General features: G+C 61.3%; 44 protein-coding genes and 1 tRNA gene (1 of these 45 running past the window's edge). 31 read left to right on the top strand and 14 right to left on the bottom strand.

Going from position 1 to position 57,671, the window contains the following annotated elements; genetic code table 11:
- The 4 genes from fabD to fabF all read left to right on the top strand — a co-directional run.
- Positions 1-902 carry the 3' portion of an ACP S-malonyltransferase gene (gene fabD, locus C8D82_RS14060; protein ID WP_116884922.1) on the top strand. Its footprint begins 13 nt before the window's first position, so only the last 902 of its 915 coding nucleotides appear in the window; the start codon falls outside the window, past its left edge; its stop codon occupies positions 900-902.
- 40 nt (positions 903-942) lie between these two features.
- Positions 943-1,695: a 3-oxoacyl-[acyl-carrier-protein] reductase gene (gene fabG, locus C8D82_RS14055; protein ID WP_116884921.1), complete on the top strand. Its 753-nt coding sequence runs from the start codon at positions 943-945 to the stop codon at positions 1,693-1,695.
- Between the two features lie 198 nt (positions 1,696-1,893).
- The gene (locus tag C8D82_RS14050) at positions 1,894-2,133 is read left to right on the top strand and encodes an acyl carrier protein (RefSeq protein WP_116884920.1); all 240 of its coding nucleotides are present in this window, start codon (positions 1,894-1,896) and stop codon (positions 2,131-2,133) included.
- 248 nt (positions 2,134-2,381) lie between these two features.
- Positions 2,382-3,635, top strand: a complete 1,254-nt coding sequence (gene fabF, locus C8D82_RS14040) for a beta-ketoacyl-ACP synthase II (RefSeq protein ID WP_116884918.1) — start codon at positions 2,382-2,384, stop codon at positions 3,633-3,635.
- Between the two features lie 540 nt (positions 3,636-4,175).
- Here the strand turns inward: fabF and C8D82_RS14035 are convergent.
- The 8 genes from C8D82_RS14035 to C8D82_RS14000 all read right to left on the bottom strand — a co-directional run bounded on the left by C8D82_RS14035 (position 4,176) and on the right by C8D82_RS14000 (position 14,036).
- Complete coding sequence (locus tag C8D82_RS14035) at positions 4,176-5,048, bottom strand: hypothetical protein (RefSeq protein ID WP_133245210.1); 873 nt, start codon at positions 5,046-5,048, stop codon at positions 4,176-4,178.
- Complete coding sequence (locus tag C8D82_RS14030) at positions 5,045-6,532, bottom strand: alpha-amylase family protein (RefSeq protein WP_116884916.1); 1,488 nt, start codon at positions 6,530-6,532, stop codon at positions 5,045-5,047. Before C8D82_RS14030 ends, C8D82_RS14035 begins: the two co-directional genes overlap by 4 nt.
- A 21-nt stretch (positions 6,533-6,553) precedes the next feature.
- Complete coding sequence (locus C8D82_RS14025; protein WP_116884950.1) at positions 6,554-7,297, bottom strand: prepilin-type N-terminal cleavage/methylation domain-containing protein; 744 nt, start codon at positions 7,295-7,297, stop codon at positions 6,554-6,556.
- Between the two features lie 99 nt (positions 7,298-7,396).
- The gene (locus C8D82_RS14020) at positions 7,397-8,482 is read right to left on the bottom strand and encodes a substrate-binding domain-containing protein (protein ID WP_116884915.1); all 1,086 of its coding nucleotides are present in this window, start codon (positions 8,480-8,482) and stop codon (positions 7,397-7,399) included.
- Between the two features lie 65 nt (positions 8,483-8,547).
- Entirely contained in the window at positions 8,548-9,621 is a 1,074-nt protein-coding gene (locus C8D82_RS14015) for a glycoside hydrolase family 130 protein (RefSeq protein WP_206212636.1), read from the bottom strand.
- Positions 9,622-9,646: 25 nt separating this feature from the next.
- Positions 9,647-11,572, bottom strand: coding sequence for a glycosyl hydrolase 53 family protein (locus tag C8D82_RS14010; RefSeq protein ID WP_116884914.1), 1,926 nt, complete (start codon positions 11,570-11,572; stop codon positions 9,647-9,649).
- Positions 11,573-11,600: 28 nt separating this feature from the next.
- Positions 11,601-12,311: a DUF1559 family PulG-like putative transporter gene (locus C8D82_RS14005; RefSeq protein WP_165833089.1), complete on the bottom strand. Its 711-nt coding sequence runs from the start codon at positions 12,309-12,311 to the stop codon at positions 11,601-11,603.
- 672 nt (positions 12,312-12,983) lie between these two features.
- The gene (locus tag C8D82_RS14000) at positions 12,984-14,036 is read right to left on the bottom strand and encodes a substrate-binding domain-containing protein (protein WP_165833088.1); all 1,053 of its coding nucleotides are present in this window, start codon (positions 14,034-14,036) and stop codon (positions 12,984-12,986) included.
- Between the two features lie 238 nt (positions 14,037-14,274).
- Here C8D82_RS14000 and C8D82_RS13995 point away from each other — a divergent pair, with 238 nt between their 5' ends.
- Entirely contained in the window at positions 14,275-14,805 is a 531-nt protein-coding gene (locus C8D82_RS13995) for a hypothetical protein (RefSeq protein ID WP_116884911.1), read from the top strand.
- Here the strand turns inward: C8D82_RS13995 and C8D82_RS13990 are convergent.
- The 4 genes from C8D82_RS13990 to C8D82_RS13975 form a co-directional block, all read right to left on the bottom strand.
- Entirely contained in the window at positions 14,799-16,622 is a 1,824-nt protein-coding gene (locus C8D82_RS13990; RefSeq protein ID WP_116884910.1) for an ABC transporter substrate-binding protein, read from the bottom strand. The two genes, C8D82_RS13995 and C8D82_RS13990, sit on opposite strands and share 7 nt — an antisense overlap.
- Positions 16,623-18,101 carry a rhamnulokinase gene (locus C8D82_RS13985; RefSeq protein ID WP_165833087.1) on the bottom strand — a complete coding sequence of 493 codons (1,479 nt, stop codon included), beginning with the start codon at positions 18,099-18,101 and terminating at the stop codon, positions 16,623-16,625.
- A gap of 82 nt (positions 18,102-18,183) precedes the next feature.
- Complete coding sequence (locus C8D82_RS13980) at positions 18,184-19,251, bottom strand: 3-deoxy-7-phosphoheptulonate synthase (protein WP_116884908.1); 1,068 nt, start codon at positions 19,249-19,251, stop codon at positions 18,184-18,186.
- Positions 19,252-19,382: 131 nt separating this feature from the next.
- The gene (locus tag C8D82_RS13975; RefSeq protein WP_116884907.1) at positions 19,383-19,769 is read right to left on the bottom strand and encodes a hypothetical protein; all 387 of its coding nucleotides are present in this window, start codon (positions 19,767-19,769) and stop codon (positions 19,383-19,385) included.
- Positions 19,770-20,015: 246 nt separating this feature from the next.
- Between C8D82_RS13975 and adhE the strand changes: the two genes are divergently transcribed.
- The gene (gene adhE / locus C8D82_RS13970) at positions 20,016-22,652 is read left to right on the top strand and encodes a bifunctional acetaldehyde-CoA/alcohol dehydrogenase (protein ID WP_240959580.1); all 2,637 of its coding nucleotides are present in this window, start codon (positions 20,016-20,018) and stop codon (positions 22,650-22,652) included.
- A 112-nt stretch (positions 22,653-22,764) separates the two neighbouring features.
- On the opposite strand, the gene C8D82_RS13965 is transcribed toward adhE, so the two are convergent.
- Complete coding sequence (locus tag C8D82_RS13965; protein WP_116884906.1) at positions 22,765-23,520, bottom strand: helix-turn-helix domain-containing protein; 756 nt, start codon at positions 23,518-23,520, stop codon at positions 22,765-22,767.
- A 321-nt stretch (positions 23,521-23,841) separates the two neighbouring features.
- Between C8D82_RS13965 and C8D82_RS13960 the strand changes: the two genes are divergently transcribed.
- From C8D82_RS13960 to C8D82_RS13930, 7 genes are all read left to right on the top strand, one after another.
- Positions 23,842-24,327 carry a hypothetical protein gene (locus C8D82_RS13960; protein ID WP_116884905.1) on the top strand — a complete coding sequence of 162 codons (486 nt, stop codon included), beginning with the start codon at positions 23,842-23,844 and terminating at the stop codon, positions 24,325-24,327.
- A gap of 156 nt (positions 24,328-24,483) precedes the next feature.
- Positions 24,484-25,152 carry a FadR/GntR family transcriptional regulator gene (locus C8D82_RS13955; protein ID WP_116884904.1) on the top strand — a complete coding sequence of 223 codons (669 nt, stop codon included), beginning with the start codon at positions 24,484-24,486 and terminating at the stop codon, positions 25,150-25,152.
- 3 nt (positions 25,153-25,155) lie between these two features.
- Positions 25,156-25,950, top strand: coding sequence for an HpcH/HpaI aldolase family protein (locus C8D82_RS13950; RefSeq protein WP_116884903.1), 795 nt, complete (start codon positions 25,156-25,158; stop codon positions 25,948-25,950).
- Positions 25,947-27,254, top strand: coding sequence for a type II secretion system protein (locus C8D82_RS22340; protein ID WP_116884902.1), 1,308 nt, complete (start codon positions 25,947-25,949; stop codon positions 27,252-27,254). Before C8D82_RS13950 ends, C8D82_RS22340 begins: the two co-directional genes overlap by 4 nt.
- Positions 27,255-27,280: 26 nt before the next feature.
- Positions 27,281-28,978: a sialidase family protein gene (locus C8D82_RS13940; protein ID WP_116884901.1), complete on the top strand. Its 1,698-nt coding sequence runs from the start codon at positions 27,281-27,283 to the stop codon at positions 28,976-28,978.
- 26 nt (positions 28,979-29,004) lie between these two features.
- A complete protein-coding gene (locus tag C8D82_RS13935; protein ID WP_116884900.1) occupies positions 29,005-30,825 on the top strand; it encodes a sodium:solute symporter family protein in 1,821 nt (606 codons plus the stop codon).
- Positions 30,826-30,885: 60 nt separating this feature from the next.
- The gene (locus C8D82_RS13930; protein WP_116884899.1) at positions 30,886-31,557 is read left to right on the top strand and encodes an MgtC/SapB family protein; all 672 of its coding nucleotides are present in this window, start codon (positions 30,886-30,888) and stop codon (positions 31,555-31,557) included.
- Positions 31,558-31,685: 128 nt separating this feature from the next.
- On the opposite strand, the gene C8D82_RS13925 is transcribed toward C8D82_RS13930, so the two are convergent.
- Positions 31,686-33,779 (bottom strand): carboxy terminal-processing peptidase, encoded by a 2,094-nt coding sequence (locus C8D82_RS13925; protein WP_116884898.1) that lies wholly within the window; start codon positions 33,777-33,779, stop codon positions 31,686-31,688.
- A gap of 158 nt (positions 33,780-33,937) precedes the next feature.
- On the opposite strand from C8D82_RS13925, the gene C8D82_RS13920 reads away from it, so the two are divergent.
- The 18 genes from C8D82_RS13920 (at position 33,938) to C8D82_RS13835 (ending at position 57,458) form a co-directional block, all read left to right on the top strand.
- Positions 33,938-38,188: an amylo-alpha-1,6-glucosidase gene (locus C8D82_RS13920; protein ID WP_116884897.1), complete on the top strand. Its 4,251-nt coding sequence runs from the start codon at positions 33,938-33,940 to the stop codon at positions 38,186-38,188.
- On the top strand, positions 38,163-39,695 hold the full coding sequence (locus C8D82_RS13915; protein WP_116884896.1) for an N-acyl-D-amino-acid deacylase family protein: 1,533 nt from the start codon (positions 38,163-38,165) through the stop codon (positions 39,693-39,695). The genes C8D82_RS13920 and C8D82_RS13915 overlap by 26 nt, the downstream gene beginning before the upstream one ends.
- A 170-nt stretch (positions 39,696-39,865) precedes the next feature.
- Positions 39,866-40,483, top strand: coding sequence for an imidazole glycerol phosphate synthase subunit HisH (hisH, locus tag C8D82_RS13910; protein ID WP_116884895.1), 618 nt, complete (start codon positions 39,866-39,868; stop codon positions 40,481-40,483).
- Positions 40,483-41,121 carry an endonuclease III gene (gene nth / locus C8D82_RS13905; protein WP_116884894.1) on the top strand — a complete coding sequence of 213 codons (639 nt, stop codon included), beginning with the start codon at positions 40,483-40,485 and terminating at the stop codon, positions 41,119-41,121. Before hisH ends, nth begins: the two co-directional genes overlap by 1 nt.
- Positions 41,122-41,802 carry a lysophospholipid acyltransferase family protein gene (locus tag C8D82_RS13900; RefSeq protein ID WP_116884893.1) on the top strand — a complete coding sequence of 227 codons (681 nt, stop codon included), beginning with the start codon at positions 41,122-41,124 and terminating at the stop codon, positions 41,800-41,802.
- Between the two features lie 34 nt (positions 41,803-41,836).
- On the top strand, positions 41,837-44,692 hold the full coding sequence (locus C8D82_RS13895) for a calcium-translocating P-type ATPase, PMCA-type (RefSeq protein ID WP_116884892.1): 2,856 nt from the start codon (positions 41,837-41,839) through the stop codon (positions 44,690-44,692).
- A gap of 144 nt (positions 44,693-44,836) precedes the next feature.
- On the top strand, positions 44,837-45,631 hold the full coding sequence (cpaB, locus tag C8D82_RS13890) for a Flp pilus assembly protein CpaB (RefSeq protein WP_116884891.1): 795 nt from the start codon (positions 44,837-44,839) through the stop codon (positions 45,629-45,631).
- Positions 45,632-45,652: 21 nt separating this feature from the next.
- A complete protein-coding gene (locus C8D82_RS22175; RefSeq protein WP_116884890.1) occupies positions 45,653-47,359 on the top strand; it encodes a TadA family conjugal transfer-associated ATPase in 1,707 nt (568 codons plus the stop codon).
- Positions 47,360-47,370: 11 nt separating this feature from the next.
- Positions 47,371-48,270 carry a type II secretion system F family protein gene (locus C8D82_RS13880; protein WP_116884889.1) on the top strand — a complete coding sequence of 300 codons (900 nt, stop codon included), beginning with the start codon at positions 47,371-47,373 and terminating at the stop codon, positions 48,268-48,270.
- Between the two features lie 19 nt (positions 48,271-48,289).
- Complete coding sequence (locus tag C8D82_RS13875) at positions 48,290-49,168, top strand: type II secretion system F family protein (RefSeq protein WP_116884888.1); 879 nt, start codon at positions 48,290-48,292, stop codon at positions 49,166-49,168.
- On the top strand, positions 49,165-49,629 hold the full coding sequence (locus C8D82_RS13870; protein ID WP_116884887.1) for a DUF192 domain-containing protein: 465 nt from the start codon (positions 49,165-49,167) through the stop codon (positions 49,627-49,629). The genes C8D82_RS13875 and C8D82_RS13870 overlap by 4 nt, the downstream gene beginning before the upstream one ends.
- The gene (locus tag C8D82_RS13865; protein ID WP_116884886.1) at positions 49,626-51,182 is read left to right on the top strand and encodes an FHA domain-containing protein; all 1,557 of its coding nucleotides are present in this window, start codon (positions 49,626-49,628) and stop codon (positions 51,180-51,182) included. The genes C8D82_RS13870 and C8D82_RS13865 overlap by 4 nt, the downstream gene beginning before the upstream one ends.
- Positions 51,179-52,531 carry a PEGA domain-containing protein gene (locus tag C8D82_RS13860; RefSeq protein WP_116884885.1) on the top strand — a complete coding sequence of 451 codons (1,353 nt, stop codon included), beginning with the start codon at positions 51,179-51,181 and terminating at the stop codon, positions 52,529-52,531. The genes C8D82_RS13865 and C8D82_RS13860 overlap by 4 nt, the downstream gene beginning before the upstream one ends.
- Positions 52,532-52,593: 62 nt before the next feature.
- A tRNA-Pro gene (locus C8D82_RS13855) sits at positions 52,594-52,670 on the top strand.
- Between the two features lie 30 nt (positions 52,671-52,700).
- On the top strand, positions 52,701-53,084 hold the full coding sequence (locus C8D82_RS13850) for a hypothetical protein (protein ID WP_116884884.1): 384 nt from the start codon (positions 52,701-52,703) through the stop codon (positions 53,082-53,084).
- 182 nt (positions 53,085-53,266) lie between these two features.
- Complete coding sequence (locus C8D82_RS13845) at positions 53,267-54,298, top strand: GntR family transcriptional regulator (RefSeq protein ID WP_116884883.1); 1,032 nt, start codon at positions 53,267-53,269, stop codon at positions 54,296-54,298.
- Between the two features lie 43 nt (positions 54,299-54,341).
- On the top strand, positions 54,342-55,040 hold the full coding sequence (locus C8D82_RS13840) for a DUF1559 family PulG-like putative transporter (protein WP_207776138.1): 699 nt from the start codon (positions 54,342-54,344) through the stop codon (positions 55,038-55,040).
- Positions 55,041-55,052: 12 nt separating this feature from the next.
- Complete coding sequence (locus C8D82_RS13835; protein WP_116884881.1) at positions 55,053-57,458, top strand: heparinase II/III domain-containing protein; 2,406 nt, start codon at positions 55,053-55,055, stop codon at positions 57,456-57,458.
- The last annotated feature ends 213 nt before the right edge of the window (positions 57,459-57,671 follow it).

The following is a 57,671-nucleotide window of genomic DNA, read 5'->3' as shown; positions in this document are numbered from 1 at the left end:
TTGTGTTTTCCGGACAGGGCGCGCAGACGGTCGGAATGGGAAAAGATCTGGCGGAAGCCTTCCCCGAAGCCAAGGCGCTGTTTGACGAGGCGGACGCGGTGCTCGGCTATGAGCAAAGTTCGATCATCTTCAACGGCCCCGCCGAAAAACTGACCGAAAGCCGTTACTGCCAGCCCGCCATCTACACCATGAGCTGCGCGGCGCTCGCCGCATTCAAAACCAGATATCCGGATGTGACTCCGGTCGGCTGCGCCGGCCTCAGCCTCGGCGAATACGGCGCGCTGTACGCCGGCGGCGCCTTCACTTTCGCCGAAGGGCTCAGACTGCTCGCCCAGCGCGCGGAGCTGATGGACAAAGCCTGCCGCGCCACTTCCGGCGGCATGGCCTCCGTGCTCGGCGGCGACGCCGAAATCATCAAGGAAGTCTGCGCCGCGTGCGAAATCGACGTCGCGAACTTCAACAGCCCCGGCCAGATCGTGATCTCCGGCGAGAAGGTGAAGCTCGCGAAAGCGGTCGAGGAGCTCAAGGCGCGCGGCATGCGCAAGATCATCGTGCTGAACGTCGCGGGCGCGTTCCATTCGCGGCTGATGAAGCCGGCGGGCGAGGCGCTTGAAAAGGTGCTCGAAGAATCTCCGGTCGCGATGCCGCGGATTCCCGTCTACCACAACTTCACCGCGGCTCCGGCCGCCGATGTCGCGCAGCTCCGCGCGAACCTCGCGGCTCAGGTCGCCGGTTCGGTGCGCTGGGAAGAGTGCGTGCGCAACATGGTCGCCGCCGGCGGCGACACCATGATCGAATTCGGCCCCGGCAACGTGCTGACCGGCCTGCTGCGCCGCACGCTGCCCGAAGTCCGGGGCCTCAACGTGAACAGCGCCGAAACGCTGCGGAATATCGAATTGTAAATCGGAATCAATCTCTACATTCAAGGAAAAGGGAACACAAATGAGTACTGAAAAACGTCTGGAAGGCAAAGTCGCGATCGTCACCGGCGGAGCGCGCGGCATCGGCAAGGCGATCTGCTCGCGGCTGGCGGCCGAGGGAGCCTCCCTCGCGATCGTCGACATCATGCTCGACGTGGCGCAGGCCACCGCCGACGAATTCAAGGCGGCGGGAGTTAATGCCCGCGCCTACGCGGCCAACGTGGCCAAGCCGGAAGACGCCGACAAGACCGTCGCCGACGTGATCGCCGACTTCGGCAAAGTCGACATCCTTGTGAACAACGCGGGCATCACCAAGGATACGCTGATGTTGAAGATGACCGAGGATATGTGGGACGCGGTGATCGCGGTGAACCTCAAGGGAACCTTCAACTTCACCAAGGCGGTGGTCCGCCCGATGATGAAGCAGCGCGCCGGCAAGATCGTGAACATCGCGTCGGTGGTCGGCCGCATGGGCAACGTCGGGCAGGCGAACTATTCCGCCTCCAAGGCGGGCGTGATCGCGCTGGCCAAGACGACCGCGAAGGAGTTCGCGACCCGCAACATCCAGGTGAACGCGGTCGCTCCGGGTTTCATCGAGACCGACATGACCGCCAAACTGCCGCAGGAGGCGCGCGACGCATTCCTGACCGTGATCCCGGCCAAACGCGGCGGCAAGCCGGAGGACGTGGCCAGCGTGGTCTACTTCCTCTGCTCGCCGGATTCGGACTATGTGACCGGGCAGGTCATCAACGTCGACGGCGGCATGCTGATGTAATTCAGCCGGAATGCGGCTGCTGGAAACGGGCGGTTTCCGCCCTGTTTTTCCAAAAAAAATGGATTATTTCAACAAAAAAATTTGACTTTTGGCCGTTGGCGAGGCATAGTATAGGCGCTATGCTGAAAGTATGTTAAAAGAATAAAAACGGCATTAAGAGAACTAAAGATAAACCAAGTAGAAAAGGGGATGCCAAAAATGTCTTCCGTTGCTGACAAAGTGAAAAAGATCGTCGTCGAACAGCTCGGGGTTTCTGAAGATCAGGTTACTCCGGAAGCGAAATTCATCGAAGACCTGGGCGCGGATTCGCTCGATCAGGTTGAGCTGGTGATGGCGCTGGAAGAAGAATTCGGCTCGGATATTCCGGACGAAGACGCGGAAAAGCTGACCACCGTCGGCGACGCGATCAAATACGTCGAAAGCAAGAGCCAGGAGTAAGCTCTCGTTCTTGTCTGAACTTCGCCCGATGACCACCGGTCCGGCAGCGGAGGACAAAGCGGGAAAACGCTTTGGAAACGGGCCACTCATCGTCGTTAACGCGTTGGTGTGGCCCTTTTTCATGACAAATAATTTTTCCGGGGGCGAAACGGCGACTGCCGGACCAGACCGTTTCCGGGAACGGCGGGCGGAACCGGGGCCGCAAGGGCAGTGCGGGGAACCGCCGTGACAAGGAGATAAAATAAGTTATGAACAATCGTCGGGTAGTAGTTACCGGTTGCGGCGTGATTTCGTGCGTCGGCAATAATTTGGCGGACTTCTGGGATTCTCTGGTAAACGGCCGTTGCGGTTTGGGCAAAGTCACCCGCTTCGACACTTCGGAATACCGCACCCGGATCGCCGGTGAAGTCAAGGATTTCGACGTCACCAAATACATGACCGCCAAAGAGGCGAAGCGGTTGGACCTTTTCTGCCAGTACGCGATCGCCGCCAGTGACGAAGCAATGGAAATGGCCGGTCTCCCCAAGGAGCTGCGCGGCAGCGGCATCGATGCGAACCGCGTCGGCGTGATCGTTTCCAGCGGCATCGGCGGACTGCAGACGATGAGCGATCAGGACCGCATCCTGCAGGAACGCGGCCCGGGCAAGGTTTCTCCGTTGCTGATCCCGATGATGATCGGCGACCTGGCCTCCGGTAATATTTCGATCCGCTACGGCGCCGGCGGCCCCAACCTCGGACTGGTCACCGCCTGTTCCACCGGATGCCACTCCATCGGTGAAGCGTTCTGGGACATCAAGCGCGACGACGCGGACATCATGATCTGCGGCGGCGCGGAAGCCTCGGTGGTTCCGCTCGGCATGGCGGGTTTCTGCTCGATGAAGGCGATGAGCCAGCGCAACGACGATCCGCTGCATGCGAGCCGTCCGTTCGACCTGAACCGCGACGGTTTCGTGATGAGCGAAGGCGCAGGCGTGCTGATCCTCGAAGAACTGGAACATGCGCAGAAGCGCGGCGCGACCATCCTCGCCGAAGTCGTCGGCTACGGCGCCACCGGTGACGGCTATCACATCACCAGCCCCGCCCCCGACGGCGACGGCGGCGCGCGGGCCATCCAGATGGCGCTGCGTCACGCCGGCCTGAAGCCGGAGGATATCGACTATATCAACGCCCACGGCACCAGCACCGAGCTGAACGACAAGTTTGAAACCATGGCGATCAAGAGGGCTCTCGGCGACGCGGCCTACAAAGTCGCGGTCAGCAGTACCAAGGGCACGACCGGCCATTCTCTCGGCGCGGCCGGCGGCATCGAATCCATCGCCTGCATTCAGGCGATCCGCACCGGAATCATTCCGCCGACGATCAATTACGAAACCCCCGACCCGAACTGCGACCTCGACATCGTCCCGAACACCGCACGCAAGTGCGAAGTCAAGGTGGCGCTGAACAGCAATCTCGGTTTCGGCGGTCACAACGGCGTCGTGATCTACCGCAAGTTCGAGTAGTTTCCGCCTCCGGCGGCCCGGGGCTTTGCCCCGGAACCCCAGCGGGGGTGCTTCGCCCCCCCCCCGGACCGGCAACGTGCCGGCGCGAGCGCAGACTGTTTTTCGGTAATGCCGAAAAACAGTCTGCTTGACTTTGAGGAAGAGAGCTAATAAGGAGGCGGGAGACCCGCCGGACAGCGTACGCTTTACGCATCTTCCCGCTTTTTTGCGGAAAGATGCCCGCTCCCTCGCCGTTGCAAGGCCGGAGGTTCGGTGCTCACTACCCTCCGGGCACTATGCCTGTTATTGTTGTCATACAGCCTGTAAGATCACGTGCGATTGGAAAGCGGAGCTGAAGGCGGCTTCGCCGCCCCAAGGGGCTCCGTACTCCAAGGTTGCCCGTGCGCCATTCGGTTGAAGCTTCCCGGATGCAAAGCATCTTTGGCGTGCGTCGCCTTTGGGCTTGCTCCTGTGACGCAAAGCGTCTTTGGAGTGCGGAGATTCATCTCCGCTTTCAAGTCGCACACTATACTTATATGGCAAGGTGCGTAAACGAGGATGTTACCGGCGGATCTCAAGCCGCCAACTCCATTCGCGGCATTCTCCGGGAGCAAGGTTCAACGGCAGGTACGGCTCCACTGCGAAACAGTCGGTTTCACTGCGCCAGAGGTCAATCCGGTTGAACGGCCGGTCGGCGGAAATCACGGCGACATATCCGCCGGAAGCCAGCCCCCCGGCGGCGATTGCCCGGCAATCCTGCGGAATCTCCGTGGCTTCAAGCGTCTTTTCGGGAAGGAGCGCGGCAACCGGCTGACGTTTTCCGCCCGGCAACGCATACCAGCCGCCGGGAAAGCCGGGACAGGCCTTGAAAAACGGATGCGCGTAGGTACTCCCCGCAAACGGACGTGAACCGGTATTGGCGAGGGAATACTTCCAGAGGATCACCGGCGAATTTGCCGGAATCACGATTTCCACCGTCAGTTCATAGGCGTAGCCGGAATGATCGCCGGAGTGCTGCCGCGCCGTCATAACCGTTTCTCTTTCCCGCATTTCCCGGCTGATTTGCCACGGGAACAACTCAACCGGGCGGGAATGGTAGCGGGACTGCGGATGCCGTTCGATGACACCGACGCCGATCTGCAACGCCTGCAAACCCTTCAGGTCCAGCGCCGGATAGATTTCACAGGCATAGCCGAAAGCAGGATGAAAACCGAACAGGCTCTCCATCACGAAGATACTTTCGCGGCTTCCGGCCGGATGCAGACTCCTGATCCAGCCCGCCCGCAGAAAGCGGCAGCCGAGTTGCGGATCATTCGGATCGACGAATTCAACCCGGAAACTGCCGTTGTCGACCACAAACTCACCGGCAGCGGCACAGCCAGCTAAAAGTACAGCAGCCAACACCGCCCCGGCACCGAACCGCTTCCTGCTCATTTCTTCTGCATGGTGACCAGATAGACTCCGAGCATTCCGGCCGGAATCTCCGCCTCGATCGCTTCGGGACGGCCGGAATCGAGCTGTTTTTCGTTGAGCAGATCGGTCACGGTAACATCGGTGTCGCCGATTCCGGTCTCCCTGTACGGAATCGTGATCCGGAACTTTGCGGTTTCGGTTCCATTGTTCGGCACGACGAAGATCGCCGACCGGTTCCGATAGCGGGCGTAGGCCTGCAGCAGTTCGGGATGATTGGTCTGCACCTTTAAGATATTGGCATTGCGGTGCGAAGCGGGAAACTCCTCGAAGATTTCCGGATACTGGCGGCGGATGCGGATCATCCGCTTGACCAGCTCATAAAAATCGCGGTTTTCCTCCCGCTTCCTCCAGTCGATCCGGTTCGCCCAGAGCCAGTAGGAGGGGATTTGGCGCGAATACGGGTTGTTCCACTCCTCGCCGATGTACCAGATCGGAATGAACGGCGCGAAAATCATCCCGTAACCGAACGTGATCGGATTTCCCGCGGCGGTGTAACCGCGCTTGTCGCTGTGTGCGCTGTCATGGCTGGAAAGCGTCAGCGCGTAGAACCGCTCGTTTCCGCCGTTCTCGCTGAACGCCCCCCGGCCGTCAAACCAGCCGAGTTCCTCGCCGTTTTTGATCATGTCGACGATGTTTTTCTCCATGAATACGTCGCCGCGCATCCTGGGCTTCTTGTGCGGCAGCATGAAAGCGTTCTGGTCGAAATCGAAGGTCTTTTCACGGGTGCTGCCGTTTTCGCCGAACAGGATGATCTTGCGGCCGAAGCTCAACAGCCGTTCCCGGGCAGTGCGGTATGGGCCGTACCCGGCGCTGAACGGCGCGCAGTCGGCCCGGAATCCGTCCGCGCCGGTCAGCAGGATGAAGTCGACCAGCCGCGAGGCGAACCACTCGTTCAATTCCGGGTTCTTCCAGTTCCAGTCCCACCCCTGCCATGCCGGGTGCGCCGGACCGGAAAACCACTCCGGCTTCTCCTTGTAAAGCGGAGCCGTTTTGGTCACTCCCCAGCTGACCACATCGACGAACACCCGGATATTCCGCCGGTGCGCCACATCCACGAACTGTTTCACGACCGCCCAGCGTTCCTCGGCTTTGTCGCGGTTGGTCAAGGCGCGGTTCAGGGTGTGGACGCCGTTGTTGCCGTATTGCACGCCCTCGTTGATCGGCGTCAGCCAGATGCCGTTCACGCCGGTTTCCGCGAGATGGTCGAGCACCTTTTCCATCCCGCTGAAGTTTCCGGTGGGGGAAGCGGTTTCCACGTTGACTTCCACGATGATCAGGCTCTTGACCCAGTCCGGGCTGGCGGGCGATCTGCCGGGCACGGCTTCAAGCCTGACTTCGGAATCGGGCAGGATCGCCGGAATCAGGTCTGAATTATCGATCCCCGCTCCGGGGACGGCAGTTCCCGCCAGCAGCAGGGCCAGCGGCAGAAGCATTTTGTGCAGCATGTTGTTTCCTTTCTTCGTTTCTCATTCGATGATGGCGACGCCGTTCCGGTCAAGCGTTCTCCAATGGTAATAGTTCTGCTGGGAAATATAGCGCGCCTGCACCTCGTTCATCGGCGCGACATGTCCGTCGAGGAACGCGGCGTTGAACCTGTTGCCGTGCCGGTACGCCACGGAATCCGCCTGGTACACCTCCCCGTGCAAACGGTAGTTCGCGGGATCTCCGGGGCTGTAGACCAGATAGTCGAGGCTGTCGGTCCACTGAATCAGGATGCTCGGCTTCCGGATGCTTGAGAGCTTGTAGGCATTGAACGCATTTCTTTTGAAGCTGGCCGCCCCGAAATCGCTGTGGTTCATTCCATAACTGACGCTCATCGCAAATCCATCCGCCGACCCGTTGATCCGGGAAGCCCTCGGACACAGAAACTTCGCAGGCCAGTTGGAGGTCAGTGTACCGCCCGTCCCGGACGCATAAGCAGGAACTCCCAGCAGCGACCGGAATTCCGGATTGACTGTCCACTCACTGTTATGCGAGACAACGGGAACCGTGTAGCCGCCGTTGTCGGCATACATCTGATTCGCGGTGCCGAACTGTTTCAGCACGTTCACGCACTGGGCGTTCTTCGCCATCTCCCGCGCCTTGTTCAGTGCGGGCAGAAGCATCGAAGCGAGAATCGCGATGATTGCTATTACTACCAGCAATTCAATCAGAGTAAAACAGGATGCAGAACGCCGCCGTAGAGTTACCGATGCATTGATTTGGTTCATATTCCCTCCTTTGTTATGGTATTTAAATTATACCATAAAAGTCATACAATGTCAAGACCCGACCGAAAAAAAATGGAAAAATAGTTGAAAAAGGAATGTTTATTCTACAATAGGAAGAATCCGGACGCTTTTGCGCTCAACCAGAAACGGCGTGAGAGCCTCGCGCAGCACGATCCGGCTGCCGGAGCCGCCGTCCAGGATCATCTGGGCGAATGCCGCCAGACGCTCGCCGATCTCCTCCGCTGAACAACGGATCGTGGTCAGGGGAGGACGGATCGACTCCACGAAGCACTGGTCGTCACAGCCGATCACGCTGATGTCACCCGGCACTGCCAGATGGCGGCGGCGGCAGCAGTCCATCACGGAAATCGCATGCCGGTCGCTCAGCGCCAGAATCATGCTCAACTCCGGATCGCCGCGCAGGAAATTATCCAGCGCCAGAAAGGTGCTGGCGGTCAGGTTCAAAGATTCCTCCAGCGACATGCGGTGGCTTTGAAGCCGAACGCCGTTCTCTTTGCAGACATCGGCAACCCCGGCCGCCCGCAGCGCGAATTCACAGTCGGGGCCGGTGCCGCGCGGCCCGAGCAGCGCCAAGTGGCGATGCCCCGCCCGCAGCGCCGCTTCGGCCATCAGCCGCCCGCCGACATAGTCGTCACAGGTCACGAAATTCAAATTCCGATGCCGTCGTCCCAACAGCATCAGGTGAGGCACTTCCCGTGCCGCTTCCTCCAGCTCCTCATCAGGGTAATTGCCGAACAGATAGACCAATTCCGGCTTTTCCTCCTCAAAGATGCCGCAACAGCTGTCGCTCAGCCGGACCGTCAGCTCCACGCCCTCCGGCATGCGGTTCTTCAGCGCCAGAAACAGCCGCTGCAGAAAAGGATTGTCGATCTGGCCGGTCGTCATCACAAAGAGGGCGCGCAGCCGCGGGGGCTGCGCAGTGAGTTGTTCGATGCGCTTCAGGGCTTCGCCGGTCACGAAAGTGCCCACCGGCGGGCGGCGCTCGACGATCCCCAGCTCTTCCAGCTCGTTCAGCGCGTTCCGCACGGTGCTGCGGCTCACCTGATAGGCTTCGCCCAGCTCGCGTTCGGCGGGCAGCCGCTCGCCCGGACGGTAGATGCCGACCGCGATCTCCGACAGGAGATGTTCCCGGCATACGTCGTTTTTTCCGGCAATCCTTTTCATTCCAAACCCTGTTGATTTATTTTGGTATTGATATCATACCATAAAAATCCGGTTTGTCAAGAACGTCAGGCGGTTTTCCGTCCGAAATCTCCGATTTTCAGGGAGGCGAGCAGCTCGGATATCCGCAACTCCGCGCCGCAGACCACCGAATCGGACGCGCCATAGTAAAGCAGGACCCGGTCACCGTCGACGATCTGGCCGTTGGTGAAAATGCAGTTGCCGTAGAAGCCGTTCAGTTCGTAATCCGCCTCCGGCTCCATGAACGGCGCTTCGGAACGGGCGAGCACTCTGGCGGGATCGTCGCGGTCGAGCAGCAGACAGCCGAGTGCGTAGCGTCCGGTCCGGTCGGCGCCGTGGTAGAGTTCCAGCCAGCCGGCGGCGGTTTCGACCGGGGCGGCTCCGGCGCCGATCCGCTCCTCATCCCAGCAGCCGGGGCGGGTCATCGCGATGCAGCGGTGGTTCCCCCAGCAGCGCAAATCGGGCGATTCGGCCAGATAGATGTGGTTGCCGCAAGCGGGATCGCTCGGCCGGTGCAGCAGGCGGTACCGGCCGCCGATCCGGCGCGGAAACAGTGCCGCGTCCTTATTGCTCGGCGGCAGGATCAGTTCGGTGGAACTGAAACTGCGCCAGTCGCGGGTGCGGCGGCAGCCGACCGCGATTCCGGCCGGTCCGACCGCGGTGAAGGTGATCAGGTATTCGCCGTCAACCTGCTCGACGCGGGCGTCCTCGATGCCATAGGCTTCGCAGGACTGTTCCGGCATCAGGCGGCGGCTGTAGTCCGGAGTGAAGGTGCGGCCGCCGTCGTCGCTCCACGCGATCAGGAAGTGGGACATCGTGGTCAGCAGGAAACGGCCGTTCCACGCAAAACTGCGCGAGCTGGCACTGCTGATGCCGGGATCGTCCTCGCGCACCCGGATCACGGAGACCGCCCCGTCTTCCGCCAGGATCGGCGTGGCCAGAAAGCCCGGTTCCGGGACGGGACGCTCGGCGACGCGCAGCAGCAGCCCGATTCTCCCTCCGAACCGGAACGCGCCGGGATTGAGAACGCAGGTGACTTCAAAATCCGGCCGCGACGGCGCAAGATCGCCGGGCGTCAGCAACGGATTATTCGCAAAACGGGAAACGGAAACTTTCATCATTCAACACTCTTTCCAAATACTTTCATCAGTTGTTTTTCGTTGTATCCAGCACCGATACCGAAGCGGGGCCGTCAAGATAGAGCACGCCGGAGGAGACCGCCAGCTCCGCCGTGCCGTCCTCCGCGACGGCCACCGGCACGGCCTGCCCGAGATAGTCGCAGGCGGACTTCACCGCGCCCTGCAGTTTCACTTTCGCTTTGAGAGCGGCTCCGGTCACCCACAGCGCACAGCCGGTCCCGCCGTCCGGTTTGACCCACTCCGCAATGCGGACTCCTCCCTTTTCCGTGCGGAAAATCGGCACGGTCGAACCGGCGGGGCGCATCCGTACCAGCGTCTTATATGCCTCCCACGCCGGTTTCGGCGCAAGATCGGCATGAAGGATGCCGAAGAAGTGTTCCGGGTCGGAGTTGTTGTTCTCCATCGCCTGCAGCTCATACCAGAACACTTTCTTCACGCCGTGCTTGAAAGCGGCAAGGATGGTGCGCGGCAGCAGCCGGGCCTGCAGGTCCTCGCTGCTCGGCCCCATGCCCACATAGTTGAAAGTATTCGCGATCACCCCGCCTTTCAGGTCGCTGTCAAAACGGTAATACGCGGCCAGCGGGAGGCGGTACTCCCTGCCGTCGGCATCCTTGCCGATCCCTTCGATCAGCGGAATCATTTTATCGTTGCCCTTGAGGTTCCGGCCGCTGAGCACGCAGTTGGAACCGGCTTTCCCGCGATAGCGCGGGAAAGCCTGCTCCTGCCCCGCCGCGACCACGCCCGAAAAGCCGCGCGGAAACGGACGGCTGCGATCCAGCCACCAGCCGTCGAAGTCGAGGTGAAGCCGTTCCCGCCACGACTTGTCAGCCCAGCTGCGCTTCCAGGTGCCGTCCGGCTCCTGCCGCCATGCGGTGTAGAACGGAATGCCGCGCGGAAAGACCGCGATGCCGCCGTTTTTCACATAGTTCCGCAGCGCCTCGAAGTCGGCCGGCCTGGCGGAAAAGGTGTTGTCCGGCCCGGCGATCAGCACCGGATACTCGGCGGGGTCCAGCGAAGCGAGTTCCGCGCAGGTCACGGATCGGATTCCCTTGAGGTTCGGGAAGAACGCCCGGAAGTCAAGGCCGGGAGAGGAGGAAACCAGCGGCATTTCGTTGTCGTCCAGCACCGCCAACGTCAGCCCCGCCGTCCGGATGCCCGCCGCCTTGAACGCGCCGGTCAGGAAGGTCTTCATAAAGCCGCGGCCGATGGTAGGCCAGCCGATTTCGGTGATCCAGACCTCCTTGTCCACGTTGTATTTCTTCATCAGCGCGTTCAGCTCCGCGAGCTGGCGCTCCAGCGCCGCTTCCGGGATGTCGTACCAGTTGTACGGGTGGACATTCATCACGTCGAAGTATGCCGCGCCACCTGCCTTGAAGAAAGTTTCGAGGTACGGAATCGGAATCTCCGAGGTGCCGCCAAGCACCACCTTCGCATCCGGGGCTTTCCGCCGGATCAGGTCGAAAGTCGGCTTCAGCAGTTTCAGGTAGTGGTCGGGATTCGGATTCTTCCAGAACATCGCCAGATTGTGTTCGTTCCACACCTCCCAGAATTTCATCTCCTTGCCGTAACGGTCGAGATTCTTTTCACAGAAGGCCAGCCATGCGTCGAGCTTTTCGTGCGCCGGTTCCTGCCACTTCGGAGCGTAGCCGAGGATCGGCAGCAGCGTCAGGCCGTTCTTTTTCGCCTGCTCCAGCCCGGCGTCGTGCCGTCCCCAGTTCCACTGCCCCGGCTGCCGTTCCTGATGGGACCAGCTGTAATCGGCCCGCACCATCGGAATACCGGCCTCCTTCAGCATCCTGAACTCGTCGGGAACCTCCTGATATTCCCACATCACATGCACATTGACGCCGTATTCTTTGTCGAGCTTTTCCGCTCCGGCCGCAGCGACGGCGGCCAGCATGGCGGTCCCCAGCACCCAATGATCGATTCTCATGATATTCCATATTCCTTTCCGTTGAAAATCAGTCTTTCCAGAGCGGGCGGTACTCGCTGCTTCCGCCCCACGGCATGTCGGCCAGCCGCCGCGTGGCGCTATGTCCGTCGAGAAACGCGATATTCGCCCGTCCCTGATGGCGGTCCGGATCGAACTTGTTCAGGATCGCCGCGTAATCCACCGCCGCATCCCACGGGTTGCCGCTGTCGGCCGCCAGCAGCCGCTGCGAAAAATTTCCCGGCTTGATCCGGGTCACCTTGAGCGGTTTGGTCGTCGCCCCGGATGTGTCGCGCAGGTTGTTGTTCATCCCGTAGTGCTTGAACCGGTCGTCCACGCTGGCTGACGCCTGCGCCGGGCACCGGAAAGAGCCGACCGGCACCCCGTTGTCGATATACAGATCGGATTTCGTCGGATAAAATCCGAGATAATCGCCGCTGCGTTTCCCGCCGTTCCCGGTCAGATACGGCAGAATGAAATCCTGCCACTTCTGGTAAGCCTTTTCCGGGTTCTGCGGCTGCGGTATATAATCGTTGTTCCCGTCATAATAAGCGACGAACCCCATGCCGATCTGTTTGAGGTTGTTCAGGCAAGTCACATCGCGCGCCTTGGCGCGGGCCATGTTCAGCGCCGGAAGCAGCAGCGCCGCCAGTATCGCGATGATCGCTATCACCACGAGCAGCTCGATCAGCGTGAAATTCCGGTGAAGTTCTCCATACCATACGTCCTTTCCGCACTGCATTTGCCCATCCTTTCCTGAATTGTACATATTCCCTCCGTCGTAAATCGGTTGTGTTTTGTTATCCGATCCGATGTCAACTTCGCACTTCAAAGAAACCGCCCCTGATCATCGCAGGACGACCTTGGCGTGCGGAGATTTATCTCCGCTTTCAAGTCGCATGTGATCATGTAATCATACTCAAGTTTAGTTACCTTTCCATGCTATTACAGGCAACAAACTGGTTGCGCTTTGAACTGCGGATGGCTCCGGAGGGCCAATCGCCCTCCGGACCTCCCCGCTCGCCTCGGGACTCCCGTTGACTTGCCAAGCACTTCCATTCGCGGGCGGCCCTAGCGGGCCTTACTTGTCCGCCTGTGGCGGCCAACTCCTCACCGTTCGCTGCGCTCACTACGCCGGAGGGGCTTCGCTCACTACGTTCGGCTTCGTCACTATCGTTCCTCGTTACTTGCTGCCGCAAGTAATGCCCTCACATTCGTTCGCGGCGCTGACCGCGCTTGTTGTGCGCCGCATAAGTGGTTATGCAGACAGACCAATGCCTTGCCTGTGCTTGGTCGCACGCCCCCCGAGGGGCATTGGCGTGCGCACCCGGCAGCGGCACCTTGCCGCCAGACGCCGCGCGACCCCGAAGGACGTAGAGCGCGCACCCGGCGGCGGCGCCTTGCCGCCCGGCGGTCACGTCAAAGCAAACACGGACTCCCTTTCAATCAGCTTCAGCGGCAGCACAATAGACTCCACCTTCTCCCCGGCGATCTGCCGGAGCAGCGCCGAAGCGGCGGCGCGGCCCATTTCACGGCGGGGAACCTCCACCGTGGTCAGCCGCGGCACGCATTGAGTACCCACATAATCCCCGTCGAATCCCGCCACGCTGATATCGCCCGGAATATGCAGCCCCCGTTTCCTCAGCACCCGATAGACTGCGGCGCCCATCGTATCGTTGGCGGCGAAGATCGCGGTGGGCGGTTCGGCGCAATCCAGCAGTTTCGCCAGATCCCGTTCCGCCTCCTCGTACCGGAAAAAACGCTGCACGATCGCATTGTCCACCGCGATTCCGTGGGCGAGCAGCGTGTTGCAGTAGCCGATGTAGCGTTCCAGAAAAGTAGTCTGCAGCGGCGTACTCACAAAACCGATCCGGCGGTGGCCGCGCACGATCAAATATTCAACCATCGCGGCGGCTCCGGCCTCGTTTTCGCCGGTCACGCAGCAGACGCCGGGCGATTCGATCCGGTTGTCGACCACCACGAACGGCAGCCCGACCCGCTTGAGTTCGACCGCCAGCTCCTCCGGAATCCGGTTGATCAGGATCGCCCCCCGGAAACGGCCGCCGTCGGTCAGGTGGCGCACCAGTTCGCGCGGCGTGCCGCTTTCATCGGTATAGAAATAGGCGAAACTGCATCCGGCGGCGGAGAGCCGGTCGTTGATTTCAAACAGGATTTCCGCATAAAAAGCGTGGGCGTTGCAGGTCACGTTCCGGGCCAGCAACAGCGCGATCTGGTTGCCCGCCGGCTTGCGCAGTTCGGTTTCCTCGCGCACGAAGGTGCCGCGCCCCTGGCTGCGCATCAGGATTCCCTCCGCGACCAGCTCGCGCAGCGCCCGGTCAACGGTGGCGAGCGACACACCGTACTCCGCCATCAGCGCCCGCTGGGTCGGAAACTTCGCGCCGGGGGCGAATTCCCGTTTCGCGCGCTGCCGGAGGGTTTCGCGCAGCGATTCGTATTTGTTTTCCATAAGCCCCACGCCTTCGGTGAATAGATTCATTTGCTGTGAATTATACCGGAACATGCCCCGAAAAACAAATTTTTTGCCGAAAAAACCGCAAAAATCATCTAAAATCCCCCAAAAAAGCCACAAAGACGGCTTTTGCCGCGCAAATTGAATCGAATCATTTTGCAATGATAAATATTTGTAAAACACGGATTCCATGATACCTTACTCCACCGCAATTCGTGATTGAAAAGGCAAAGAAATGAAAAAAATACTTCCATGGCTGACCGCTTTTCTCCTGCTCCCCGGCAATGTGATCCTGCTCTGCTATATCACTGAAGTTTCGTTTCTGACCGGACGGCGCTTTTCACACCCCGGCAATGACGGTTATTCTCTCCAACTGATGAACCCGGCTTTTGCCGTATTGGGCAACAACCGGACTCCTCAGACGGATTATCTGGTTCTCACCGGAGAAAACAGCGTCACTCTCCGAACCGACGACGGCAACATAAGTTTCATCGGAGCGACTTCGACCGGCAACCGGTATTTCTCATGGCATCATGCCGACCGGCGGGGACAGACTATTCTGGAATGGAACGGGAATATGGCGGCAGACTGGAATCAGGACCTGATTTTTGACTTTCTGTCAAAGCCGGACGGGTCACGTCATCTCCAACTGAACGGCAACTGGCTGCCGTGCAAAACTTTCGATGCGGAAAACAGGCGGGCGGAACTTGCCGACGGACGGATTTTCCAGTGGCGGCAGGCGGGCTGGCAACCCGCGGTTCACTGATTGAGTTCGCGCATGCTGAGCGGCGTGAAGGTGGCCTTGAGCTGCCGGCGGCGCTCCGGGTCCACCGTCAGGTATTTCCAGCGGGCGAACGCGAAGTCGTGCGGGTGATAGTTCTCCAGCCACGCGTGGTTGAGCTGGTACGCGATCGGGAAACCCTCGAAAATCCACGGACACTTCGTGCCGAGGTAGCGCACCATCTCCCGGTAGCGTTCGGTCCGCTCCGGCGAATCCGGCATCGGCAGGATCGCCTCGAACATGCGGTCGTATTCCGGGTCGCTGAAGCCGACCCGGTTGCAGCCGCCGATGTTTTTGCTGTAAAAGAGCTGCAGGAAGTTCTCCGCATCCGGGTAATCCCCCACCCACGACAGCCGGAAAAGCTGCAACCTGCCCTGCCGCAGTTTCTCGTAGAAGCGCGGGTTGTTGTTCAGCACCGGTTCGGTTTCGACGCCGAGCCGGGCGAAGTCGGCGGCGGTCAGCTCGCCGAGCTGGCGGTAGGCGGAGCTGTTGCCGGTCTGGTCGAAACTGAACCGCAGCGGTTCGCCGGTCGCGGGGTCGCGCCCTCCCGGAAATCCCGCTTCGGCGATCAGCCGGCGGGCGGCTTCGACGTCGTCCGCCGCATTCGGATTCCGATAGCCGGGGTCGTAGCCGGCCACGCCCGGCGGAATCGGCCCCTGCGCCGGAATCAACTGGAAATTGGTGTGTTCCACCCGGCGCCGCACGTCGTAGGCGAGGCTCAGCGCCTGCCGCAGTTTCAGGTTCTTCCCAAGCAGGGGATCGCTGAAGTTGAAGCCGACGTAGCGCACCTCGAATTCAGGAGTGCGCAGCAGCCGGATGCCCCGCGCTTTCAAGGCCGGAGCCAGCTCCGCCCCTCCCCCGGCGACCAGGTCGAGGTTGTCCTTGTCCAACGCATTCAGGTCGAGGTTTCCCTGCAGAAAGAGCAGCCACGACGACATCGGCTGCTTGACCAGATAGAGCACCACCCGGTCGGCCAGCGGCAGCGGCCGATTCCGGTCGGCGGGAGTTTCCGCCCCCTTGAAATATTCAATGCGGTAGTCGGGATTGCGGTCGAGCTGGAGCTTGTAATCGTTGATCCATTCGGTCAGCCGGAACGGCCCGGACCCGACCGGATGGCGCGCCAGCTCCTCGCCGTACCGCTCCGCCGCGCGACGCGACACCACCGCCGCATTCGGCATCGCCAGCATATACAAAAAACGCGGGTCCGGCCCGGTCAGGTGCAGTTTGAAATTCAGGTCGTCCACAACCTCGAAACCGGGCAGCCCCCTGTCGTACGGAGTAAAATCCCCCTTCGGCGCGGCGGCGGTCGCCCGGTTGAACTCGTCCAGCCCCCGGATCTTGCCGCGGAAAAGCCAGTAGACCGGGCTGTGGTTGCGCACATCCGCAAGCCGCAGGATCGAATAGAGCACATCTTTTGAAGTGATCCGGCGCGCCTCCTTCGGCAGCCCGGCGAACACCGGATCGTCCGCGAAGTAGAGGTCATCCCGCAGCCGGAAGCTGTACACGTCGAGCGCGTCGTTCGCCTTCGGCATCTCCGCCAGCATCGACGGGATCAGGGTGTAAGGGCGCTTCAGGTAGTCGTACTGCAGCAGCGTATCGTAGACCGCCCCGACCAGATTGCGGCTGGAGAGGTCGTCCGCCTGCGCCGGGTCGAGCGTCTTGACCCGGCTGCCGCCCGCCGTGTACAGCGTGCGCGGTTCACCGCCCGCCAGCGACAGTCCGCACAGCAGCAGCAAAAGCAGAAAACGGCCCCGGAATCCGCCGATCCCGGAACCGCGTTTCCTGTCAGTACGATACCCCACTTACTTTGCAAGCGATTTGAAGCGTTCGATTTCGCCGTTGTAGAGCGCGTGCATCGCCTCATTCGGCCGGTAGGTCCTGACTTCAAACGAATCCTTGACCACCTGGCGCGCGGCGGCAAGGTCTTTGACCGCACCGGTCGCCATCGCCTGCGCCAGAAGGTTTCCGATCGCGGTCGCCTCGACCGGGCCGGCCACCACCGGGATATTCAGCGCGTCGGCGGTCAGCTGCATCAGCAGCCCGTCCTTGGTGCCGCCGCCGACCACGTTCAGACACTGGTATTTCACGCCGAGCAGCGAAGCGAGCGTTTCGAGCTTGCAGCGGAAGTAGAGCGCCAGCGAATCGTAGATCGCGCGCACCACCGCGCCGTCGTCGACGATCGCTCCTTCGCCGTGATCCGCGCAGAAGTCGGAGATGCGCTGCGGCATGTCACCGGGCGTCACGAAACTCGCGTCGTTCGGGTTGATCAAATAGCGGCACGGTTCGGAGGCGAGCGCCATGCGCTCCATCTCGGCGAACGACAGCTCCGGGTCCTTCTGTTCGCGCCAGTTGCGCCGGGTCTCCTGAAAGAGCCAGCTGCCCATGATGTTGGTCAGGAAGCGGATCTTGCCGTCGAGGCCGCCCTCGTTGGTGAAGCTCTCCTTTTCCGACGCGGCGGTGCGCAGCGGTTCGTCGATCTCGGCGCCGAGCAACGCCCAGGTTCCGGCGCTGATGTACGCCCAGTTGCCCGAAGTCGGAGCCGGAACCGCGCCCACCGCGCTGGCGGTGTCATGGCTGCCGACCTTGATGATCGGAATCGGGCCGCAGCCCAGTTCCCGCTGAAGTTCTTCGCTCAGGGTGCCGCCGAAAGTGCAGGGTTTCACGATCTTCGGGAACACCTCGCGCGGCAGGCCGACCCGGTCGATCACCTCCCAGTCCCACTCCTTCGTGACCGGATCGAGCAGATTGGTGGTCGAGCAGTCGGTGTATTCGCTGGTGTCGTCGCCGCCGAGGGCGCGGGCCAGCGCGTCGGGCATGGTCAGGAAGTGGCTGTCCTTGAAATCCTCCGGATGCTCGCGGAAGTGGGCGGCCAGCTGGTAGACCGTGTTCAGCGTCATGCACTGGATGCCGGTATGCCCGTAAAGCTCCTGCTTGGAGATTTTGCTCCACACGTCGCTCTCGGCGTTGCCGGTGCGCACGTCGCGGTAGTGGTAGGGCCAGCGCAGGAACCTGCCGGTGGTATTGCTGAAAAACACATAGTCCACCCCCCAGGTGTCGATGCCGATGCCGTCGAGAGCGGGTTCGATCGCAAGCGCTTTCTTAAGACCGGTCTTGAGCTCCTCGACCAGCTGCGGGTAATTCCAGTAGATCGAACCGCCCTGCTCGGTCGGGCCGTTGGCGAAGCGGTGCACTTCGGTCAGCGTCAGTTTGCCGTTTTCCAGTTTGCCGATGATACCGCGGCCGCTGGAAGCGCCGAGGTCGAACGCAAGAAAGTTCTTCATAGATTTGTGTTCTCCGCTACTTTGTCCCCTGTTCAAACGCATCGGGCGGCCCGGCCCCTGAGCCGCGACCGCCCGCTCCGTGCTATTCGCCGGAGTTTTCACCGTGAATCTTCCCGAGCGCCTCATGGGTGCGCCGGATCAGTTCGGCGGTTTCATCCCAGCCGATACAGCTGTCGGTGATCGAGATTCCGGGGTCCGGACGGCACCCGGCCTGAATTTTCTGGCTGCCCGGCAGCAGGTTGCTCTCAAGCATCACCCCGGTCAGCGCGTCCTCGCCGTCCGCGATCTGCCGGAGCACATCCTCCAGCGCAATATGCTGGTTCTTGTAATTCTTGTTGGAATTCGCATGGCTGCAATCCACCACGATCGCCGGCTTGATGCCGGCCTTGCGCATCGCGACCTTCAAAAACGCGATATGCTCCGCGCCGTAATTCGGCTGCCCGGAGCCGCCGCGCAGCACGATATGCGCATACGGGTTGCCGCGGGTGCGGAACACTCCGACGTGGCCGTCCTCCAGCACACCGATGAAACTGTGTTCGCTGCGCGCCGTCGAAATCGCGTCGATCGCGGTCTGGAACGTCCCGTCAGTCGCATTCTTGAAACCGACCGGCATCGACAGGCCGCTGCCGAGCTGGCGATGGGTCTGTGCTTCCGTAGTGCGCGCCCCGATCGCCGACCACGCGACCGCGTCGGCGATGTACTGCGCGATGATCGGGTCGAGCATTTCAGTCGCGACGGGCAAACCGAGGTCGACAATCCGCAGCATCAGCTTGCGGGCGATGAAGATGCCTTTTTCGATGTTGTAGCTCTTGTTGAGGTCCGGGTCGTAGATCAACCCCTTCCAGCCCACCGTAGTCCGGGGCTTTTCAAAATAGACGCGCATCACGATCAGAATACGGTCCTTGACCTCTTCGCTCAGAGCTTTCAGCCGCTCCGCATATTCGATCGCGGCTTCCGGGTCGTGGATCGAGCACGGTCCGACGATCATCATGAACTTCTTCGACTTCCCGTCGAGAATGTCGCAGATCTCCTGCCGCGCCTCCATCACCTTGATCACCGCATCCAGCGACAGCGGCAGCTCGGAGCGGATCGCCCCCGGGCTCGACAGCACGCTGCGGCTGGCGATATTGATATTGTTACTGCTGATCATCGTAAAATCCTTTCAGGTCGGATAATATAATACCCGCCCCGCACATTTACAAGCCCGGGAAAATGCTTAAATCCGGATAAATCAGCCTCGCGAGCCCCCGGGATTTCACTGCCGGGCGGAGGCATTGCCCGTCAGAGTTTGATTTTGTCTTTCAGTTCGCAGATGGCCTCGACCGATTCGAGGAAGAGGACGGTCGGCAGCGTGCCGAGCTCATCCGCCTCGGCGTCCTCGTCAGTGGTGCGGATGTAGATTTCCTCTTCGCCTTCGCAGCGGTGGACAAGGCGCATCGAATCTTCGGCATTCGGGGCGGTGGTATCAAGGGCGTACACTCCGTCGTCCGGCCAGTTTTCCAGCAGGTCGGACTTGCCGATCACATCCATTACCGCCTGGTGCTCGTCCCAGAAATAGACCTGCAGCCGGGTGGCTGAATTTCCCTTGAATTCCGCGGCGGTGATGATCACCGCTCCTGCTTTCATCACGTTTTTCGCTTCGGCGGCGATTGCTTCGACTGTCGGCATGGGACTTTGGACTCCTCGTCTTTCTGCAGTTCCGTTTTTTTACTGATTTCATACTACTACCGCTTTTCGCCGTTTTTTCAAGATTATTTTGCATATTTTTTGAAAAACCCTGCTTGCAATTGATTCCTAAAGGAGCTATATTAGGTTTAGATAAAAAAATATCGATGTTAAAATATCGATATCGCATTACCGAAGTTTCGTTACAGTTTGCCGGAAATTGCACAAACCTTATATTAGGGAGGACTGATGATGAGCGCAAAACAAGTCAAGGCCGAACCGGCCGTCAAGGTGGAAAAGACGCAGGATGAGCGCGACCGCGAAATGCTGAACGGGCTGATCGCCCGGGTCAAGGCGGCGCAGGTCAAGTACGCCGAATATTCGCAGGAGCAGGTGGACCGGATTTTCTCCGCCGCCGCGCTTGCCGCGAACAATGCCCGCATTCCGCTGGCCCAGATGGCCGTAACCGAATCCGGCATGGGCGTGGTCGAGGACAAGGTGATCAAGAACCACTTCGCAGCGGAGTACATCTATAATAAGTACCGCGACATGAAGACCTGCGGCGTGATCGAGGAAAACGAGGCGATGGGCATTGCGAAGGTCGCGGAACCGGTCGGCGTGATCGCCGGCATCGTCCCGACCACCAACCCGACCTCGACCGCGATCTTCAAGTCGCTGCTCGCGCTCAAAACCCGCAACGGCATCATTTTCAGCCCCCACCCGCGGGCTAAGAAGTGCACGGTCGAAGCGGCCCGGATCGTGCTGGAAGCGGCGGTGAAGGCCGGCGCCCCCGAAGACATCATCGGCTGGATCGCCGAACCGACCGTCGCGCTCTCCGGCCAGCTGATGAGCCACCCGGATGTGAGCCTGATCCTTGCGACCGGCGGCCCCGGCATGGTCAAGGCGGCCTATTCCAGCGGCACTCCGGCGGTCGGCGTCGGCCCCGGCAACGTTCCGGTGGTGATCGGCGATACCAGCGACATCAAGATGGCGGTCAGCTCGATCCTGCAGAGCAAGACCTTCGACAACGGCATGATCTGCGCCTCCGAGCAGTCGGTGACCGCGCTGGCTTCGATCTATGACGAAGTCAAGAAGGAGTTCGCATACCGCGGCGCCTACATCCTGAATAAAACCGAAGCCAAAAAGGTCGGCGACGTGATCCAGGTCGACGGCAAGCTCAATCCGAAAATCGTCGGCCAGAGCGCGTACAAGATCGCCGAAATGGCGGGCGTGAAGGTTCCGGTCGGGACCAAGGTGCTGATCGGTGAAACCGACGGCGTCGGCCCGGACTATCCGTTCAGCCGTGAAAAACTCTCCCCGGTGCTCGCCCTCTACAAGGCGGAAACCTACGAGGATGCGGTCGAAAACGCCAGGAAGCTGCTCGAATACGGCGGCCTCGGCCACACCAGCGTGCTCTACACCAACTCGCAGAATTTCGACCGGGCCAAATACTACGGCCACGTGATGATGTCCTCGCGCACGCTGGTCAACATGCCCTCCAGCCAGGGCGCGATCGGCGACATCTACAACTTCGCGCTGAATCCGTCGCTGACCCTCGGCTGCGGCAGCTGGGGCGGCAACTCGGTCAGCGAAAACGTGACGCCGAAGCACCTGTTGAATATCAAGTCCATTGTGAAACGGAGAGAGAATATGTTGTGGGTCAGAATTCCTCAGAAGGTTTACTTCAAGTACGGCTGCTTGCCCACCGCGATCGGCGATCTCGAGGGCCGCAAAAAGGCGTTCATCGTCACGGATAAGTTCCTGTATTCCACCGGCATCCTGAACGACCTGCTGCACCAGCTCGACAATATGGGCATCGCGACCGAGGTGTTCGCCGATGTCGAACCCGATCCGACCATCCAGCTCGCCCGCAAGGGACTGGAGCGGATCAACTCCTTCCAGCCGGACGTGCTGATCGCGGTCGGCGGCGGTTCGCCGATGGACGCGACCAAGATCATGTGGCTGATGTATGAACACCCGGAAATCAGCTTTGAAGACGTCGCGATGCGCTTCATGGATATCCGCAAGCGGATCGTCCGGCTGCCGGAACTCGGCAAGAAGGCGCTGATGGTCGCGGTGCCGACCACCTCCGGAACCGGTTCGGAAGTGACGCCGTTCGCGGTGATCACCGACGAGGAGACCGGCAACAAGTATCCGCTGGCCGACTACGCGCTGACCCCGAACATGGCGATCATCGACACCCAGCTCGTGATGAAGATGCCGAAGCGCCTGACCGCCTACAGCGGCATCGACGCTCTGACCCACGCCCTCGAAGCGCGCGTATCGGTGATGGCCAGCGACTATACGAACGCCCTCGCGATGGAGGCTGCCAAGCTGGTCTTCGGTTACCTGCCGCGCTGCTTCAACAACGGCGCGATGGATGAGGAGGCCCGCGAGCACATGCACAACGCCTCCACGATGGCCGGCATGGCGTTCGCGAATGCGTTCCTCGGCGTCTGCCACTCGATGGCGCACAAGCTCGGCGGCATGTACCATGTGCCGCACGGTCTGGCCAACGCGATGCTGATCTGCGAGGTGATCAAGTTCAACTCGACCGATTGCCCGACCAAGCAGGGAACCTTCCCGCAGTACAAGTATCCGCATGCGAAGGCGGCGTACGCCAACCTCGCGACCTACTGCGGCTTCGGCGGCAGGAATGACGACGAGAGCGTCGCCAACCTGATCAAGGCGATCGAAAAGCTCAAGGCGGAACTTGAGATTCCGAAGAGCCTCAAGGAGTACGGCATCGACGAAAAGACCTTCCTCGCCCAGCTCGACGAACTGGCGGTCAAGGCGTTCGACGACCAGTGCACCGGCGCGAACCCGCGCTATCCGCTGATCGAGGAAATCAAGGAAATGCTGCTCAACGTCTACTACGGGAAATAATCTCCCGTTCTGAAAAAACGCTCGTTCCCGTCGCCTGCTCCGGTTTCATCTCCCCCGGAGCGGGCGATTTTTTTGCGGCATCCCGCTTCGCCGCACCGGGTGGAAAAACGGGTTATACGGAGCGGCTGTCATCCCGGGGCCGGATTTCCCGGACCGGGTGGACCCAGCGGATCTGCCGCGCAGCCCCCCGGCGCGTGACGACAAGTTCTCTGCCGCGATGGTCGGAGGCTTCGCGGAAAAACACCTTTTTCCCTTCCGGCCAGAATTCCCGGAGCACCACTTTCCCCGAAAGCAGGCCGATCAGACAGAGCTGTCCGGGATCGGGATAGCTTCGTCCCCGGACCAGCACCAAGCTGCCCGGCGTCAACGCCGCCTCCCCCATCTCCTCGCCGATCCGTAGCGCGCACAATCCCTCTTCCCTTTCCGGGACCCACAGAAACTCATCGGAATGGCGCGCCAGATAATCCGGCAGCGATTCGAAAAGTGCTGCGTAATGATCCAGCAGCGCGGTTCCGGCGAGTGGAATGCGATATGTTTCGGCCCTCCGTTTCGGGCCGCTTTTCCTGAAAGTGACGGAAAATCTCCAGTTCGGCGGCAGTTCGGGCGCTTTTGCCTCTCTTCCCCGGCCATCCGTCGCAATCCGCGCATTGAACAGTTCCGTATAGAACTCGTTGATCGCCGGTTCATCAAATTCAAGGTAATTAATAATCGTCGCCAGTTGACCGGGGCTGAGCAGAAAGCAGCCGTTCTTCACCTGCGAAATCGCAGGCGGCGTAATATGCAGCAGCCGGGCCAGGTCCTGCTGCTGCTTCCCGCGTAATTTTAAATACCTCGCAATCGTCTCCCAACCGTTTACGTGCCTCTTCATCGCTTCCTCCTGAATGACAGTTCTCGATCCCCATCTATTAACAATAATCTTAAATATTACAAATTATACCACATAAATCCAATAGTTCAAGATTTTTTGAAAAAATTTCTCAAACAGGACTTGAAATTAAGAATACTCTTCATTATATTGAAAGTATCAAAAAAATCGCAAAAAGACCAACAGAAAAAAACAGAGGTAAGATCGGATGCGGCAAGCAAAGTATTTCACTTATCCCCTCCTGAATATTTGACCCGGGAATATCTTTTTTTAGAAAATAAATTAAGTTTTATATTAACTAAATATTATAAAATGGAGCTTTTCATGAACTGCTACGCCAGAGAATACAACCGGAAAAACGAGTGCATTTCCTGCAAATTGAAAGAGTATTGCCGGGAAGCCGGCGATCCGCCGCTGATTTCCGAACAGAATTCCGTTTTCTTTCCCGCCGGCCGGTTCGATCCGCACATGCCCGATTGCCGCAACCGCATGCGTGAACTCGAACGGGACCGGCGTTACTCTCGCGCCGACCTTTGCGAAGTGATCGGATTCATGGCCTCGCTCGACTCTTCCTCGCTGGAACTTCTGAACCAGAAGCTCGCCGACCCTTCGCTGAACATCAGCGATCTCGCCGCCCGGCGGGGAGTTTCCCGACAGGCCATGCACAAAATGGTGACTGCCCGGCTGCAAAGGATTCCGGAGCTTGCGGCAATCATCACCTATCGCAGGCATCGCGCCAAAGCCGGCGTCTCCGCCTGCTCTTCCCGGACTCCCAAAGAACGCCCCGCCTCTTCCCGCCGTCAGGCATAACCTCCGGTCAACTCTCTTTGCCCTTCCGCGCCGTTTCCCGGAGCTGAAGGGTATTTTTATTACAAATAATCTATTTTTTTGTACTTTTTATAGATCACCTCTTGACAAAACCGGGTTTTTGTATCATAATTTATAATACAAATACGGAGATCTTACATGAAAAACGGCAATTCCAATAAAACCGACCAAAGCATCGACCGGATTCTGTCCTATCTGATCGAACACAAGTTGAAGTTGAATGACAAACTGCCCTCCGAGGAGGAGTTGACCGAACTTTTCGGCGTCAGCCGGGTCAGCGTCCGCGAAGGCTTGCGCGGGCTGAAGTTTCTCGGGCTGGTGGAGAGTTCGACCCGCGGCGGCACCCGGATCCGGCAGGTGGATTTCTCGATCCTGAGCCGGGTGCTCGGCTTCCAGATCGCAGTCAGCGACCTTTCTTATTTTCAATTGCTGGAAGCGCGGCTTTCGATCGAGCTGGGCGTTCTGGACATCATCATCGACAAGATCACGCCGCAGCAGCTCGACGAATTGCGCGCCCTCGCGGACTGCGCCCGCTACGATGACACGCCGGAAGAGATCGAACGCAACTATCACCGCGACTGCGAATTTCACCGCAAGCTGTTGGAAATCAGCGAAAATCAGGTATTGATCGCCTTTTCGAACCTGCTGGAAATCTTTTTCACCCGCCGCAGCGCCAGTGCCGAAGCCAGCCAGGCGGGGGCGCGCGAACACTTCCAGATCGTCGAGGCGCTCGAAACCGGCAACCTCGAACTGGCGCGCGGGATCATGCGCAGCCATCTGCGCAAATACAAGGAAGGAGGCAAATAGCCCATGTATCCCTTTCGGAAGAGTGTAACGCTGGAAAAGCTGCGGCGCGGGGAGACGGTGTTCATCTTCAAGAGCAATCTCTCCTGCCCGCGCGTACTGGAAATCGCGGCCTCCTGCGGCTTCGACTGCCTGTGGGTGTGCGGCGAACACGTCGCGAACGATCCCGCCGTACTGGAGAGTCAGGTGCTGGCGGCCCGGAGTTGCGGCGCGGACCTGATGGTGCGCGTGCCGCGCGGTTCCTACAGCGACCTCGTGAAGCCGCTCGAACTCGATGCGGCGGGCATCATGGTGCCGCATGTGATGTCGAAACGGGATGCGGAAGCGGTCGCGCGGCAGGTCCGCTTCCATCCGCTCGGACGGCGGGCGATCGACGGCGGCAACCGGGACGGCGGATACTGTCTCGCCGATTTCGGCGAATACATCCGCTTCGTGAACCGTAACCGCTTCGTGACCGTGCAGATCGAAGACGCGGAGGCGCTGGAGGAACTCGACGGCATCTGTTCGGTGCCGGGGATCGACATCGTCTTCTTCGGCCCCGGCGACTTCAGCCAGTCGATCGGCAAACCGGGCGAATGCAACGCTCTCGAAGTCGCAGCCGCCCGGAAACGGGTCGCCGCCGCCGCGCTCCGCCACGGCAAGTTCGCCGGAACGGTCGGTTCACCCTCCGGTGTCCGCGAACTGCAACAGGAGGGCTTCCGCTTCATCAATCTCGGCGCCGACGTGCTCGGCCTCGGCAGTTACTGCCGCGAACTGCTCGCAAAAGCCAACATTCCCAACCCGAAGGAGGAGATATCATGAAAAGGAATGTTCTATCTGTTGCCGTATTGATTTCCCGCCCCCTCGCGGCAAGGTGCCGCTGCCGAATAACGGGATGTGCGTCGTCACTGCGTTCCTCCTACTTATCCTGCCGGGGAGCTCTGCTCCCCCGGCCCCTCGTTGTCTCTCCAGTTTCCGCTCTGCGTAAAAGAGAGGCGGCAAGGTGCCGCTGCCAAGTAACGGGATGTGCGTCGTCACTTCGTTCCTCCTACTTATCCCGCTGGGGAGCTCTGCTCCCCCGGCACCTCGTTGTCTCTCCAGTTTCCGCTCTGCGTAAAAGAGAGGGGTTCGGGGGAGAGAAAGCGGCGATAAGCGCCGCGTCTCTCCCCGTACCAAATCACCTCAACATCTCCCTGACTTCCAGCAAGCTCTCACGCCTCCGCCAATGCTCTGCAAGCGGCAAGTCGGAGCAAAAACGTGAAGTTGCCTTTCCGCAGAAAAGCGGGAAGACAATTTCACGTTATTGCGAATCTTCTTCCCCCGCCGAACGACCGCTGCCTCGCCTGTCGACCGTCCCGTACCCGGCACCGGCACCTTGCCGGACGCAGGGGGCGCGGGGGGCGGCGGACACGCCCCCCGCATTCCGCCATGTAAGGCCGACCACCGTAAATTTTACGCTAATCGAGTTGCTGGTCGTGATAGCGATCATCGCGATACTGGCGAGTATGCTGCTGCCGGCATTGAACCAGGCGCGCGAAAAGGCCCGTTCGATCCGCTGTACCGGCAACCTGCGCCAGATTCTGCAACTCTGCAACCTCTATACCGGCGATTTCGACGGGCGGCTGCTGGTGCGCTCCACGGTGGACGACCTCGGCCACGCCAGCTGGGCCAAACGGCTCTATTACCGGGGCTATCTGAACGACGGCCAACTGGCGATCTGCCCGGCGCGGGCGCCTTTCACATTCAGTTTGAAAGATGACGGGGCGATCCAGTTCGTGTACGGCATGCCCCGCAAGCCCGCGGAGTGGCAGCCCTACCTCGGCGATGCGATTGCAAAACCTTCCAATGAAACCCGCGACGATGTGAACGTGCTGAACTTCCCGCGGATCAAGGGGAATAAAATGGTGATTGCCGACAGCTTTTCCACCGACGCCGCCTTTCTGAAGCAGACTTTTGAATGGGGGACGGGGAGCTCCGCGAACGTTGCGGCGTTCGATCACGCCAACCGGGCCAATATCGGCTGGAGCGATGGCCACGTCTCCTCGATGGGGGCCCGCGAGGTCCGGGAGGAGAGCGGCGACCTGATTACGCACTATGCGCACGGCGGTAAAAAACTGCCGTTCTGACCTGAAGCAACAAAGGAGACTTTTCCATGAAAGCAATTTCCCTGACCGCCTGTACCGTGTTCGCGGCGGCTGCCTTCGCGGCCGCGCCTCCGGCCGGAACCCGGCTCTTCAACGGCGGCCGCGTCGAACCGGTCGGCATGTCGCTGATCGAAACCTCACCCGAACACCTGAATTTCTGCTTCGCCCACCGCTTCCCCGACGGAACCATCTATCTGAACCACTCCTCCGGCATCCATACCGTCACGGAACGGGCCTGCCGCGACTGGTCGCCGGACGACGGTAAGACCTGGCGCAAAACCGTGCCGGAATTCGGCGGCTTCAACGCCTATCTGTCGAAGGACGGCCGCAAATGCAATATCTCCTGCTGGGACGACAAGGTTTCCGACCGTCACACGATCAAACGGGTGATCCTCGCGCCGGACGGACGATCGGTCACGGCGGAGAGTTTTGAACTGGCGCTGCCCTTCCGAAGCACATTCCGGCTGCACCGCGACGTGCTCCGGCTCCGTGACGGGCGGCTGCTGCTGACCGGTTACGGACGCAAGGAAAACGCGCCCAAATTCTTCAGCTTCGTAATCGAATCGAAGGATGACGGCAAAAGCTGGAGCTACCTTTCAACCATTCTCGAAGATCCCGCCGCGCGGATGCCGGAGGGGCCAAACGAGTGCGCCGTGGTCGAACTCTCCGGCGGCGAACTGCTTGCGTATGTCCGGGTCGGCGGCGTGTCGCCGCTGCTGCAGCTCCGTTCCGGCGACGGCGGAAGAAGCTGGAGCGCGCCCGTGGAGATCGCGCCTTTCTCGGTCGCTCCGAGTGCAAAGGTGCTCGCCGACGGCACGCTGGCGGTCATCACCGGGAGGCCGAAGCTCTATTTGCTGCTGGACTTCACCGGCACCGGACGCAGCTACCAGCGCTGCACGCTCTACGGCGGCTCCGGCAGCTCCTACGCTTCGATTCTGGAGACCGAACCGAACCGGCTGCTGGTGATCTATGACGAGAGCGATTTCGGTTCGTGGCGCAATCCGGCGCTGTTCAGCCGGATCGTCGCGATGACCCTCGACGTGGTGCGGGACGATGCGAGCCGCCGCCCCGAAACCGACGATCCCGAAGCCGCGAAATACGAGCTTTATTATTCGCCAGCCTCCGGCCTGCTCCCGGAGGACCGGCGCACCTTCCTGCCCGCCAACTACCGTCCCCGCGGGCAGACGGGCAGCGAAGCGTATTATGAAATCAGCCGGATCGCGGAGCGGCCGCACCCGGTTCTCCGTCTCGTCCACCGCGGCATGGATGCGCCGCAGAAATTCGCCCATTTCCACGCACCGCTGCCGCCGGACGCCGGGAAGCTTTCGGCCGGTTTTGAATTCCGGCTGGGCGACGCCGCCGAAAAGAGGCCGCAGTTCGCGATCCGCTTCTGCTTCGAGGGGGAGAGGGAGCTCCCGAACCGGTACGGCTGGATCGGCTTCGGCACGGAAAAGCTCGTGTACCGTTCCGCCGGGAAGCTGAAGGCGATCCCCTTCGCCGCCGGAACCTCGTTCCACGCCTTCACGCTTGAAGCCGACCGTGCCTCCGGCACTTACCGGCTCTTTCGCAAGGGCGAAAAGCAGCCGCTCTTCACCGCGGAGCTGACGGCGGACCGGGCGGTCAGCCCCGGTTTCACCTGGGGCGACGGCTCCGGCGACGTATTCGGAGCGGCCGACCTCAGCTATCTCGGCTTCAACAGCCGCTGAACCGTCCAACGGGGAGAATTTTCACCATGCAACAGGCCTGGTTCGACTACCTGATCATCCTGCTCTACCTCGCGGCCGTGATCGGCATCGGGGTCTACTTCTCGCGCGGCGAAAAAAGCAGCGAAAACTATCTGCTCGGCGGGCGCAACATGCCGTTCCTGGCAGTCGGCATCGCCTGCATGATGTCGCTGCTCAGCTCGGTCTCCATCGTGATGGTGCCGGGAGAGATCTTCAACAACGGGCTGACGCTGTTCAGCCTCTCCGGCACGGTCGGGCTGCTGCTGGTGATCCCGTGTTATTTGCTGTTCACCCGGTTCTACTTCCGGCTCGGCAGCTTCACGCCGTATGAGTATCTGGAATACCGCTACGATTCGACGGTGCGGGCGGTGGTGGCTTTCTCCGCTTTTTACACCCGCACGATGTACCTTGCGATGGTGCTCTACACCACCGCGAAGATCTTTCAGGCGACCTACGCGTGGCCGCCGTGGTTTTCGATCCTGCTGGTGGGAGTGGTCGGCATCGTCTACACCGTGATGGGCGGCACCAAAGCGGTGGTCTGGACCGATGTGCTGCAATTCTTCGTGCTGGCCGGCGGCTTCGCGGTCGTGGTGACGATCCTGTGCGGCCGGATCGACGGCGGAGCGGCCGAAGCGGTGGCGACGGCATTCCGCGACGGCCACGGCATGCCGCAGTTTTCGCAGCCGGAATTCTACGGCCTCTCCCCCTATGTGCGACTGCTTTTCTGGCTGCTGCTCTGGGGGGCGGTCGTCACACCGCTGACCACCTCGTGCAGCGACCAGATCACCATCCAGCGGCTGCTCAGCACCCGGAACTGGAAAGAGGGGTTCAAGTCGCAGTGCGTCGCGACCGTCTCCGGCATGCTGTTCACCTTCGTGCTGTGGTTCACCGGACTGGCGATCTACACCTACTACCGGCAGAATCCCGATCCGGCGCTGGGGCCGGGCAGCGGGGACGCCGCATTTTTCCACTTCGTCTCGACGCAGCTGCCGTCGCCGGTGCCGGGACTGTTCATGGCCGCGATGCTGGCCGCGATCATGAGCACCCTGAGCTCCGGCATGAACTCGATGGCGGCGGTGTGGCTCAAGGAGATTCACCAGAAATTCATCAACCGGAACCTCGCACCGTCCGCCGAAGTCACCGTCTCGAAATACGCGACGCTGCTGATCGGGGTGTTCGCGGTCGGCCTTGCGCTGGCGCTGGAGCTCTCCGGCCAGTGGCTGACCCAGTCGGTTTCGGAGGTCGGCACGATCTTCTACCTGATCGGCGCCGCCATCCTGCCCGCTTTCCTGTTCGCGGTGCTGTCGAGCCGCGCCAATGCGAAGCTGATCTGGGGCTACACCGCATTCGCATTCGGCGAAGGCGTTGCGATGAACCTCTGGTATGCGTTGTCGCGTTCCTCCGAACAGGCGTGGCGTCTCGATCCCGCCGCCGGATTCGGCTGGGCGGGCAAGCTGGATTTCTGCTATGCCGGAATCCCGCTCGCTGCCGGAGCCGCGCTGTTGCTGCCGTATCTGGTTCCGGCGCTGCGGCGGAGGTGGTCCGGCAGGATCACCGCGCTGCTCGGATTGCTGGCGCTCGGCTTCGCGGAGGGGATGCTGGTCTGGTATTTCTACAGCCAGGCGATGGTGCGGGAAGTGCCGCTGGCGCGCAGTTTCGCCTTCTTCCTGCCGATTTCATTTCTCGGAGCTTTCTCAATCCTGTGGTTCTGCCCGAAACAGCCGCGCGAAAAATATCAGGGTCTGACCATCGCCACCCTCGGCCGGCCGCTGCTGATTCCTGCCGCCCGGACTATGGAAATCTCCGCCGCATCCTCGGAAAACGCTTGAATTCCGGCGGAAACATGGTATAGTGACAGGTTGCAACCAACCCGGAAACCATGAGGCTGTATCATGTTGACACTGGAATTCATCGGCCGTCTGCTGCTCGCCGGAGCCCTCGGAGCCGCCATCGGGCTTGAACGCGAATACCGCGCCAAAGTCGCCGGAATGCGCACCCACTTTCTCGTCTCCCTCGGGAGCGCCCTGATCATGATCGTTTCCCAGTGGGGGTTTCAGGATTCCGCCGGAGTCGCCGGAATCCGTCCCGGCGACGCCGCCCGCGTCGCCGCCCAGATCGTCAGCGGCATCGGCTTCATCGGCGCCGGCACCATCATGATGCAGAAACAGGCAGTGCGCGGCCTGACCACTGCCGCCGGTCTCTGGGTCGCCGCCGGAATCGGCATGGCGGTCGGAGGAGGACTCTATGTGCTCGGCCTCGTGACCACGCTGCTCACTCTGATCGGCCTCGAAATCTTCCAATGCATTTTCCGCAATATGAAAACCGAGTGCCTGCAGCTGGTGTTTTCCACCCGCAACCGCAACAACCTGATCAAGATCACCAACGAGTTGAACAACAACGGCTACCGGATCATCAACTGTTCCGTGACCAGCGACCACACCGGCAAGCAGGAGCGGCTTCGCGTGAAGATGTACATCCGGCTCCACGCCCAGAGCGATGAAAACGTTCTGGCCGCGTTTCTGCAGCAGTTCCCCGATATCATGATTGAGAAGATCGAATAGGGAGCGGCAAGGCCGCTTTCGCGGCGCGTACCGGCAGGCCGTAACGCCATCCGCACCTGTTTTGTTGCTGTTCAAGCGAACTGCCGCGCATCTTCCCGGAAGGGTATTGACGCGCGGCGATGAGCGGATTACACCAGGTCGGCGGCGATATTGACGGCTTCGTTCAGCTCGGGATCGAACTGCTTTTTTTCGTCTTTCTCTTTCGTACCGGAATTTTCCCGATAGAGCCGGTCGGCTTCTTCCTGCACCTGCTTTTCGTCCTGATACTCCTTCCAGCGCTTTTCCTCGTTCAGGGAGACTTCCTTCTTATCCTTGTATTTGCGGAAAAGCTCAATCTTGCGGATCAGGCTCTGATACTCCTGACTGGCGGCGATGCGTTTTTCAGAGGCTTCGGCCAGCGCCGGAACTTTCGCGATATGTTCCGGTTTGAACTTCCTGAATTCGACCGGCTTGATCGTATCCCACGGCAAGTGGTTGTCCATGAACATCTCGCCGATTTCCAGCTCTTCGGTCAGCGACGGGAGCTGGATATCCGGCGTGATGCCGAGCTGCTGCACCGAGCCGCCCGCGATCCGGTAGAACATCGCGGTTTCGTAGATCGCGGAGCCGGCCTCGAAATTTTCCCCGATGAATTTCAGGAACCGGTCCAGCTGCATCACATTGAGCACGGTTCCCTTGCCGAAGGTGCGGCTGTCCCCGACCAGAATCGCACGTTCGCTGTCACGCATCGCCGCCGCGAAGATTTCGGAAGCGGAGGCGGAGAGCTTGCTGGTCAGCACCACCAGCGGGCCGTCATACGCCAGCCGCGGATCGTTGTCCGACTCCAGATGAACCTCCCGGTCGCCGGAACGGATCTGCACCACCGGACCGGTCGGAATGAACAGCCCGGTCAGCGAAATCGCCTCCGGCAGGCTGCCTCCTCCGTTGCGCCGCAGGTCCATCACCACCGATTCCACCTTCCGCTTTGAGAAATCCTCCAGAATCCGGGCGACGTCGTCGGTGCACTTCTTGGCTTTGGAATCCCCGCGGAACTCCGCTTCGTAATCCCGGTAGAAGCTCGGCAGCGTGATCACGCCCACCCTGACCGCTTTGCCGTCGGCGCGTTTGACCTCTTTGACTTCGCCTTTGGCCTCGCTGTCCACCAATGCCACCTTGGCACGGGTCAGGGTGATGTTTTCCGGAACGCCGTTGCGGCCCTTTTCGCCGGGCAGCACGGTCAGGGTCACCTTGGTGTTTTCAGGGCCCCGGATGTACTTCACCGCCTTGGAGACCGGCATGTCGACCACGTCGGTGACCTCGCCGTTTTCCTGGGTCACCGCCACGATCCGGTCCTCCACCTTCAGGCGGCCGTCGAGGGCGGCGGGACCGCCCGGCACGATCGCGACGATCTTGATATAGCCGTCGTCACTGGTCAGGGTCGCGCCGATTCCGGTCAGCGACAGTTTCATGCTGATCTCCTGATCCTCCTCAAGCTGGGGGGGCAGGTAGTTGGAGTGGGGGCCGTACACCTGCGCCAGCGCGTTCAGATAGAGGCCGAGGATATCCACCTTCTCCCTCTGCATGATATCGTTGTTGATGTCGCGCAGACGGTTGAGCACCTTCTCCTCAGGGGTCTTGGCCTCCCAGATTTTCGCGATTTTGGCGGTTTCGTCCTTGTCTTCTTTTTTCTTTTTTCTGGCGGCATCGTCCAGCGCCCGGTTGAAAAGCCGGTAGGCCAGCACATCGTTCTTGAGCCGGAGATACCAGAGCTTCTCCAGTTCTTCGCGGTTCGCGGCGCGCGGCAGGTCGCGCCGGTCGGTCACGAACGACTCGTCCTTCGTAAAGTCGAACGGCTTCTTGAGCTGCGCCTCCGCAAACGCTTTGAATTCGTTGTTGCGCGTCTTGTACAGTTCATAGACCCGGAAAGCGAAACTCGAATCGCCGCGCAGCAATGCGGCGCCGAGAGTGTTGCGCACCGGCTCGAACGTTTTCACGTCCTCCTCGGTGAAGTAGATTTTGTTCGGATCAAGCATCTTGAAATACTCGTCGAACAGCTGCGACGACACTTTTTCATCCAGCTGCTGCTGCCGGTAGTGGTTCCGCGAGAGCAGCTGGGCGGTCATCTGGGCGATCAGTTTGAGCTGGCGGTCGCTGTATTCCTGCGGCGCCGCCGCAAGCAGCGGGAACACCATTCCCAGCAGCAGCGCCGACGGTAATATTTTATGCAATATGAAACGTCTCATTTTTTGAATCCGTTGTTGTTTTGGTTGTTGCTTGTTGCGGCAAACGACAACATCTGCCCGAAATGCAATTAAGATAACACAACTGATCCGATTTTAAAAGCAGAAAGCCCGAAGAATGCTTTATTTTTTTACTCCGATGCAGTATATTACCGGAAAGTATGGAATTCATTCACAGCGAGAGCACGATCATGCAGCAGTCAATCCGTCCGGCGCGTACTATTTTCCACACCGGCGATACCGTAACCTTCCGTCTTGACGGCATCCCGGCGGACCGGGACGGAACCGCCGTCGTCCGCACCAACATCGGCCGCGCCGCGATCCGCCGCGCCGAAATCGTCGCGCGCACCGACCAGCATCGCGCGCTCGCCGGCCTCGACTGGCACGACCTGCCGATGAAAGCGGTCGCTCCCGGCGTGGCGGAACTCACGCTGCCCTTCACTGAAATCGGCATATTCGAGGCGAAATGCAGCTTCCTGCCCGCCGACCGTTCGGCGATCCTGTGGCCGGAGGGGGAGAACTTCCGCTTCAAGGTGTGCAGCGCGAACGCGGCGGCGGGCAATACGATCTATTCGGCCTTCGTGCGGCAGTTCGGCGCGAATATGGACAAGGCGGTCTCCGCTCCCGATCCGGAAGAACTCGCCGAACTCGACCGCCGGGGCTATACCGTGATTCCTCCCTCCGGCACATTCCGGGCGCTGAAAAAGCAGCTGGACCATATCTTCAACAAGCTCGGCTGCCGGATTTTGCAGCTGCTGCCGATCCACCCGGCGCCGACCCAGTACGGCCGGATGGGGCGTTACGGCAGCCCTTTCGCGTCGCTGGACTACTTCAACGTCGATCCGGCGCTGGCCGACTTCGACCCGAAGGCGACGCCGCTGGAACAGTTCGGCGAGCTGGTCGACGCGGTCCATGCCCGCAACGGCCGGATTTTTCTCGACATCCCGGTGAACCACACCGGCTGGGCCTCCAAGCTGCAGGGGGAGCACCCGGATTATTTCGTGCGCAAAGCGGACGGCGCCTTTGAAAGTCCCGGCGCGTGGGGCGTGGTCTGGGCGGACCTCTGCAAGCTCGACTACACCGATCCCAAGGTACATCAGCTGATGGCGAAGGTGTTTTTGTTCTGGTGCCGCCGCCACGTGGACGGCTTCCGCTGCGACGCGGGCTACATGCTGCCGGAAGCGGCGTGGAACTACATCGTCGCGCGTGTCCGCGAGGAGTTTCCGGATACCGTGTTCCTGCTCGAAGGACTCGGCGGCCCGCTGAAGGTGCAGGAGCGGCTGCTCGGTTACTCCGGCCTCACCTGGGGCTATTCCGAGCTCTTCCAGAACTACACCCGCGACCAGATCAGCCGCTATTTTCCCTATGTGGACCAATGCAGCGCCCTGTACGGCACACTGGTCAACTTCGCCGAAACCCACGACAACATGCGGCTGGCGGCCTCCGGCAGGGTCTACGCCCGGCTGCGTTTCCTGGTCGCGGCGCTGCTGGCGGAAAACGGCGCGTTCGGCTTTGCGAACGGTGCCGAATTCTTTGCGACCGAGAAGATCGACGTGCACGGCGCGGGAGCACTGAACTGGGGAGCTTCCCCCAATCTGATCGAAGTGATCCGTAAACTCACGCTGCTCAATGCCGACCATCCGGCTTTCCTCGCCGGTTCGCATGTGGAGTTGATCCAGAAGGGGGGCGGCAACGTCCTGGCCGCCCGCCGTACCGCCGCCGACGGCAAAACCCGGGTGCTGGTGCTGCTGAACCTCGACTGCGACCGCGCTGCCGCGGTTCACTGGCCGGTGGCGGATTGCCCCGGGGAAGGAACCGACCTTCTGAGCGGCCGCCGGATTACGTTCCGCCACGAATTCAATGAACTCAATTATGAGCTTGCTCCCGGCGAAGGGCTCTGCATCGATTTCACGGATTACCGGCTCCCTGATCCGGTTCCGGGCCGCGAGCCCGCGCCGGTCGAACGGCAGCGGGCCGATGCGATGGCCCGGAGCATCCTCGTCGCTCTCGGCGGACTGGAAGCGGGCGGCGCGACGGCGGAGCCGGGCAAGGCGATGCTGGCCGATCCCGTTGCGTTCGCGGCGGCCTCTTCCGGCATCGATCCGGCGCCTGTGACCCGTTACCGGGTCGAATCCGATCCGCACCGCCGGGTGATGCTGCCGCCGGGCGATGTGCTTCTGGTGAAGGGACACAGCCGGTTCCGGGTGGAAATCCGTCATGGCGACCGCAATCTGCGGCTGGCCGCCAGTCTTCCCTCCGCCGACGGCCGCCATCACCTCGCGATGATCGCGCTGCCGCCCAACCACCTGACCAGCATGATTTCATTGTCGATCCGGCTGACCGTGTTCGAGTCGGAGGAGAAGATCGTGAAAAGTTCCGGGGAACTGGTACAGCTGCCCCAGCCGGACCGCTGCCGTATCCGACAGGAAAACAGCGCGGTCGAGCATCCGCTCGGCGACCTCTATGCCTTCGCCGCCAACCGGTTCGGCGGAATCAGCTACTTTTCGGCGGCGTGGGGAAGACTGACCAGCAAATACGAGGCGATTCTGGCCGCGAACATCAACCGCTCCTATCCGGTGGACCGCCACGTGATGTTCACCCGCTGCCGGGCGTGGCTGGTGGTCAACGGCTACAGCCGGAGCATCGAACTCGATAACCTGATCGCCTTCAACGCACAGCCGGACAACCGGGCGCGGTGGCTCTTCGCGCTCCCCGCCGGTCAGGGCTGCCGGGCAATATTGGAAATCGAAATGGAAGGGGCGTTCAACACCGACGCGGTGCGCTTCCATTTCCGCCGCCACTGTTCCTGCGACCGTCCCGGCGAGCTGCCCGATTCGACGCCGGCCAAACTGATTTTGCGCCCCGATCTTGAGGACCGGATCAACCATCAGGTCACCAAGGCGTTCGCCGGTCCGGAGCAGCGCTTCCCGGCCGCGGTCCGCTCCCTTGAGAACGGCTTTGACTTCACTCCCGCCGAGCGTCGGCTCGCGCTGCGCGCCGAAGGCGGCTCGTTCCACAGCCAGCCGGAGTGGTATTATATGGTCGACCTGCCGTCGGAACGCTATTACGGGCTGGAGGACAAGACCGATTTGTTCAGCCCCGGCTATTTCGAATATCATCTGGAAGGTGGTCAGACCGCCACGCTGACTGCTTTCGCCGATGCCGCCGACCGGCCGATCCCGGACGGGATCGAGTGGCCGGAACAACGCGAATATCCCTCCAGCACCGGCCCCGATGAGCTGTTTGAACCCGCGATGCGCCGCTTTGTGGTCAAACGCGACGAATTCAGCACCGTGATCGCCGGTTATCCGTGGTTCCTCGACTGGGGGCGCGACACGCTGATCGCGCTGCGCGGACTCGTGGTCGGAAACTTCAGGCCGGAAGCCGAAGCGATCATCCGCCAGTTCGCGCTCTTTGAACGCAACGGCACGATTCCGAACATGATCCGCGGTCTCGACGACGCGAACCGCGACACCAGCGACGCGCCTCTCTACCTGATCGTCGCAACCCGCGACTATGTGGATGCGGCCGGTTCTGCCGCAATCCTTGACGCCGACTGCGGCGGCCGCACCTTGCGGAACGTGCTTGTGTCGATCGTCGAAAACTACAGGCGCGGCACTCCGAACGGCATTGTGATGGACTCCGACAGCGCGCTGATCTTCAGCCCGTCCCACTTCACATGGATGGATACCAATTTCCCGGCCGGAACGCCGCGCGAAGGATACCCGGTCGAAATTCAGGCGCTCTGGTTCGCCGCGCTCGACTTCCTCGGCCGTGAAGAGCCGGAGTACCGCGAACTTTCCAGACGGGTCGCGGCAAGCATCGAACGGTATTTCTTCCAATTGCCCGGACGGTGTTCGGATTGTCTCCATGCCCGGCGCGGCGTTCCCGCCCGCGCGGCGGTGCCGGACGACCACATCCGCCCCAACCAGCTGCTCGCCGTCACCCTCGGCGCGGTCACCGATCCGGCCAAATGCCGCCTGATCCTGACCAACTCCGAAGAACTGCTCGTGCCGGGCGGCATCCGCAGTCTCGCGGACCGGCCCGTCGCCTGCCGGCTGCCGGTCGAGCGCAACGGCGTATTGCTGAACGACCCGGAGCACCCCTACCGGGGCCGTTACTGCGGGCCGGAAGATACCTCGCGCAAGGTCGCCTATCACAACGGCACCGTCTGGAGCTGGCCCTTCCCGGCTTACTGCGAGGCGCTCTACCGGCTCGGCGGCGAACCGGTGCGGAAGCGGGCGCTGGCGATTCTGATGTCGGCGGCGGGATATTTTGAAACCGGCGTGATCGGACAGCTCCCCGAAGTGGCGGACGGCGACGCGCCGCACCGTCAGGGCGGTTGTCCGGCACAGGCCTGGAGCGGATCGGAGTTTTTCAGAGTCTATGAGTTGCTCAAGCGTTCTTTATAAAAATCTGTGGCTCGCCGACGGCACCGGCACTCCGCTGCGCAAGTGCGCGGTCCTGACCAAAGGCGCCGAAGTCCGCGCAATTGAGCCGGCGATCACCGCTTCCGCCGCCGACCGCACGCTCGACCTAGGGGGGCGCATCCTTGCGCCCGGCTTCATCGACGTGCACGGTCACTCCGACTTGTCCATTCTGGCGCGCCCGGAGGGATTCGGCAAAATTTCGCAGGGGGTGGTGTCGGAAATCGCGGGGAACTGCGGACTCTCCGCCTTTCCGGTCACCCGTTTCAACCGCGCCCACCTGAACGAGCTTTACCGTCAGTACGGCGTCGAAATCGACTGGGACGACTACTCCGGCTGGCGCGCCGCCCTCGCCCGGCGCGGCGTGAAGCTCAAGATGCACGCATTGTGCGGCCACAACACTCTGCGCGCCGCGATTGCCGGCTACGAACAGGCCGGGCTTTCCGGCCCCGAGCTTGATGAGATGGCCCGGCTGCTCGACCGGATGCTCGAACAGGGGGCGCCCGGCCTCTCCACCGGTCTCTTGTACGTGCCCGGCAAATTCGCCGATTCCGACGAAATCGTATTCCTGATGAAGCGCCTCGCCGCCCGTGGGGCGCTGTATGCGACCCATTTGCGCAGCGAGGGCAGCGAATTGCTCGAATCCCTCTCGGAAACCGTCGAATGCGCCCGGCGCGCCGGTCTGAACCGCTTGCAGATCAGCCACTTCAAAACCGCCGGGCGCGCAAACTGGTCCAAGCTGGACGCCGCGCTCGCGCTGCTGGAGGCGGCGCGGCAAGACGGCATCGAACTCTCGGTCGACCGCTATCCCTACACCGAGTCGATGACGCAGCTGAGCGTGATCCTGCCCGGCGAATGGGGCGACCTTGACGATGAAACCATTGAGCGCCGTCTCGCCGATCCGGCTGAACAGCAAGCTCTCGAAACCGCCCTCGACGAATCGCGCTCTTCCGAATATTGGAGAACCGTCCGGCTGGTCGGTACCGCCGCCCCCGGCTTTTCCGGCTGCGAAGGCAAAACCCTCGACCGGCTCGCCGCGCAATTCCGGGTGACGGCTCCGGCGCTGGCGGTGAAGCTGCTCTCCGCCGATGCGGCCGGAACCACCGCCGGATTCCGGGGCATGTCCGAAGAAAACCTGCGCCGGATTCTCGCGCTCCCGTGGTGCATGGCCGGAAGCGATGAGAACGCCCGCCCCCTTGATTATTCGATCGGCCGGAGCCATCCGCGCGCCTTCGGTTCCTTGCCGCGTTTCCTGAAGCTGCGGTTCGAGGACGGAGCTTCCATCGAAAGCGCCGTCCGGCAGGTCACCGGCCTGCCCGCCGACACTTTCCGGCTGGCCGGTCAGGGCTACATCGCCGCAGGCCGTCCCGCCGATTTCGCAGTCTTCGATCCCGAAGAACTCGACGGCACCGACGATTTCGCCAATCCGCATACCCCCGCCTCCGGCCTGCTCCTTACCGTGATTGACGGCGAGGCCGTCTATCGCCCATAGCGGGATTTCGCTCCTCTCGAAGCGCCCTGCCCGCTCCAAAGGAACGAAATCCCGACAGAGGTTTCTTTTCTGTTAGAAAATTGTTAGGAAGAGTGTGCCCCCCTTTGGCAATCCGGGATTTGCGGTGTTATATTATCCATTCATAAGAAGATATGATATGGAGGGTGACGATGAGCATCGCCTTGATCGATTATAATATGGGAAACCTCGGTTCGGTGGCGAAGGCGCTGGAATTCGTCGGCGCGCGGGCGGAGGTGGTTTCCAGCGGGAAGGAGCTGACCGGCTTTGACTGCTGCCTGCTGCCCGGCGTCGGGAACTTCGGCGACGGGATGGAGAACCTGAAAAGCCGCGGCTTCGACCGGGCGCTCCCGGAATTTGTGGAAAACGGCGGCTGGTTCCTCGGGATCTGCCTCGGTATGCAGATGCTGCTTGAGGAGAGCGAGGAAGCGCCGGGAGTGCGCGGCCTCGGAGTCTTTCCGGGAAAGGTGACGCGGTTTCCGGCGGTGGGACTGAAGGTGCCGCAGATCGGCTGGAATTCGGCGCGGTTCCGGCCCGGCTGTAAGCTGGCGGAGGGATTGCCGCAGGATTGTTACTTTTATTTCGTGCATTCGTTTTATGTGCCGGTGAATGAGCGGTTCACGCTGGCGGAGTCGGAGTACATCACGCCGTTTTCGGCGGTGATCGGTTCCGGCCGGTGGCTGGCGGCCCAGTTCCATCCTGAAAAAAGCCAGCGGGCGGGACTTCGGCTTCTGGAAAATTACCTGACGCTGGCCGGAGGGTTGGAGTGATGGCTTCTTCCGCGCAGTGGCGTAAACTCTACGACGGGCTTTACAAGCTTTACGGGGATTGCACCTGCCCGCTGAAACATGCGTCGCCGTTTCAGCTGCTGGTGGCGGTGATGCTGTCGGCGCAGTGCCGTGACGACCGGGTCAACGAGGTCACCAAAGAATTGTTCGCTGTCGCGCCGGACCCGGCTTCGATGGCGGAGCTGCCGGTCGAACGGATCGCGGAGATCATCCGCACCTGCGGGCTTTACCGCAATAAGAGCGAGAATCTTTCGGCCTGTGCGAAAAAACTGGTCGATGAGTTCGGCGGCGAGGTGCCGCACACGATGGAGGAACTGACCACGCTGCCCGGCATCGGGCGCAAGAGCGCGAATGTGGTGCTCGGCGATGCGTTCAAAATTCCGGGCTTCCCGGTGGATACGCACGTGAACCGGCTGCTGAACCGGATCGGGCTGGTCGACTGCGACGACCCGGTGAAGATCGAGGCCGAGCAGAATGCGAAGGTGCCGCCGGAATTGTGGAGTAACTTTTCGCACATCCTGATCCAGCACGGACGGCGGGTGTGCGATGCGCGCAAACCCGCCTGCGACCGCTGCACGATCCGCCCGATCTGCAAACGGCGCGGAGTAAAGGATAAATAGATGGGATACCTGAAAAAGAAGTTCCGCAACATCAAGAAGTTCCCGACCTGGATCTACTGGCTGCCGGCGCATCTGCTGGAGCTGGCGATCCATACGATATACCGGCTTGAGGTGATCGACCCGAACGACCATATCGGGCACGCGGAAGGTTCGGTTTCGGTGACGTGGCACAACCGGCTGCTGTTTTTCCCGGTTGCGATTCCGGGATATGCGCGCAAGCGGACGATGGCGGTGGTCAGCGCGTCGCGCGACGGGCAGTATATCGCCGATTTCATTTCGGTGCTGGGGCTGAAGAGCCTGCGCGGCTCCTCCTCGCGGGGCGGGGCCAAAGCGCAGCTGGCGGCGGTCCATGCGATCCGCGACGGCTACAATGTGAGTTTCACGCCGGACGGACCGCGCGGGCCGATCTATGTGATGAAAAAAGGGCCGATCCAGCTGGCGAGCCTGACCGGGGCCGGAGTGATTCCGATCACGATCAACGCGAGCCGCTACTGGAGCGTGAAAAGCTGGGACAAGTTCCAGCTGCCGAAGCCCTTCTGTAAATTGACGCTGATTCTGGGCGACAAGATTTTCGTGCCGCCCGATCTGGATGACGCCGGCATCGAGGAGTACCGGCAGAAGGTCGAGGCGGCGCTGCTGGCGATGACCGTCGACCGGGAGAACATGCAGTCGAAGTCATGATTGGAATCATATTGAATAAAGGGGGAGTTGTTCTGTGGATCAATTGAACTACAAGGGGTTGTCGGCGGCCGAAGTCGAAGACAGCCGCAAAAAAAACGGGGCCAACGTACTGGCTCCGCCGGTGCGGGTGCCGTGGTATATTCAGTATCTGCGCAAATTCAGCGATCCGGTGATCCGGATTCTGATGATCGCGGCGATCCTGTCGTGCGTGATCGGCGACTGGGTCGAGGGCGGCGGAATCCTGGTCGCGATCGCGCTGGCGACCTTTATCGCCTTCATCAACGAGTACCGGGCGGAAAAGGAGTTCGACCTGCTGAATCAAAGCAACGACGACCTGCCGTACAAGGTGATCCGCGAAGGGGCTTTCGTGATGGTGCCGCGCCGCGACCTGGTGGTCGGCGACGTGGTGTTCGTCGAACAGGGTGAGGAAATTCCGGCCGACGCGCTGGTGCTGGAGGCGGTGAATCTGCAGCTCGACCAGTCCAGCCTGACCGGAGAAACCGACCCGGTGGAGAAGTTTCCTTCCGGACATCCCGAAATCGCCCGGCTCGGCGAGTGCATCTATCCGGCCGACAAGCTGCTGCGCGGCACTCCGGTGGTCGAGGGCTACGGCTACGCCCGGCTGGTCGCGGTCGGCGAACACTCCGAAATCGGCAAAACCGCCCGCGAAGCCTCGCTGGAAAGCGATGAGGAGACGCCGCTTCAGAAACAGCTCGAAAAACTCAGCCGGATCATCGGCCTGGTCGGTTTCGTGATCGCCGCAACCACTTTCGGCGTATTGGTCGGACGTGAGATCGTGCGCGGCGACATCGTGCAGACGCTGCCGCAGTGGGGCGTCACCGCGACGCTGGCGCTGGCGCTGCTGGTCGCGCTGCTGCGGGTGTGGCTGCCGCTGATCACCGACGGGCTGGAGCTGATCCTGCCCCGGTTCCGGGGGCCGGAATGCCGGGTGGCGGCATGCCTGATCGCGGCGGCGGTGATCGCCGTCGCCGGGCTGGGCGGGATCGCGCTCGGCGGCGTCTGGCCAGACCCGGTGATGTCGACGGCGGCATTGGGGAAGATTCTGGGCTTTTTCATGATCGCGGTGACGCTGATCGTGGTCGCGGTGCCGGAGGGGCTGGCGATGAGCGTGACCTTGAGCCTCGCGTACAGCATGCGCAGGATGACCGCCTCCAACAACCTCGTGCGCAAGATGCACGCCTGCGAAACCATCGGCGCGGCGACGGTGATCTGCACCGACAAGACCGGCACGCTGACCATGAACCGGATGCGGGTGAGTTCGATGCGGTTCGCCGCGTTCCCGGAGGGGAAAGGCGCGCTGCTTGAGGAGAGTATCGCGGTGAACACCACCGGCAACCTTTCGATTTCGCCCGACGGCGCGGCGGAGGCGGTCGGAAATCCGACCGAAGGGGCGCTGCTGCTCTATCTGCACGGGCTGGGGCTGGATTTCCTGAAGCTGCGCTTCGCGTTCCAGCTCAAGGAGCAGCTGACCTTTTCGACCGAACGCAAATTCATGGCGACTTACGGCCGTTCGGCGGTGGACGATACGATGGTGCTCTATGTGAAGGGGGCGCCTGAAATATTGCTGGCGCGTTCGGCGCGGGTGCTGACCGCGTCCGGCGAGGAGGAGCTTTCCGACGCGAAACGCGAAGAGCTGTTCGACGAGCTGAAACAGTATCAGGCGCGCGGAATGCGCACGCTGGCAATCTGCATGCGGCGCGTGGAACTGCCCGCCGGCGCCGACCTGGCCGATGTGGCAAATGAATTGACCTACCTCGGCTTCGCGGCGATTTCAGACCCGGTGCGGCCGGAGGTTCCGCCCGCGATCCGCAGCTGCCGCACCGCCGGAATTCAGGTGAAGGTCGTGACCGGCGACAGCCCGGAGACCGCCCGCGAAATCGGCCGCCAGATCGGTCTTGCCGGGGACGGCGGCTTCGGGGAAGGTGAAATCCTGACCGGCCGCGAGTACGCGGCGCTGGACGACGACGAGGCGGTGCGGATCGGCCGCAAGCTGAAAATCATGGCGCGGGCGCGGCCCGAGGACAAGCTCAAACTGGTGCGGGCGCTGAAGCGTTCCGGCGAAGTGGTCGCGGTGACCGGCGACGGCACCAACGACGCTCCGGCGCTGAACAACGCGGATGTCGGCATCGCGATGGGCAAGACCGGCACCGCGATCGCGAAAGAGGCGGCGGCGATCATCCTGCTGGACGACTCGTTCGCCAGCGTGGTGAATGCGGTGCTGTGGGGACGCTCGCTGTACGCGAACATCCAGCGTTTCATCATCTTCCAGCTGACGATCAACGTCGCGGCGCTGCTGATCGCGGTGACGGGGCCGTTCCTCGGCGTGGAGCTGCCGCTGACGGTGATCCAGATGCTGTGGATCAATCTGATCATGGACACCTTCGCGGCGCTGGCGCTGGCGACCGAGCCGCCCGACCCGGCGGTGATGGACCGCAAACCGCGCCGCAGCGGCGACTTCATCGTGACCGGCACGATGGCGAAGAACATCTTCGGCACCGCGATCGCGCTGGTGGCCTTCTTCATCGGCTGGCTGCTCCACATGAAAGGGGAAGCCGGCGCGGTGCTGCTGCGCGACCAGACGGTGTTCTTTTCGGTATTCGTGCTGATCCAGTTCTGGAATCTGTTCAATGTGCGCGCTTACGGCACGGCCGGTTCCTTCCTGCGGCGGCTGGGCGGCAACCACATGTTCTACCTGATCGCGGGGGCGATCCTGGCCGGGCAGATCGTGATCGTGACCTTCGGCGGCCGCGCGTTCCGGGTGGCGCCTCTGGATGTGCTGACCTGGGTGGAGATCATCGCGGCGACTTCGCTGGTGCTGTGGATCGGGGAGCTGATCCGCTTCGTCGCCCGGCGCCTGGCGCCGAAGTGACAAAATGCCGCTTTCCGGTGTTTTCCTGATAAAAAACGGGAAAACACTCTGGCATTTTCCAGATGGGGCGTATATATTCCAGAATATCGGGAACCGTTGCGATTCCCGTCGGCTGGATCTTTTCAACCTGTTCGGGGAGTGCATATGCGGCAGAAATTCTTATTGCTCGGCGCGGTGGTGTTCGGTCTGCTGGCGTTCGTGTTGAGCTATCAGCAGCTGGAGGCCGAAAAAAGGCGGATCATCGGCGATTCGGAGACCGTGGTGCTGATCAAACTGGCGGTGGACAAGGCTCCCAATGAGGAGCTGCAGCCGGGAGATCTGGTCCGGTATCCGGTCCGGCGCTCCCGTGAAATGCAATCGATGAGCCGCGAAATCCCGTGGAGCGAGGTGTCGCGGGTGATCGGCCGCCAGCTCGAAACCACGATGACCGCCGGACAGGTCCTGCAGAGCACCGACCTGAAGCCGATGACCCAGCGGCAGGGGTTCAACGGCGTGATCCGTCCCGGCATGCGGGCGGTCGCGATTCCGGTGGACCCGGTCTCCTCGGTGAACAACCTGATCCAGCCCAACGACGATGTCGATGTGATCGGCACCTTCCGCTTTCCCGACGTGCGCGGCGACAGTTCGCTCGACACCGTGACGCTGACGATCCTGCAGGATGTGAAGGTGCTGGCGGTCGGCAACCGCTGGGGAAGCGCGTCGCTCGATCCCGCGGGGGCGCGTTCCTACGGCACCGTGACGCTGCTGCTGTATCCCGAGGAGGTGGAGATGATCATCTTCGCCTCCCAGAAAGGCAAGCTGAATCTGTCGCTGCGCAATTTCGAGGATGTTAAGATTTCGCGCGAGACCGAGAAGCGCAGCGTGAACTTCAAGCAGCTTGAAAAAGAGATTCCCACCTACAACCAGCGGCGCGAAGAAGACCGCATGCGCCTGAAATAGGCCGGGCGCGGGAGGCGAGCCATGCTTGAAATCGTAATCCATCAGCCCGGAGCGCCGGATTCGGCGGCGAAGCTGCCCGGCGGCGCCTATCTGGTCGGCGCCGCCGAGGAGTGCCACATCCGGATCATCCGGCCCGACATCTCCCGCCGCCACGCGCAGTTCGTGGTGCATGACGACCGGCTCACCGTGATGGACCTCGGCAGCCGGAACGGCACCGTGACCGACGACGGGACGGCGCTGTTTCCGCATGAACCCTATGAGATCCGGCCGGGGCGGACGTTGCGGCTCGGCAAGGTGGAGATTCTGGTGCGCCGGGCGGAAACCGCCCCGGCTCCGGTGGCGGCGGTTGCGCCGGCGTCTGCGGCCGCCCCGGAAATTTCACTGCTGGCGGCGGAGGCGAAGAAACAGGAGATTCCTCTCTTGAAGATTTCCGGCGTGCCGGCGCGGCTGCGCCCGATCCTGCAGGAGATCAAGAAGCACGCCCACCGGGAGCTGCTGATCCGGCTGAACCTGAAGAAGCTGGCGGTCGCGGGCGTCTCCGGCGACGAACTCAAGGAGCAGGCGGCGGTGATGGTGCGGGAAATTCTTTCGCAGCTGACCGTTACCCTGCCGCCGGAGCTGCCGCTGTCGGTGCTGGAACGGGAGCTGATCCAGGAAGCGGTCGGCCTCGGTCCTCTGGAGTACCTGATCGAGCGCGACGACATCACCGAAATCATGGTCAACGGCCCCGATCAGGTGTTTGTGGAAAAGGAAGGCGTGCTGTACCGGACCGATACCGCGTTCGCCGACAACAATCAGGTGCTCTCCGCGATCGAGCGGATCGTCGCGCCGCTGGGGCGGCGGATCGACGAAAGCTCCCCGATGGTGGACGCGCGGCTTCCGGACGGCAGCCGCGTGAACGCGATCATCCCGCCGCTGTCGCTGGTGGGGCCGACGATCACGATCCGGAAGTTCTCCCGCAAGCCTTTTGAAGCGGCGGACCTGATCCGGTTCGGTTCGGTTTCGGCGGACATCATGCAGTTTCTGGCGGTCTGCGTCGCGGTGCGCAAGAACATCCTGATCTCAGGCGGCACCGGCTCCGGCAAAACCACGCTGCTGAACGTGCTCAGCTCCTTTCTGCCGAACCGCGAGCGCATCGTGACCATCGAGGACGCCGCCGAACTCCAGCTCCATCAGGAGCATCTGGTCCGGCTGGAATCCCGCCCGCCGAACATCGAGGGCAAGGGGGCGGTGACCATCCGCGACCTGGTGCGCAACAGCCTGCGCATGCGTCCCGACCGGATCGTGGTCGGCGAGTGCCGCGGCGGCGAGGCGCTGGACATGCTTCAGGCGATGAACACCGGCCACGACGGCAGCCTGACCACGATCCACGCGAACAGCCCCCGCGACGCGCTGTCGCGTCTGGAGACACTGGTGCTGATGGCGGGCTTCGACCTGCCGCTGCGGGCGATCCGCGAACAGGTCGCGTCGGCGATCCATATCGTGGTGCAGATCACCCGCGAGCGGGACGGCAGCCGCAAGATCGTGAACGTCAGCGAAATCACCAAGATGGAGGGGGACGTGATCACGATGCAGGATCTGTTCGTGTTCCGCCAGACCGGCTGGGACGGTGAAAACCGGATCACCGGCGTATTCGAACCGACCGGCAGCGTGCCGACCTTCATGGAGGAGATCGAGCGCGCCAAGCTGGACCTGGATATCCGGATGTTCAGCCGGAAAAGCAGTTGAGAGGAAACCTTATGCAGGAAAGCGCGATGCTGTCAAGCTCATTCTGGCCGGGAATCTGTGCGTTCCTGAGCGTGATGCTGGCCACGTTCGTGCTGATCGAATTCGGTTTGTACGTGGCGGCCCGCTACCGGGAACGCTATCTGGCCGAAGCCAGCACCGAGCTGGACGACGTGTTGATCCAGATGCCCGCCAGGCGGGTGCTGGATCTGAGTCTGGCGCTGGCCACTTCGGGAATCATCATTTCGATCATCCTGATGTCGACGCTGGTGGAGGGATATTCGTGGAAGTGGGGGATTTTCGTCGCGCTGTTTTTCGGCGTGGTCCTGTTTCTGCTTCCCCGGCTGGTGCTGCGGCAGCTCAAGGTGCGGCGGCTCGAAAAATTCAATTTCCAGCTGGAAGACGCGCTGGGAGTGATCTCCAGTTCGCTGAAGGCCGGCTTCAGCATCAATCAGGCGCTGGAGGAGGTCGCCGAGCAGAACATCCACCCGATTTCCGTCGAATTCCGGCTGCTGATCCAGGAGATACGGCTCGGCGTGCCGGTGGAGCAGGCGCTGGAAAATATGAACCGGCGGCTGCGGTCGGAGGATTTCGAGCTGGTCGCCACCGCGATCCTGACCGCCCGGCAGACCGGCGGCGAGCTGACCGGCACGCTGGAACGGGTCGCCTCGCTGATCCGGGAGCGGGTGCGCATCTCCAACAAGGTCCGCGCGCTGACCGCGCTGGGACGGCTTCAGGCGATCCTGATCGCGCTGACGCCGGTGGCGCTGCTGATCGGGCTGTGGTGGATCAATCCGGTGATGATCCGCGCGTTCGTGACCAATCCGATCGGGATCGCGCTGCTGATCGTGGCGGGAATTTTCGACGTGATCGGTTTTCTGATCATCCGCCGGATCGTAACCATCGAAGTATAGGAGCAGGGGCAAGTTGGATATGATTATACAGTTGGCGGCGGCGTTTTCGGCCGGAGCGGCGGTGACCTGCCTTTCGCTGTGCATCCTGCGGCTGCTCTCCGGCGTGGAGCTGGAGCGGAAACGGGCGGAAACCGATCTGCCGGTGCCGGTTCTGTTCCGGCTGCTGATGCCGTTCCTGCCGCTGGTCCGCTCCACCTCGGAGTCGGAGGGGCTCGCTTCATGGCGCAGGAGTGTCGCTCCGAAGCTGCTGATGGCGGGGTACGGCGAGGTGTTCACTCCCGGGGACTTCATCGGGCTGAAGCTGCTGGTCTATCTGCTGGGGCTGGTGATTCTGCTGATCGGGGCGCTCTCCGGCCGGGTGCTGATCTGTCTGTGCATGGCGGCGCTGGTCGTCACGTTCTATTCGTCGATGTGGCTGTCGATGCGGATCAAGGCGCGCCATCTGTCGATCATGAAGGCGCTGCCGAACGTGCTCGATCTGCTGATGCTGTCGGTGGAGTCGGGGCGCGACATCGTGTCGGCGCTGCGCGACATCCTGGCCCGCCGCCGGATGGACCCGCTCGGCGAGGAGCTGACCCGGGCGTTCCGGCAGATGCAGCTCGGGCGCAAGCGGGCGGATGCGCTGCGCGACATGGCGCAGCGGGTGCGGCAGCCCGACCTCACCACGACGGTCAACGCGATCGTGCAGGCCGAGGAGCTGGGCGTCAGCATCGTGCAGCTGCTGCGTGTGCAGGGGGATATGCAGCGCAACAAACGCTTTTCGCTGGCGGAGAAGCTGGCGAACGAGGCGGCGGTCAAGATCATTTTCCCGGTGGTGTTCTGCATTCTGCCGTCGGTGCTGATCGTGATTTTCGGGCCGCTGGCCCTTCAGGTTCTTCAGATGTTCCGGGTGGGATGATGATTTACGATCTGGATTCGAAACGGTATCTGGCGCGTCATCCGCGGTGGGCGCTCGGCTGGTTCGATCGGCTGCGCGGCATGATCGGGCGGCGCTTTGCGGCCGGGGAGTTCGACGCGATGGTATTTCCCCGCTGCGGCGCGGTGCACAGCTGGTGGATGACGGTGCCGATCGACCTGGTCTTTCTCGACCGGGAGTCGAAGGTGATCCGGTTGAAAAGCGATTTCCGGCCGTGGCGGCTGCCCGCCGGCTGCCGCGGAGCGGTCACGGTGATCGAACTGCCCGCGGGCGCGATCGAACGGGCCGCCTGCCGGGTCGGGCACCGGATCAATTTAAATTCGACTTTGGACGGTGAGGCGATTGAAAAATTGCAATCTGAAACTATCTTAAAAAATGCAGGGGCTTCCCCGTGCTCGGCCGAGCCGGGAACCGGGACTGGAACGAACAAGGGGTTTCGATGAAAATATCTTTTGTCAACGGTGTGCGAAGCGGCGACGAAGCCGAATTTGCGCTGCCGGAGATTACCATAGGCCGGGAGGACGGCAATATCGTCCGGATTCCGACCGAGGGCGTGTCGCGCTACCACGCTCGGCTCTGGCTGAATCCGGACGGCGCGTGGATCGTCAGCGATCAGGGCAGCACCAACGGCGTGAAGCTGAACGGGGTGCGCATCACCAGCGACCGCACGCTGGCGGAAGGGGACCTGCTCGAAATCGGCGACCAGATGATCCGGGTTTCGGGATTGGCCGCGGAGCCGCCCAAGGTGATTTTCAATCCGATTCCGTCGTCGGTGACCAATCCGGTGCCGGGGCTTTCCGGCAAGCGCACGCGCGAACCGGGTGTTGCGCCCGGAACCGGTGTGGTCCGCAATTCCGCTCCGACCGAAGCGATTCCGTTCCCGGCACCGGAGGCGGTGTCGCCGTCGGCGCGGACCCGGGTGCTCGAACCGCTTCCGCCGGTGAGCCCGAAACCGGCCCCCGCAGCTCCTCCTCCGCCCGCCGCCGAGCCGGTGGCGATCGAATCGGCGATCCACTCCGGGAATTTCCGGCTGTTCGACGAGTCGAAAAAGGAGAGGAAAGAGGAAAACGCGGGAAACGCCCCGGCGAAGCCGCGCCGCCGCATCTCCAACCTGACGTTTTATACGGTGATCGTCTGTGTGGTGGTCGTGGTGATCAGCGCGTGCATCCGGCTCTTTTCGCCTGCTCCGGCTGCGAAGAACGCCGCGAATGCGGCCGCGGCGGAGAAGCCGCTGACGGTCTATTACGAAAAGGTGATCCAGGCGCCGGACAATGTGTTCCGCTTTACGATGCTGCTGGAAAACGGCGGGGCGACCTTTCTTCTCGACGACATCAAATCCATGCGCCATGTCGAGCGCACCGAAAAAGAGATCGGCAAGAGCAATCTGGATGTGCTGCGCGGCCAGCTGGAAAGCTCCGGCATCTGGACCATGGCGCGGCCCGCCGCGCCGCGCTCCCGCGAGCTGGTCAACCGGCGGCTGGTGATCGCCGAACCAACCCGGGTCGCGGATATCCGCGTGGCCGGGCAGTTCCTGCCGATGGAGTTTGAAAAGGCGGAGGCGGCAATCAACGCGCTGGCCGAGCAGTACGGGCTTCAGACCATCGCGCTGACGGCGGAGGAGTTGAAATCGCAGGCGGAGGCGAGCTTCGTGAAGGCCGAGCAGTTGTTCGCCGACCGGGAGGCGCTGCCGTCGAACCTGCGCGACGCGATCGCCCGCTACCGGCTGACGGTCAGTTATCTGGATCAGTTCTCGCCGCATCCGGCGATGTGGGACCGGGCGCGCCGCCGGCTGGCGGAGGCACAGCAGTTGCGCGAGCGCAAGCTCAATGCGTTGAATGCGGAGGTAGCCCGGCTGGCGGCGCTCAAGGATTACGGGAAGCTGCGGCTGGTCTATCAGGAGGTGATGGAGCTGGTGGATGTCGGCTCCGTGCCCTATGACAAGGCGAGGCGCGGGCTTTTCGCGGTCGACAACGCTCTGAGGGGAAAACTGAAATGAAACGGATGATGAATTTTTTCCTGCCGGCGGTGTTGGCCGCGGCATTGTCGCTGCCGGGCGGATGCGGCAGGAAAGAGCCGCCCGGCGCGGTGGTGAACATCACCGGGCCGGAAGGACTGTCGGTGGGCTGCGGCAAACAGGTGTTTACGAAGCCGCCGTTTGAATTGAAGATGCCGCCGGGTTCGTATCTTTTCAAATTCACGGCGCCCGGCTATGCCCCGAAGTGGCAGTCGGTCGTGCTGAAGGATCAGGAGCATCGGCGGATCGCGGTCGAACTGGAACCGGCGCTGACTTCGGTGCTGGTGGCGACCAGGCCCGCCGGAGCGGAGCTGGTGATGGGATCGCGGGTGGTCGGGGCGACGCCGCTGGTGCTGGAGCTGCCGCTCGGCAGTTTTTCCGGCCAGCTCCGGATGCCCGGCTACAGCGAGCGGGCGATCGACTGGCGCGTGGACGACGAACGGCCGCGGCAGATCATGGTGAACCTCGACGCGAATATCGCCAAGGCGACGATTTCGAGCATACCGGAGCAGGCGCAGCTGTTCATCGACGACCGGCCGGTCGGGGCGACGCCGTACAGTGGCGAATTCAACGAGGGCAAATACCGGATCCGGCTGGAAGCTCCCGGCTTCCTGCCGCTGGAGCAGGTGCTGACCCTGAACCGGGGCGAGGAGCTGCCGAAAACCTACAAGCTGACGCCGAAGCCGGGCGGAATCGACATCACCTCCGAGCCGGCCGGGGCCGAAATCTTCGTGAACGACGTGAAGCAGGGCGTCACGCCGTGCACCGTGATGAACCTGACTCCGGCGGTCTACCGGATCAGGGCGGTGAAGCAGGGATACGATGTCGGGGAAAAGACGATCCAGATCGCGGCGGGCTTCAGCGACAGCATCCGGTTCAAGCTGGTCAAGAGCACCGGGGCGATCATACTGAACGTGCAGCCGGCCGGAATCCATATTTCGCTGGACGGCAAGCCTTACGGCAAAAGTGTGGCCGAGTCGGAGAATTCGACCGGCACGAAGCCGATCCTGATTGATTCCGTCGCGCCGGGCAGGCATGTGGTGACGGTGTCGCATCCGCGGGCGATGCCTTCGAGCCGCGATTACGTACTGGAGGTGCAGAAGGAGAAGGTGGTCAACCGCAAGATCGACGTGTGGGTGGCCAACTGCGAAATCAAGTTCAAGGATACGGGCCGGGTCGAACTCGGGGCGTTGTTCGAGGAGAGTGAAAAGGCGATTTTCTTCGGCACGGAGCCGGGGGTGCGGGTCGAAATCGGCCGCGACAAACTGGAATGGGTCCGCAAACTGAAGATCGACGAACCGGCCGGCAAGCCGGAATCTTCGGAAAAATAACGGCGCCGTATTGCATATTCTCCGCTTCGGGGATATATTACCGCACTTTATTTCCAATTCGTCGGGGTGTAGCGCAGTGGCTTAGCGCGTCTGCTTTGGGAGCAGAAAGTCGAGGGTTCGATCCCCTCCACCCCGACCAACTTTATGATCAGTTCACCGGATATCAGTGATGATGTATTTCATACGGCTTCTTTTGCTGTTGACAATCGTGCTGCCGCTTTCGCTTTTTATGTATCGGTTGGCTTCGCCGGTGCTGTTGTGGGGGCTGATCGTGTTCCCAAATCTTCTTTCCGCAGCCGAATGTGTCGCCGGGCTGATCGGCAAAAAATATCGGCTTTTGCATTTCGGCGTGCTGGCCGGTTATGCGCTGGCGATATTGGTTATGATCGCCGGATTTATTGTGACATGCGGCACTCATGACTCCGGCGGAAGTGAAGCGGAAGCCTCAATGAATACAGCTTACGCCGTTCTACTGGTGCTGATTCCCGCTGTTTTGAACGGGGGCGGTCTGGCGTTGGCGATAGATTGGTCCCGATGGATCGAGTGGACCTGAACCGGATGCAGGCGGGTGCTCCGTTTTCATCAGAACAACGGGCAAGACGGGAGCCGGGTTTGAAGACCAACCGGTATGAATGGAAAAATTCCTGAAAAAAATCCGATGCGCTATTGACATCTGCGGCTGGATTGTGTATAATTATAGACAGGATCACGTAAACATGTATAGGAACGTTTGAAATGTCGAAAATCGCCTATCGGGCCGTTTATGAGGAGCTTCACCGGCGGATCAGGGAACGTCTGCTGATTCCCGGCGAATTGATGCCGGGCGAAAAGCGGCTTGCCGAGGAATACCAAGTCAGCCGGACTACCGCGCGCAAGGCGTTGCAACTGTTGTCGGAGCGCGGATTCATCAGCAGCCGTGCCGGAGTCGGCTGGGAAGTGCTGCGTTCCGCGCCGGGACCGAAGGCGCCGTCGCGGCCGTGGACGATCGGCATTGATCCGATCGCACCCGGCTGGGGAGCTTACTATCAGGAACTGCTGATGAAAGGAATTCTGGATGCGGCGCAGCAGGACAGCTGCCGGCTCACGGTGCTTGACAACCGCAATCCGAAGACGCTGAACGTGGCCGGCATAGACGGATTGTTGATGATGTGGGTGGGAGATGAAAATTACGCGCCTTATGCCGCGCTGGCCGAAAAAGGCTTGCCGATTGCGTTCATCAACCGGCAACCGGAGAACCCGCGTTTCTCGTTTTTTTCGGTTGATTATACCCGGGAAGCATACCGGGCGGTCGAATATCTGTTGATGGCGGGTCACCGGGAGATTATGATGGTGACCGGCGGCGGTGCTTCGATGGAGTTGCGCGAGCGGGGGTATTATCAGGCATTCGCGGCGCACCGGCTTCCGTCGCCCTCCGGGCTGGTGTTGCGCGATCCCACGGTGGATGAACTGGCCGGTGTGCTGAAAGAGCGCCGGCCGACCGCCGCGTTTTTGCTGTTCGGCTGTCAGACTCCGACTTTCGCGGTGGCGGCGGAACGGGCCGGGCTGCAAATTCCCGGGGATGTTTCACTGATCTGCTTTGATGATATGGACAGAGTGGCGGGAGTGTCCTTTCCGGTAAGCTGCATTCGGATGCCGCTTTTTCAGATGGGACAGGCGGCGTTGACGCACCTGCTGCGGAGGCTGGAAGAACCGGAAACCGAACCGGTGCGACGGATCGTGGGAGCGGAACTGTGCATCAATTCCAGTTGCCGGATTCTGGAACCTTGAGTTTTCAACCGGAACAAGAAATAATGACCGCCACAGGGAGGAAATGATGGGAAGAACAAAATTCACACTAATTGAATTGCTGATTGTTATAGCAATCATTGCGATTCTGGCTTCGATGCTGCTGCCCGCATTGCAGAAGGCGCGGGAGAAAGCGCGCAATATCAGTTGCATCAACAATCTCAAGCAGATCGGCATCGGGATTTCTTCCTATACGATCGATTTCAACGGCTGGTTTCCCTATGCGCCGACGGATGATGACAATAACTATAATACCCTTAATACAACCAAGTTCCGCCGTGGGAACTCCAATCAGGGCCTGGCCTCGGCATTGATCGATACCGGAATGATCCCGGCGGCAAAAAGCTTTGAATGTCCCGCGCGTTCCGCGGCGGCGACGGTTGCGGCCGGTTTCAACCGTTACGACATGTCCTGGATCACGCGGAATTGTCCGGACTGGCTGCTGTCGAGCTACCGGTTTCTGCCGTTCCTGTGGGAAGAAGCCTACGGCAAATGGAATGAGAATCTGACCCACAGCTACCGGCTGAAATATCCGGACCGGGCGATGGCCGCCGATGAGTTTTTCAAGTTGAACGACCAGCCTCATGCACATGGGGTGAAATCCAATGTGCTCTATCAGGATGGAGCAGTGCGGACCGTCGATAACCGGGCGGCGGCGAATTGGGAAACCTATGCGTCCTACAATGCGTTCCTGTGGTTCAAGAAGTTCCGCCGTTCCAACTGAAGGAGGAGGAAGATGGTGATCGGTAAATTTGGAATATGGTGTGCGGCTGTATTTGCGGCGGTGAGCGCGGCTGCGCTGCCGCCCGCTTTTTCGGTCGACCGGGAGGGCAGGCTCCGAATCGGCGACGGCATCGGATTCGAATGGATGGCCTATCAGGACTGGAAGCCGAGCTTCCAGCAGCCTCCGGCGTTGGCTCCTGCGGTCGGATTCCCGAAAGTTTTGCCGGAACGTTTTGAACTGGAAGCGTCCTGGCAGCTGTTGGACGGTGTGGCGTGCCGATTTTTTGAAACGGTGGAAACTGCCGGAGAGAATGCAATCGCCTGCCGATGGCGGCTGGAATTCCCGGAGCGGTTCAGGGCGTTGCTGGTGTTGAACGGCGCCATACCGGCGGCGGAACTGGGGGGACGCCGCTGCACGGTTGACAGGGACGCGGTGGAACTGCCGAAGCGTGCCGCTGATTTCGGAGGGCGTAAATGGAAGTCGGCCAAGGCGGTGCTGCTGGAGACCTCCGGCAGCACGGTGAAACTTGAAGGAGAATTCGGATTCGAGCTGTTTTCCGCCGCCGGAGCCTACCGGCTGCGCCTCTTTCCGAAACGGAACGGAGAGGCGGCGGAACTGACGTTGAAGATCACCGCGGTTCCCGCCGGAATCACGGCGGAGGTGCGTGAGGCAGTCGACAAACTGGGAGTGCGGCGGCCGAGGGTACTCGTCGACCGGTTCGACACAATCCGGAAGAATGCAGAAACACCACTGGGAAAACTGCTGGCGAAGCGGATCGTAGGCAATGCGGAGCTGCTGCTGCCGATGCCGCCGCAGCCGAAGGTGATGATGGATCCGATGCGGATGCTCTCTGCCAGCCAGCAGATACTAGCGCGGCTCAACACGCTGGCGACGGCATGGGTACTGACCGGTGAAAGGAGGTTCGCCGAGCGGGCGGTGGCCGAATTGCTGAACGCAGCCGGTTATCCGGATTGGAATCCGCAACATTTTCTCGATACCGCCGAACTGCTGATGGGGGTGTCGCTCGCCTATGACTGGCTCTATGCAGAGCTGACCCCGGAACAGCGTGACCGGGTTGCCGCCGCGATTGTTGAAAAAGGACTCAAGCCCTCGTTCGGGCCGAAAATGTGGTGGGTTTCGACCACCAACAACTGGAATCAGGTCTGTCATGCCGGATTGATCGCCGGAGCGGTTGCGGTCGGCGACCGCGAACCTGAGCTTGCCGCGCGGATCATCACCCGTGCGGTGGAACGGCTGCGCTACTCGCTGGCGGCCAGTTACAGTCCGCGCGGCGCTCATCCGGAAGGACCGGGCTACTGGATTTACGCGTCGGATTTTACCGCGCTGGCGCTGGATATGCTCGACGCGGCATTCAACCGGAATTTCGGCCTGGCCGATACGCCCGGACTGTCGCAGACCGGAGACTTCATGCAGGCGATGACCGGGCCAACCGGCTTCACATTCAATTGCGGCGATACCCATACATTCCAGAGGCGGCAGCTTTCGTTTGCAATGTTCAGCCTGGCGAAACGGTTTGACCGGGCCGACTGGCTTGTGCCGTGGGAGAACGGCATGCTTGAGACGTATTGCCGGGAGAAGCCCGCATGGAAACAGGACGACAAGCGGCTGCTGCCGCTGATTCTGACCGGACTCCGGCCACCGGTCGGGAAAGTGAAAAACGGCCCGCTCGGCTGGTTCAGCGGAAAGAGTGCGGCCGCGCCGCTTGCGGTGATGCGTTCCGGCTGGGAACCGGATGCCGTCTACTTCGGCCTTACCGCCGGTTCGCCGCGGCGCAACCACGGCCATATGGATTGCGGCGCATTCATCTACGAGGCCGACGGCGTGCGATGGGCGATGGACCTGGGAGCGCAGAACTATTCGAAGCTGGAAAAAGTCCTGCAGATATGGGACATGAAGCAGGACAGCGAACGCTGGCAGGTTTTCCGCTACGGAGCCGACAGCCACAATATCGCGCGGATCGGGGGACAGCCGCAACGAGTCGACGGGAAAGGCGCGATTACAGCCGCTTCCGGGAACATGATCGAAGCCGATCTGACGCCGGTTTACGCCGGAGGAGCGGAACGGGTGGTCCGGCGGGCCGGCTTGGCCGCCGACCGTACCCTGACTCTGACCGACACTCTGCAGGGAGTGAAGCCAGGAGAGATTATCAGTTGGCAGATGTGCACCCGGGCTGAAGCCGCGACGCAAACGGACGGTTCCTTGCTGTTGACGCAGGGAAAAGCCTTTTTGCGTCTCGAAAAAAATATGCCGGGCGCGTGGGAGGTCGTGGCGGAAGAAGAACTCCTGAAGCCGTTCGACCAGAAAACCGGCAAGGTGAAGATGGTGCGTTTCACGGTTCCGGCTCCCGCTTCCGGCGCGGTGGAGTTGTCGGTACGTTTTCTCCCGGGCGGGAAGTGAGGAGGACGGAGGCCGCATAGCGGTTTTTGTCAGAATATGGTAAAAATGCGGTGTTTTTCCTGTTTCCGGCTTTTAATTTCGGCAAGCCGGGATATTTTAGGGTTTATTTAGAGATAAGTTCAAGTTTTCCTGTTTTTTTGAACTGCTCCCGCGAATCGAGAGAAGTTCCTGAATTTATTGTGCCGACCTTGATTGAAAAAAACACGAATTTTT

Origin of the sequence: Victivallis vadensis (genome assembly GCF_003096415.1) — a bacterium.
Taxonomy (GTDB): Bacteria; Verrucomicrobiota; Lentisphaeria; order Victivallales; family Victivallaceae; genus Victivallis; species Victivallis vadensis.
The sequence above is the reverse complement of the archived record's forward strand: the minus strand, read 5'-3'. Positions and strand labels throughout refer to the sequence as shown.

What these genes read in the sequence shown, in the direction of transcription:
- fabG (WP_116884921.1), top strand. Translation starts at nt 943, where the DNA reads ATGAGTACTGAAAAACGTCTGGAAGGCAAAGTCGCGATCGTCACCGGC.
- C8D82_RS14050 (WP_116884920.1), top strand. Translation starts at nt 1,894, where the DNA reads ATGTCTTCCGTTGCTGACAAAGTGAAAAAGATCGTCGTCGAACAGCTC.
- fabF (WP_116884918.1), top strand. Translation starts at nt 2,382, where the DNA reads ATGAACAATCGTCGGGTAGTAGTTACCGGTTGCGGCGTGATTTCGTGC.
- C8D82_RS14035 (WP_133245210.1), bottom strand. Translation starts at nt 5,048, where the DNA reads ATGAGCAGGAAGCGGTTCGGTGCCGGGGCGGTGTTGGCTGCTGTACTT.
- C8D82_RS14030 (WP_116884916.1), bottom strand. Translation starts at nt 6,532, where the DNA reads ATGCTGCACAAAATGCTTCTGCCGCTGGCCCTGCTGCTGGCGGGAACT.
- C8D82_RS14025 (WP_116884950.1), bottom strand. Translation starts at nt 7,297, where the DNA reads ATGAACCAAATCAATGCATCGGTAACTCTACGGCGGCGTTCTGCATCC.
- C8D82_RS14020 (WP_116884915.1), bottom strand. Translation starts at nt 8,482, where the DNA reads ATGAAAAGGATTGCCGGAAAAAACGACGTATGCCGGGAACATCTCCTG.
- C8D82_RS14015 (WP_206212636.1), bottom strand. Translation starts at nt 9,621, where the DNA reads ATGATGAAAGTTTCCGTTTCCCGTTTTGCGAATAATCCGTTGCTGACG.
- C8D82_RS14010 (WP_116884914.1), bottom strand. Translation starts at nt 11,572, where the DNA reads ATGAGAATCGATCATTGGGTGCTGGGGACCGCCATGCTGGCCGCCGTC.
- C8D82_RS14005 (WP_165833089.1), bottom strand. Translation starts at nt 12,311, where the DNA reads ATGCAGTGCGGAAAGGACGTATGGTATGGAGAACTTCACCGGAATTTC.
- C8D82_RS14000 (WP_165833088.1), bottom strand. Translation starts at nt 14,036, where the DNA reads ATGGAAAACAAATACGAATCGCTGCGCGAAACCCTCCGGCAGCGCGCG.
- C8D82_RS13995 (WP_116884911.1), top strand. Translation starts at nt 14,275, where the DNA reads ATGAAAAAAATACTTCCATGGCTGACCGCTTTTCTCCTGCTCCCCGGC.
- C8D82_RS13985 (WP_165833087.1), bottom strand. Translation starts at nt 18,101, where the DNA reads ATGAAGAACTTTCTTGCGTTCGACCTCGGCGCTTCCAGCGGCCGCGGT.
- C8D82_RS13980 (WP_116884908.1), bottom strand. Translation starts at nt 19,251, where the DNA reads ATGATCAGCAGTAACAATATCAATATCGCCAGCCGCAGCGTGCTGTCG.
- C8D82_RS13975 (WP_116884907.1), bottom strand. Translation starts at nt 19,769, where the DNA reads ATGCCGACAGTCGAAGCAATCGCCGCCGAAGCGAAAAACGTGATGAAA.
- adhE (WP_240959580.1), top strand. Translation starts at nt 20,016, where the DNA reads ATGATGAGCGCAAAACAAGTCAAGGCCGAACCGGCCGTCAAGGTGGAA.
- C8D82_RS13965 (WP_116884906.1), bottom strand. Translation starts at nt 23,520, where the DNA reads ATGAAGAGGCACGTAAACGGTTGGGAGACGATTGCGAGGTATTTAAAA.
- C8D82_RS13960 (WP_116884905.1), top strand. Translation starts at nt 23,842, where the DNA reads ATGAACTGCTACGCCAGAGAATACAACCGGAAAAACGAGTGCATTTCC.
- C8D82_RS13955 (WP_116884904.1), top strand. Translation starts at nt 24,484, where the DNA reads ATGAAAAACGGCAATTCCAATAAAACCGACCAAAGCATCGACCGGATT.
- C8D82_RS13950 (WP_116884903.1), top strand. Translation starts at nt 25,156, where the DNA reads ATGTATCCCTTTCGGAAGAGTGTAACGCTGGAAAAGCTGCGGCGCGGG.
- C8D82_RS22340 (WP_116884902.1), top strand. Translation starts at nt 25,947, where the DNA reads ATGAAAAGGAATGTTCTATCTGTTGCCGTATTGATTTCCCGCCCCCTC.
- C8D82_RS13940 (WP_116884901.1), top strand. Translation starts at nt 27,281, where the DNA reads ATGAAAGCAATTTCCCTGACCGCCTGTACCGTGTTCGCGGCGGCTGCC.
- C8D82_RS13935 (WP_116884900.1), top strand. Translation starts at nt 29,005, where the DNA reads ATGCAACAGGCCTGGTTCGACTACCTGATCATCCTGCTCTACCTCGCG.
- C8D82_RS13925 (WP_116884898.1), bottom strand. Translation starts at nt 33,779, where the DNA reads ATGAGACGTTTCATATTGCATAAAATATTACCGTCGGCGCTGCTGCTG.
- C8D82_RS13920 (WP_116884897.1), top strand. Translation starts at nt 33,938, where the DNA reads ATGGAATTCATTCACAGCGAGAGCACGATCATGCAGCAGTCAATCCGT.
- C8D82_RS13915 (WP_116884896.1), top strand. Translation starts at nt 38,163, where the DNA reads ATGAGTTGCTCAAGCGTTCTTTATAAAAATCTGTGGCTCGCCGACGGC.
- hisH (WP_116884895.1), top strand. Translation starts at nt 39,866, where the DNA reads ATGAGCATCGCCTTGATCGATTATAATATGGGAAACCTCGGTTCGGTG.
- nth (WP_116884894.1), top strand. Translation starts at nt 40,483, where the DNA reads ATGGCTTCTTCCGCGCAGTGGCGTAAACTCTACGACGGGCTTTACAAG.
- C8D82_RS13900 (WP_116884893.1), top strand. Translation starts at nt 41,122, where the DNA reads ATGGGATACCTGAAAAAGAAGTTCCGCAACATCAAGAAGTTCCCGACC.
- cpaB (WP_116884891.1), top strand. Translation starts at nt 44,837, where the DNA reads ATGCGGCAGAAATTCTTATTGCTCGGCGCGGTGGTGTTCGGTCTGCTG.
- C8D82_RS22175 (WP_116884890.1), top strand. Translation starts at nt 45,653, where the DNA reads ATGCTTGAAATCGTAATCCATCAGCCCGGAGCGCCGGATTCGGCGGCG.
- C8D82_RS13880 (WP_116884889.1), top strand. Translation starts at nt 47,371, where the DNA reads ATGCAGGAAAGCGCGATGCTGTCAAGCTCATTCTGGCCGGGAATCTGT.
- C8D82_RS13875 (WP_116884888.1), top strand. Translation starts at nt 48,290, where the DNA reads ATGATTATACAGTTGGCGGCGGCGTTTTCGGCCGGAGCGGCGGTGACC.
- C8D82_RS13870 (WP_116884887.1), top strand. Translation starts at nt 49,165, where the DNA reads ATGATGATTTACGATCTGGATTCGAAACGGTATCTGGCGCGTCATCCG.
- C8D82_RS13865 (WP_116884886.1), top strand. Translation starts at nt 49,626, where the DNA reads ATGAAAATATCTTTTGTCAACGGTGTGCGAAGCGGCGACGAAGCCGAA.
- C8D82_RS13860 (WP_116884885.1), top strand. Translation starts at nt 51,179, where the DNA reads ATGAAACGGATGATGAATTTTTTCCTGCCGGCGGTGTTGGCCGCGGCA.
- C8D82_RS13850 (WP_116884884.1), top strand. Translation starts at nt 52,701, where the DNA reads ATGATGTATTTCATACGGCTTCTTTTGCTGTTGACAATCGTGCTGCCG.
- C8D82_RS13845 (WP_116884883.1), top strand. Translation starts at nt 53,267, where the DNA reads ATGTCGAAAATCGCCTATCGGGCCGTTTATGAGGAGCTTCACCGGCGG.
- C8D82_RS13840 (WP_207776138.1), top strand. Translation starts at nt 54,342, where the DNA reads ATGATGGGAAGAACAAAATTCACACTAATTGAATTGCTGATTGTTATA.
- C8D82_RS13835 (WP_116884881.1), top strand. Translation starts at nt 55,053, where the DNA reads ATGGTGATCGGTAAATTTGGAATATGGTGTGCGGCTGTATTTGCGGCG.